This is a genomic window from Pectinatus frisingensis (genome assembly GCF_015732285.1).
GTDB classification, from domain to species: domain Bacteria; phylum Bacillota; class Negativicutes; order Selenomonadales; family Selenomonadaceae; genus Pectinatus; species Pectinatus frisingensis.
The window spans coordinates 1-57671 of the sequence record NZ_WIQU01000046.1; the positions used below are offsets into that span (position 1 = coordinate 1).

The following is a 57671-nucleotide window of genomic DNA, read 5'->3' on the forward strand; positions in this document are numbered from 1 at the left end:
GCTTTTATTATATCAGTCCAGGTCGATATCAATGGATGGATTGCCTTGTATGTCCCAGTAGACAGCTTTAGTCAATTCATTGACAGGCATGATGGGAAAAATACTGTTATAAACAGTGATATCATATGACGGCAAAGTAATATAAAGTGGTAGTTTGTTATTGGGAAATTTTGTTGTTTTATTTTTTAACTGATCAATAAAGTCATCACTGTTAAGTGGGGAGTTGGTGATACAATGCTCAATATTTTTTATTGTCCAAATGTTTTCGCTAAGTGATAGTTGTGCCAAGTAGACGTTATCATTTTCAATTGTTAATGTAATAATATCTGCATGTTGAGTGTATAGCAGGGTTTTAAATGTTTGGTTGTTCATGATAATCCCACCGTACAATGGATAAGATATGATTGGTTTCCTTGATATATACTGTTATACGCTTGGCAGTATTACCGTATTCTCCCACTGAACTAAGGGTAAAATAAGAAGCACTGTAATTGAAGAAACGCAGTGATACGGTAACTTTAGTCGGTCGGCCATTTAAATCTGCGGTTTCGGTATAAAGAGTTTTTTTATAGGATATGTTTTGATAACGGGCTTCTTCACATATTTGGTCATAGACGGATAAGTCGCTGCAAAGGTCAGCTAGTGTTTTTTCTAAGGCGTTTTCAGCGAGGTATTGTGCATAGGTACCTTCCAAAGTTAGTGACGACATTTTTTGCTCATTGGTAAAAATGAGGAAAAGTCCTGAGATCAGAAAAAGCATTGGAAGTAAGAAAGATATGCCAAGCAGTGTAAAAAAACCTTTTTCATTCATTTTTCACCTCATACATTATTCTTTGTCCAAGTATTGTGGCAGCGGATTCCAGGTAAAAGTATTTTTGGGTCATTTGGTGTCTTCCTTTAAGTTCAATTAAATAGGTGCGATTGTTATCAAAGACCGATATTGGTTTGCAAGTAAAGCGAATTGCAGTACTGCAAAAAGTATTATCACCGGTTATAGGATTATTGTTTTTGAGTATACGGGAATAATATTTGAGATTGTCTTGACGATATGTTATATAGGTTGGAGTGGAGTCGGTGCCACCGGTAGCAGCACGTGTCTTTATGATTATAGTATCATGACCATTTTCCTGGGAAATGATTACTGATTCAGCATGTTTTATATCTTGAAGCATGCATTCAGCGGCAAAATTCATTTGGGTACGTAGTTCTATTTGATAGAGATTTTTAATATATAGATGCAGTATCGATAGAAGTAATACAGTAAGACTTAGTGAAATGATGACCAATAGATTCAACGATAGCAGCGTCTCTAATAGTATACTGCCGGTATTATTTTTATATAGGAATTTATTAATTTTCATATAATATTTTACTCAGTATTAATTCAGTAGGAATTGCAGACGACTGCCAGTAAATCGTTGTAGTAATGATTTTGAATACACCGGAAGTTGTTAACGTGGTTTTTATATGGAAAGTGAAATCGTTTTTTTCCTGAAAATAATCAGTCAATATACCATCAGAAATATTTTTTTCTCCGGCAAGCAGGCGTCCTTCGGAGATGGAAATTTCCCGGCGGGCAAAATAAACAGCAGTTAAATGCGCTGCTGCAGTATTTTGAGAGCGTGCATAAAGTTGAAAAATGGTGAAGATCATGCTGCTGGTAAGAAGTATGATGCTCAGTATGATTATTTGCGATAATAAAAAAAATCCTTTTTGGTTCATATTAGTCACCCATTCGTATACGGCCATAAGAATTAATTATGACTTTGGCTGTATGATTTTTACTTGTTATAGTTATCGTTGCTGTTGTGGCAGTATAATTGTCACCGCGATTGAAGGAAAATACATGTCCCCTGTTGGACAGCATGGTGACACCGTCAGGGAGTTTAACTATAATTGGTTGGTTTGGTGAAGTCATATATATTTCATATGATTGGGAATTTATGATGATATGAGAGTTAAAGGGATTTTTTGTTTCATGAGGCTGCATAAAACTTTTCTGTTGAATGAGCCTCAGATTGCTGACAAGATATTGGGCAGCAAAATCTACTCTGGTTTTTTCCGGAGACAAAATTTTTGGTAAAAGCAGTGAAAATGACAGCATTATTATAAGTAAAGCTGCTAATAACTCAATATATACAAAACCGGCACTGGAGTTTCTCATAAAATACACCAATAGTTTGTTATGCGCATTAATTCTTCACTTAGCAAAAAAGTGATACTCCCGCCTAATGATAGAAAAGGGCCAAAAGGCATAGGTGTGGTAATAGAAGCTTTATGGCATTTGATTAAGAATATGCCGGTAAGGAGGGCACTGAGCACGGCTATTGTAATTGCTGCTGTTATGAGAGGATACGGCAGCCAAACAGCCAGACAATAACTCATCTTAACGTCACCACCACCCAATGAATTCGTTAGAAAATATATTGGAAGAAAAATGAAACTTATGAATAGTAATGAAAAACCTATATCCAGTAGTGAAATATTGGTGCGATGCATTGTTTGATGCAATGCACCGATAATTAATAACGGCAGTAATAATTTATTGGGAATGATTAATGTTTTGTAGTCAATATAAGAAATTTTGGTTAATAAGTAAAGTAATGATAATGTGCTGACAGTTTGCTCAAATATATTTGTTGGAAAATAATACAGAAAGTCAAATGAAATATTTGAAAAATTAGATATTAATGTGTTCATTTTTCACCGGTCCCAAAATCTTTTAAAGGATGTTCCTGACATAAAGCAGTTTCACCGATAGAATCTAGAGTGTATGATTTAGCAGTTATTTTTAATTTTTCACCGGTTTTCAGAAAACAAGTCCCCTGTGGTGGTGATAATTCATCAATATTATCAATGTAATTGCCCAAATCTTTTTTTAGATCGGTGGGATTTTTGCCATATTGAATAATATGCATGGCAATAGCAGTATTTAATGTCTGTAAATCTGACTGAATTTTTGCTGTATTGGCCAGAGCTATCGAATTATTGAATTTTGGAATTGCTAAAGTAGCTAATATTCCTAGTAATACAATAACTATCATCATTTCAAGCAGGGTGAAACCACGGCAGTCTTTAAAAACAGATTTTGTCATGAATATTCTCCTCACATAGGAATTTGTGATGCGGCTTCAAACATGGGTAAGGCTACGGCTGCCACAAAAATTCCGATAAATATTGAAATTATAATGATCATGCAGGGTTCGGCAAGAGCAATAATTCTTTTGTAAAGTAAATCCGTATCATTTTGATAAAATTCAGCTGTGTCATTCATTAATTGTGCCAGGTTACCGCTTTTTTCTCCGATAGTAAGCATTTGCATAAATAGAGGCGGTAACAGATCGCTGCCTGATAGAGCAGCTGATAGTGAATGACCTTTTTGGATACCGAGTTGAGCTTTGTTTAATATTTGCCTGAAGCAAATATTGGGGGTATTATCGATAGTGCCTTGTCAATTGTGATACCGGAAGCAATCATAATTGACAGTGCGCTGCATAACTGTAATAATGTAATATTAAGCAATAATCTGCCCAACAGCGGAATTTTAAAAATTAGTAAGTGAAAGATATTTTGCCGACGGGGAGATGATTCATATAATATTTTGCAGCAGAGAAATGTCAATATGGTAAATAATGTCATCAGAAGGCCATAGTTTTTTATAGTCAAGCCTAAGTATAAAACTATTTTTGTAACCAGTGGCAGGGAGATATTGAGATTATTAAATAATTCGATAAACATTGGTAAAATCACCATAAACATTATAATCGCGGTCGTTAGGAAAACACTTATGAGGATAAGTGGATATATGGCAGCTGTTTTTAATTTTTCTCTGGCTGAATAAGTCTGTTCCAGATAAACAGCTGCTTTTTGCAGCATTTCGGCCAATTGACCACTGGTTTCGCCTATTGTGACTAGTGTAAGAAAAGTAGGTGGGAAAAATTTTTCATATGGCAGCAAACTGTCTGAAAAGGTCTTGCCGGTTTGCATTTGCAGACAGACTGCAGATAAAATGTTTTTGGTTGTTTTATTTTTATTTTGTTGTTCAATGTTCTCTAGAGCGTCTTGAAGAGTAATGCCGGATTTTAGCATTATGCTCAATTGACGGCATAACGATGTGACAGCAATTAAATTTAAACTGCTGTTAAAAAGCGAAAGAGCAGTAAAATATCGTTTTATGTGGGAAGTTTCTTCTGACAGGCTGAGAACAAAAATATTCTGCACCCGTAATAATTCAGCTGCTTCCCGACATGAATTGGCCCAAAGTGAACCATTTATCAAATTGCCGGAATCGTTTTTGGCGGAATATACGTATTTTTTCATAGTTTATTTCTCCAAAATGTGATTATGTGATGAGTTTTTTGCGTTGCAGTTCAGTTATGGACATTTCCATTGTCTGCATGCCGGCTTTTTTACTTGTCTGCACAATGGATTTTATTTGTTGAAATTGGCCGGCGGCTATCAGATGTCGTACGGCATCAGTGGCAGTCAATATCTCCATAGCGCAAATTCTGCCACCATTGGACATAGGCAATAATTGCTGCGCTATTATTCCTCGCAGTATTAGCGATAATTCTAATCGTACAATAGTTTGCAGTTGTGTCGGAAATAGACCTTCAATGCGGATAAGCGATTCGACTACATTGGAGGTATGCAGGGTAGATAAGACCAAGTGACCTGTTTGTGCTGCAGAAAAAGCGGCCTGCATTGTTTGCTGATCACGTATTTCACCGATAAAAATTATATCGGGGTCTTGCCGCATGGCACTTTTTAGAGCAAGTTCAAATTCGGTGAAATCAGTACCATATTCACGTTGATGGATAAGACTTTTGGCAGATGTAAATAGATATTCTATGGGATCTTCTAATGTAATTATATGACATGGAGTTTGTTCGGCACGGTAGGCAAGCATGGCGGATAATGTGGAAGATTTACCGGAACCGGATGGTCCGGTTATTAAAATCAGTCCGTTGCTGTTACGGATAAAATTTTTTAATATAGGTGGGTATTCTTCACTTTCCAGTGAACGTACGTGATTGTTGATAAGGCGCACAGCTAAGGCAATATGCTGATTTTGTTGGTATATATTTATTCTTAGTCTTTTTTTGCTAACTGTATGTGCTATATCGACAGTATTATTTTTGTGCCAGGCAATATTTTCCCGATCATTAAGTAAATACCGGAGAAATTGATGCAGTTCCTTGGTGGTGAAAATTACAATCGGTATCAAGGGCATAAGAAGTCCGTCAACACGGAAAAAACAATTTCTATCGGCAGTAATGTGCACATCAGAGCAATCGGTCGGCAGGTTAAGGATAAGTTCATTGAATTTATCAAGGCAGTTTCTATTTGCTGTCATCGTCGATTATCCTCATGATTTCATCTACAGTCGTTTTATTTTGCATAGCTTTAGCTAAGGCATCATATATTAATGGCTTCATACCATTTTTTATGGCAATATCTTTTAAGATGGTACTATCTGGAGTATTATTTATTGCTTTTTGCATTTCAGTTGCAATGGGGAGTATTTCTTGTATGGCAATTCTACCGGAGTAACCAGTGCCGTGACATTTTTCACAGCCACTTCCATATAATAAATTAGTTTGTGAATAGTTATGTTTTTTTAGAAAAATTGTTTGTGGAGAGTTTGCTGTAAAAGTTTTGCGAGTTGAGCAATTAGGACAGATACGGCGAAGTAATCTTTGAGAAATACAGCCGATTAGTGTAGCTGACAGTAAATATGGTTCGATACCCATATCAAGCAGACGCAAGACAGCCGTAACCGCATTATTAGTGTGCAGGGTGGTTAATACCAAGTGCCCGGTAAGTGCCGCACGTATAGCTATTCGTGCAGTTATTTCATCACGTATCTCACCGATGAGAATAATGTCGGGATCCTGCCGCAGGACGGCCCGCAGACCATTTTCAAACGTAAGGCTGGTTTTTTCGTTAATCTGAATTTGTGTAATTCCGGAAAGATTACATTCTATAGGATCTTCGATAGTAACAATATTTTTTTCCGGTGTATTCAGTTTGTTTAAAATAGCGTATAGAGTCGTTGTTTTACCGGAATTAACAGGACCGGTACTGATGATAAGACCACTGGTATGATTATAAATATTTTCAAATGAATATTTATTATATTTTGATAATTCCAATTCATCTATATTGAACAGTTTTCCGGAAGTATTTAATAAGCGTAAAACCATTTTTTCTCCCAAAATAGTTGGCAGTACCGATATGCGTAAATTGATCATTTTATTGGAAAATTCATAAGATAGGCTGCCGTCTTGCGGTTTCCGCTGCTCAACGGTATCCATACCGCTGATTATTTTGACTCGGGCAATTATGAGTGGATGCAGAGGCAAATCAAGTTGTGCGTAGTTAATTAAGATGCCATCAATGCGAAATCGAATGGTCAGTGTTTTATTTTGTGGTTCAATGTGAATGTCGCTGGCTTTTTGCAAGATGGCATCGGTTATAATTTTATCAACTAAAGTGACAAGAGGCGCACCGCTTATATTAAGATCCAGTCGGCGGCTATCAGAAATATAGTTGGTTGTTGGCAGAGCTTTTTTTGCCAAATCAGCAAGTGATACATTGGAAGAGATTGCTGTATTTTTCATAATTTTTTCTGCAGTGCATCATGCAGCGCTATACGCATAAGGTCAATGTCGATATCTTTTCGTCCAAGCCATTTTTTTAGTGCGGCGGCACCCTGTCCGGCCAGCATATATTCACCATTAAGTATTGGATGTCCCATGGTTTCGGCAGTTTTTAACAGTTTAGTCTTTTCCGGGGTATATATTACATCATAGACAAGTGTGGAAGCCGGCAGCAAAGATATATCTATAGGAGGCATTTCATCTATATGCGGATACATTCCTAAAGGTGTTGTATTTATGAGCAATGGTGTGTCATGCAGTATTTTTTTGAATTCGTATTCTGTCCAATTATATGTATGAATATCTGTCAGGTGGCTGAAATCCGCAGCAGTGTGCCGTGCCCTGTCAATATTACGGGCACCGATATGTATTGTTTTTATACCGGCGGAATGTAATCCGTAGATGACAGCTCTAGCGGCACCACCGGCACCTAGAATCACTGCTGAGTTGTTTTTCAGCGGGAAATTTTTAGCATATAAGGCAGTAATGAATCCTTCATAATCAGTATTATAACCGTATAGTTTATTATTTTTGATGACAACGGTATTAACTGCACCAATCAATTGTGCAGCAGGATCAATATCATCTAAGTATTGCATGATATTTATCTTATGTGGAATAGTTATATTAAAACCGCAAAAATGCAGCGCTTTGAGTCCCGCCACGGCAATTGGCAGATCTTTTTCATTTACTTTCATGGCAATGTAAGCATAGTCGAGCTGCATGCTTTGCAAAACGGTATTTTGGATGACGGGAGAAAGAGAGTGATGTATGGGATTGCCAACGACGCCAAGATTTTTAGTGTTTCCGGTATAAAGCATAAAGATACCACCTTATTATGAGGTAAAATTATAAATCATTGATAGATAAATTATTTCTGAATTGAACGGATTCAGCGATATGTTGTTCCGTTATATGTGGTTCACCAGTCAAATCGGCAATAGTCTGACCAACTTTTATAAGTCGATCGTAAGAACGGGCACTTAATTTCATCTGATCAAATATCGTTTTTAGCATAGTCTGGGCACTGTCTGTCAGGCGGCAGTGTTTTTTTATGAGAGCGTGATTCATTTGGGCATTGCAGTGCAGGTTATATCTTATCAGACGCTGGATTTGAATTTGCCGGGCTTTTTCTACTCTATTGCGTATGGAAGCAGAATTTTCGGTTTTTTTGTCATTCATCATTTCATTATAGTCGATACGCGGTACTTGGATGTGAATATCAATTCTGTCAAGCAGTGGTCCTGATATTTTCTTGGTGTAACGTTTTATTTCATGCGGGCTGCAAGTGCAGGGTCGGTCTTTGTCCCCGAGAAATCCGCACGGACATGGATTCATGCTGGCAATAAGTGTGAAATGCGAGGGAAAAGTATAGGAAGCATTTACACGTGAGATGGATATTTTTTGATCCTCCAGCGGTTGACGTAGAACTTCAAGTGTTGATTTATTGAATTCTGGTAGTTCGTCTAAAAACAATACGCCATTATGGCTTAATGTGACTTCTCCAGGCTTGGGAATTGTTCCGCCGCCAATCATTCCGGCGTTGGAAATAGTGTGGTGGGGGCTGCGAAAGGGGCGTTGTGTTATGAGTCCGTTATCTCTTTTTAAAAGGCCGGCAATGCTATAAATTTTGGTAACTTCGAGTGCTTCCTGTGAGCACATTTTTGGCAGGATAGTGGGCATTCGTCTGGCCAGCATGGTTTTGCCGGTGCCTGGAGCTCCGCACATGAGGACATTGTGACCGCCGGCTGCAGCTATTTCCAAAGCTCTTTTAGCCATGAATTGTCCCTGTACATCAGAAAAATCATCCATAATTTCATGTTGTGCAGTATTGTGAGAAAAATTGAAATTTTGTTTAGCTGGTGATAATGAAACCTGTCCAGTCAGAAAATCTATTAGTTCAGTTAATTTTTGAATAGGATGTATTTTAAGACCGTCAACCAATAACGCTTCCTGTTCATTGCCAGCTGGTAAAAACAACGTCGGTATATCTTGCTGGCGGCAGCGTATGGCTATAGGCAGTATACCTTGGATGCATCGCAACTTTCCCTCCAGGGAAAGTTCACCGGCAAACATTGCGTTTTGACAGACATTTTGCGGTAACAAGCCATATACTGCTAAAATTGCCACAGCTATGGGTAAATCAAGACCGCAGCTGTCTTTTTTTAAATCGGCGGGAGCTAGATTAATGGTAATTTTTTTTGCCGGCAATTTTATACCGGTATTTTTAATTGCTGTTCTTACTCGCTCTTTAGCTTCACGGACAGCGGCATCGGGTAATCCGACAATATCAAAAGCCGGCAGGCCATTGGCTGAATCAGCTTCCACTTCTATAAGGACACCGTCAATGCCGGCAGTTGTCGCACCAAATGTTTTGGCAAACATAGAAATCACCTGTCTTTTAATATTCGCCTGACCAACGATTAAATAAAGTGTTTTTGATATGCAATTGGTCGCAGATTTTTCCAACCATGATATTGACCAGATCATCTATTTTATCTGGTTTGTGGTAAAAACCGGGACATGCCGGAACAATTTTTATACCTATGCGGGATAATTTGAGCATATTTTCCAAATGGATAGGACTTAAAGGAGTTTCCCGCGGTACCAATACAAGCGGTCGTCCTTCTTTTATCGTAACGTCGGCAGCACGAATCAGGAGATTATCAGATATACCAGCTGCAATTGAACCAATGGTCTTCATTGAACAGGGAATGATAACCATTGCATCGCAGAGAAATGAACCGCTGGCAATAGCCGCTCCAATATCATCAACATTATATATGAAGTCGGCAAGATTTTTAATGGTCGGCATTGTTAAATCGCATTCATATTGTAATACTTTCATACCGGAATGTGTTATTACAAGATGTGACTCAATATTGACCGAACGTAAAATTTTTAAAAATTTTAATGCATATATAGAACCACTGGCACCGGTTATACCAACGATGATACGCTTTCTTTCATTATTCATATATCAGATTTCGAATGCTCCTTTTATGTGATTTAATCTATATTGGTCAGAAAAACTATAGTAAATTTCAATAATATCAAAACGATAAGAAATAGATGGATTTTGGTGCTGCGCTATATAAAGCTGGGCAGTATGAATGATTTTTTGTTGCTTCTTATGGTTTACTGCCTGTCCTGCCGTGCCGAAAAAATCATTTTTACGGGTTTTGACTTCTACAAATATGATCATTTTTTGCTGACGCACAATGAGATCAATTTCACCGTACTTTGTTGTATAATTTTTGGCTAGAATTGTATATCCATATTTCTTAAAATAGTCGGCAGCATATATTTCACCTAAATTGCCGATTTGTTTATTATTCATAATCGCAAACTCATAAATCTGTTTTTGATTTATCACGTTTGTCGATGCGATAAACATAAGCTAATATTTCAGCTACTACAGCGTACATTTCAGGTGGGATCTCACGATCCAGTTCTAATGCCATGAGCATACTGAGAAGGGTTTTATCTTGATATATTGGTACAGCATTGCGTTGAGCCGTTTGCAAAATGCTTTCGGCAGTGTAACCGCGGCCTTTGGCAATTACTCTGGGGGCTTTTCCCTCTTTTTCCCGATAGCGCAGGGCAACAGCCTGCCTGTCAGGAACAGTTGGTTCTTTTTCTTGGTCATCCATGATGAATTTACTCCTAAAATAAGGTTTAGTCTATGGCACCGATTTTTAATTCGGTGAGGACGAGTTTTGTTTTGTGGAGATAAGTACGCAGTTCTGGCAGATAATCTTCAAATGCAATCGCTGTATTACCGTTGGAAAAGGCCAAACGAATATTCAACTGTTGTTTATTATACAGGCGCAGAACAATTTCTACCGCACCGGCGTTTTCTGTTAAACAGCATACCCGAAACCAGGTTTCATGTTGTTCTTCATCAGAATTTGAACCTTTGTGCTTGTCATCATAGATATTAATATAGGCTGGGTAGCTTTTTTGCTCGTCAAAAAATATAGGAATGATAAAATCTAATGATTTTTGGGTAAGTGCTGTTGCGGAACCGGTTGAAAAAGAGTTGTTCATTATTTTAGAAAAATCGTTGATATCTTTTCCTGATTGTTTTAATGATTCCGCACCGGTTTCATTAATAGTGCTGATGTCACTAAGCTGGATAAAAGCCCATAATTTTGCCAGATTGGGTAAACCTTGTTTATCTGTTGCCTGCGTGATGAGCCCCGGCATATTAGTGGTGATGACTTGTAGAACTTTTTGAAGCTGTGCGGCCTGATTGTCAGGTAAAGTAGTTTGTGTTCCGTTTATAAAGTTTTTTATTAAAGTGATATCAGTAGAAGTTAATTCGTTGTTCTGTAAGGCAAGCTGGCCTAATTCACGTAGAGCATTGATAGATTGAGGCGTATTATTAAATAAATCAGGTAATAAAGGCATCTGAGAATTTACCACTGCTGGTGTGTCAAGTACCTGACTAGTTGTTGCATCCGCTATAATTGAAGTGTTGATATTTGCTTTGATAGCAGCAGCCTGTTTTAAAATTTCACCGGTAGGGATAGTAGCGTTGTTTTCTTTTAATACAGAAGAATTTGTTTCAATTACAGATGGTGGAGCAGAAACATTTTCTTTGCTGATAGATGTGGTGTTTTCAATAATAGAAGTGGCAGATGTACTTTTATCAGTTGCTGTATTTGTTGCTATATTATCGGAAGAATGAGCCGAAACGATTGGGCGAGAGTCCTTGATAGCCGGTGTTATATCGGACGGAGAAGAACTGTCAATGGATTGCCGGGCAGCAGTCTCAGTATTGTCAGCCGATTGTTCTGTGGTTGCGGTTGGTTTGGTAAAGGTTATTAATGCATCATCTTTAAATAGGGCAGTTAAAGCATTTTTCAATGATTGCAAGGGTTGATTGATGGGAGTGTTAATTTCAACGGAGGAATCATTGGATTTTAAAAGTTGTTTCAGGGTGTCTGGCAGCTCGGAAAAATCTTGACCATTAAGGAGTTTGAATGCGGTTTTTACTAAGTCAACTGTTGTAGGCATGTCTCCTGTCTGCGCTGTCAATGAACGAAAAGATGTTAAAATAGTTTTTATGTCAGTTGGTAATTCTGTAAAATCACCATTTTCCATTAGATCACCTAATTGGGTAAGAAATTTCCCCAAAGTAGCAAGCTGATCAAAGGTATAGCGGCGTATTTGCAAAGTATCCCCCAGACTTTGTGCCAAAGTTTTATCAAGTGAAAAAGAGTTTTGTAATATATCTTGTACTAATTGTTGTAGTTCAGGAGATAAACTGTTGATGGAACTATCTTGCATATTGGCTATTTCTGATAAGATACCGGATAAATCAGAAACAGCATTTTTTATAGACAGATTGGTTTGAGGACGCGAATCAGAAGGGTCACTTACTATTGGGTCAGATGAAGTGCTTTTGATAGGAACTGTTGGTTGTGAATTTGTTGCATTGGTCGGATTTATTCCTGTTTGCAGCGGCATGAGTATTTCCCCCTTAATCGCTGAGCATTGATTTTATCGGTTCAAAGGAACGTCGATGTAAAGGACAAGGACCGTATTCTGTAAGAGCGATAACATGTTGTTTTGTCCCATAGCCTTTGTGCTGAGAAAAACCATATTGTGGGTATTGTCTATCATATTGTATCATCAATCGATCTCGTTCCACTTTGGCGACTATAGAGGCAGCTGCAATAGAAGCACTTTTTGCGTCTCCTTTGATTATTGACAAATGGGGAATTTCAAGATCATCAAGAGGAGTGGCATCTATGAGTACTTCTTGTGGTACTGTTGGCAGATCATAGATTGCGTTATACATGGCATTCATTGAAGCTTGATATATATTTATGCGGTCAATTGTTTTTTCATCGATAAAAGAACGGCTTATTGCTATTGCCTGGTCAAGAATCTGCTGGTAGATTTTTTCTCGGGCGGCAGCAGATAATTTTTTCGAATCATTTAATTTAGGAATATAACAACCGAGCGGCAATATAACTGCTGCAGCAATCACCGGACCGGCCAGTGGACCACGGCCGGCTTCATCGACTCCGGCAATATATTTTAATCCCTGCGCATTGAAATGATATTCATATTTATATAAATTATGCAGTCGTTTTTTTTCGGCCTGCTCATTTTTATAATGTGATAAAAGTCTTTTTACTGTTTTACGTTCATCTATTTGCAGGGCAGTGAGTAAATTTTCTGATACTTGCGGAGATGACAGTAAGACAGCAATATCTTTAGTGGATAAATTTGTAAGATTCATAATAGCACCTGTGGTAAATAATATTTTATATGATGTAAAAATAAAATACACCTTATAGTTAATTCTTTATAAGGTGTATTTTTTCCTTGTTAAGTTTGTAATTTTATAAAATTTTGTTAATTAATTGGTTTAATTGGTATGATCAGCTGAGCGATAAACGCTGTTCACAGGTAGCTTTTACATGGAGCTCCGGCAAAACGTACAGCAGATTCTGCCAAAACCTGAGTAGCATCGATAAAATGCCCGGCAATATTATAAGTTTTAATTGCCAGAGGCATTTCTGTGCAGCCAAGTATAAATGAAGCAGCACCTTCTTGACGCATTTTTTGTAATACAGATTGAAAAGGCTGGGTACTATAGTTGTCATTACCGGCCTTGACTCCTTCAAAAATTATTTTGTGGCATATTTCTTTTCCTGCATCATCAGGGACTGATACGTTAATATTAAATTTGGCAAATATTTTATTGTAAATACCGGAAGTATATGTGCCGCCGGAGGCAAGCAGACCAACATGATGAATTTGCTTACTGACACAGTATTTCGCTGTTTCTTCAATCATATTCAAAAATGGCACACGTAAATGTGGCTGCAGCTTTGGTAAAAAGAAATGCGCTGTGTTGCATGACATTATTAAGAAATCGGCACCGGCATCAGTAAGTCGATCAGCTGATTGCAAAAGCTGAGAAACCGGAGATGGACCTTTTCCCCAAATGGCTTCAGAACGATCTGGAATGGATGTGTTATTATCAACAATGACATGAATATGATCCTGATCTTTTTGTGCATTGGTCGATAAAATGATTTTTCTTAGAAGATCAACTGTAGCCATTGGTCCCATACCGCCGATAATTCCGATAGTTTTCATTTTTGACACCTCTGAAATATGCTTTATTGCTTGTTTTTAGCATAGCATTGCGCAATAATATAATCAAATACATATAATTATATAATTTCTATAAAAATAAATTATAACGAGGTGAAAGTCATGCAAAGTATGGAATATGTTTATGCGGTTTATTGTGAAAAAAGTTTTTCAGCAGCAGCCCGTAAGCTTTTTATTTCCCAACCGGCTTTAAGTAGTACTGTAAAAAAAGTAGAAAAAGAATTGGGAATGCCGCTGTTTGATCGCTCTGCCTTCCCCATTCAATTGACCACAGCTGGCAAGGCCTATATTAAGGCGGCCAAACAAATTTTGACCATACAAAAGAATTTTAAAAGTTATGTGGGAGATTTGGCAAATTTACAAAGTGGTAATCTATCATTAGGTGGAACAAATTTTTTTGCATCATGTATGTTGCCATTTATGATAAAGGCTTTTAGTAAAAACTGTCCAAAGATTCAATTGCGTATCACTGAATCAGATTCAGCTGACCTTTATGCAAGACTGCTGACTGATGAAATAGACTTGATAGTTGACAGTGGTTTATATAATATAAATTTTTATGAGAGTATATCACTTATGGAAGATCATATTTTATTGGCCGTGCCAAGTAATAATATACAGAATAAAAGTCATAGTGCCGCCCAATTGACACAAAAGGATATCATAGCGGGGACAGTTAATAATGAAAATATTCCCGCTGTGGCATTGGCCGATTTCGCCGAGGAGGAGTTTTTATTGTTGGGACGTGGCAACGATATGTATCGACGTTCACTGGAATTATGCCGCAATAGTGGATTTTCCCCTAAGGTTAGGCTTTATTTAAATCAGCTCATGACGGCTTATCATATGGCAAGGCAGGGATTGGGCATAACTTTTCTTACTGATTCATTGGTGCGAAAATCGATGCTTAGTGATGCGTTAGTATATTATAAAATAAAAGATCCTGCCGCTGTGCGAAAAATATTTATAGCATATAGGAAAAATGCCTATCAGACATCCGCAATGCGGGAGTTTATCCGTCTCAGCCGTAATCTTTATAGTAAATCGCCTGTTAAGTAAAAACACCCCTGTGTTATCAAGGGTGAGATTGGGCTGGAAATTATTTAGTTGTAGATGGTAATCAGGCTTGTGGTGATTCCAAGGAAATTTTCCCTAACCGGCCGCTGCGAAAATCTGTAAAGACAGCTGTAATAGTTTTTTCTTCATCAATGGCACCACCCTTTATCAAATAACCCCGTTTTTTCCCAATCAGTGACAATAAATCTTCGTTTGCAGTGGGGATTTCGGTAAGTTTAAAACGATTCTGCAGCGCATGTGGATAATGCTCTTTGAGAAAATCCAAAAGGGATAATACAACATTGTTTTTGTCGTATACATCATCATTTATCGCTCCGGTAAAAGCAAGATTGAGTCCTACTGAAGGATCATCAAATTTGGGCCACAAAAGACCTGGCATGTCAAGTAAGTCGATGTTTTTGCCTATTCGTATCCATTGTTTGGCACGAGTGACACCAGGGCGATTTTCGGTTTTAGCGGCAATTGTACCGGCCAGACGATTAATAAGGGATGATTTACCGACATTAGGTATGCCAACAATCATGGCACGGGCACTGCGTGCTTTAGCACCTTGGGCAGAAAAACGAGAGGTTTGTTTTTCTGTCAGCCGGGCAATTGTCTGGGTAAGTTCTTTAATATTTTTCCCTTTTACAGAGTCTATGGACAAAGCTGACTTACCCATGCGCTTGTAAAATTTTATCCATTCACGGGTAATGCCGCTGTCAGCTAAATCAGCTTTGTTTAAGACAATTATATGTGGTTTATTACCTATCAATCCCATAATTATAGGATTAGAGCTGGATAGGGGAATGCGGGCATCGAGAAGTTCAACTATTATATCGACTACTTTTAGATTTTCTTCGATCAGACGGCGGGCTTTGGCCATATGGCCGGGAAACCACTGAACTGTAGTAAGAGGTCTTTTTTGTTCATCCATTTTAGTCACCTTTTTTATTTATTGAAAAAACGTCGGTGTTTTTACCGACGTTTGATTTCTATTCATCAGAATTATTAAAACGATGAGACTATATTGCAGTAAATTCACGGTAAGGTATGTAAATTACTTAAAGGCCAAAAAACCAGCACGGCCTTACCTTTTATCAAATCAAACGGAACGAAGCCAACATCGGGGAAACGACTGTCTTCAGAATTATTGCGATTATCTCCCATCACGAATATATGTCCGTCTGGTATGGTGGTGAGTGGATAATCACCTCTAGTCTGGCTTAAGATGAAAGGTTCATTTTGCAGTTGATTATTTACAAAAACATGACCATCTTTGATTTCGATGGTATCACCAGGAATAGCGATGACTCTTTTAATGAAGTCACGGCTGGGATCGCGGGGATATTGGAATACCAATATTTCTCCTTTTTTCGGAGTACGAAAATGATAGATGAATTTATTTACTACTAAACGTTCATGGCTGAGTAGGGTTGGCTGCATAGATGGGCCGTCGACCAGATAAAGTTCAACTATAAAGTGACGTATAAATAAAGCAAGTACTATTGCAATGACAATTGATATAATCCAATCTTTAAGTTCGGCACCCAACGATTTATTCATATTCAGCCTCCAAAGGTAAATTTTAGTTAAAAATAAAGAGGACTGCCTCAAGCCGCAGTCCCCAATAATGAATTATCAGCGTCTTTCTTTGATACGAGCGGCCTTACCTGTCAAATTACGTAAGTAGTAAAGTTTTGCCCTGCGTACAACGCCTCTGCGTACGACATCAATTTTTTCCAAGCGTGGTGAATGGACAAGAAATGTACGTTCAACACCGATACCATAAGAAATACGTCTTACAGTGAACATTTCACGTACGCCGCTGCCTTGGCGGGCAATGACAACTCCCTCAAACATTTGGATACGTTCGTGAGTTCCTTCAACTACTTTTACATGGACACGCACGGTGTCACCTGACTGGAATTGAGGAATATCTTTCCTCAACTGTTCCTGCTCTAAAACCTGGATGATATTCATTGTGTTTCCTCCTTAATATCAATCGTTCATGGTATACTTCCACCAGAGGACCGATTGCAATACTTTTTTATTCTAGCATAGTTTAATTTTTGGTGCAATCATTTTTTAGTTTTTTAACAGCGTTAATTTCTTCCGGTGATAAATTAATTTTATCTAACAAGTCGGGACGTTTAAGACGGGTTTTTTCTAAGGCCTTGATTCGGCGCCATTCATCAATTTTTCGATGATTCCCTGATAGCAAGACATCAGGTACAGTCATGTTTTTATAATAGCGTGGTTTGGTATACTGCGGATATTCCAATAAGCCGTTATAAAAAGAATCAGTTAAAGCTGATTCTTTTGATCCTAAAACATCAGGCAGCATGCGGCATACGGCGTCCACTATAACCATGCAGGCTAGTTCACCGCCAGTCAAGACATAATCGCCGATAGATATTATGTCCTCAGCCAGATTTTCGGTAATGCGATTATCAAAACCTTCGTAATGACCACAGATGAATATTAAAGAATCATAGGTAGACAAATTTTTAGCTGTTTGTTGCGAAAATGCTTTTCCCTCGGGTGACAGCAAAATAACACGAGTATTTTTATTAGTTGGAAGTGTATTTTTTACAGATGCCACGGCACGAAAAAACGGCTCCGGTTTTAAGACCATTCCGGCACCGCCGCCAAAGGGAACATCATCTACCTGATGGTGGCGGTCATAAGTAAAATCGCGGGGATTGGTAAAATCAATATTAATTATATGTTTGTCCATCGCCCGTTTTATTATACTGTGACCGAAAGGACTGTTGAACATTTCGGGAAATAAAGAGATTATATTTATATCCATATTAATTTTCAGTTGGCATGATAATATCCATGCGTTTATTATTTATATCAATATTGGTAACAACTTTTTTTAAAGCAGGTATAAGTAATTGACCTGTTGTTTTTTCAATGACATAAACATCATTACTGCCGGTTTTCAGAATGTCAGTGATTACTCCAAGAAAAACACCATTTTCATCAAATACATCCAATCCGATTATGTCGAAGAAATAATACTCACCTTCGGCTAATGGAGCGGCATCAGATTTGGCAATCTTGAGAAATTTACCGGTTAGAACGGCAGCTTTTTCCCTGCTGTCAAAACCATTTATCTGCATGATAATAAAATCATTACTGGGATGGGCAGCTGCAATAGTAATAACAGTACCATCTATATAGGCTTTATGCAAATTATTGAATCTGTCAGGAAAATCAGTAAGTGGATAGACGCGTACGTCACCTTTTATGCCATGCGGTTTACCAATCCGGCCAATTGTCAGGAATTCCTGGTTAGTCGCGCATTTCAATGATTTTTCCATCTTCGACTAAAAGCTCCGTATTCATTATTCCCGGCATGGTATCACCAATTTTTACTTCAACCAGACGCTGTAAAGTTCCTTGTACTACTTCAGCCCCAACTTCTAATCCTTCGGTATCGGTTATTTGATTTTTGATATTTTCCCGATAGGATAAACGTTTTTGTTTTTCTTCTTCCATACGCTGTAGCAGCATGGAAACGCGCTGTACATCACCGGTACTTTGTTCAGCTAAGACTTTTTTCATATCTTTTTCGATATGTGATACTTCGGCATTGATTTTTTCAATTTGCCGGTTGAGATTATGCAGCATGTCGGTTTTGAATTTTTCCGTTACTTTTGCTTTGACGGTTATCGGGCATTGCAAAGTTATTGTTTCCATAATTATTTGGCCTCCTCAATGTTATACGACAACAGCGGCAAGGATGCAAAGTCCGTTGCCGCTGTGTATCAAATAATATCAACTATGACTTTTTTATATTTACGAGCTGCCGCGGCTTTAACGACAGTGCGTAATGCTTTAGCAATACGACCCTGCTTACCGATAACTTTTCCCATGTCATCATCGGCAACGGAAAGTTCATAGACGAGTGTTTCACCATCGTTTTTTTCGTTCACGATTACCATGGCGGGATTGTCTACCAAAGATTTTGCTATAAGCTCAATAAGCTGTTTCATATCATAGCCTCTTTCTTAATTCTTCGCTTTTTTTGCTGCGGCGAATTTAGCCATTGTACCTTGCTTGGATAATAATGATTTTACTGTATCAGTAGGCTGTGCACCTTTAGTCATCCAATCGATGACTTTTTCTTCATCTATATTTACGATAGCCGGGTTTTTGGTTGCATCATAATTGCCTATGATTTCAATAAAACGACCATCACGGGGAGCACGTGCATCTGCTACAACGATACGATAGAATGGGCTTTTCTTTGCCCCCATACGGTTAAGACGGATTTTTACTGCCATTTGATTTCACCTCCTTAAAATGGGAATTTCATGTTACCTAATCCCTTTGGAATTCCTTTCAACCCTTTTTTGCCTTTTAAATTAGTCATTTTTTTCATCATTTTTTTCATTTCGGTAAATTGTTTTAACAATTTATTGACGTCCTGCACATGTGTGCCGCTGCCAGCAGCAATACGTTTACGCCGGCTGCCGTTTATTATTGCAGGATTATTTCTTTCGGCAAAAGTCATTGAACGGATAATAGCCTCAATGTGGGCTAATTCCTTGTTGTTTTTTAAATCCATATCGACATTGCCAAGCTTTTTTTTCAATCCGCCCATGCCGGGCAGCATGCCAATAATTTTATCGAGTGAGCCAAGTTTTTTTATCTGCTGCATCTGGTTTAAAAAATCATCAAGCGTGAACTGATTCTTCCGGAGTGCTTTTTCCATTTTTTTGGCTTCACCGGCATCGAATGTTTCCTGGGCCTTTTCGATGAGTGATAACACATCACCCATATCAAGAATACGGGAAGCCATGCGATCCGGGTAAAATGGTTCCAAAGCTTCAATCTTTTCACTGGTACCAACAAACTTTATAGGACAACCGGTCACGGCTTTTACAGATAAAGCAGCTCCGCCACGGGCGTCGCCATCCATTTTTGTTAATATAACACCATCCAGACCAAGATCAGCATTAAAGCTTTCCGCCACATTAACAGCATCCTGACCAGTCATGGCATCTACAACGAGCAATATTTCATGGGGATGAACAGAAGACTTTATAGTCACTAGTTCCTGCATGAGAGCCTCATCAATATGAAGTCGCCCAGCAGTGTCTATGATGACAATGTCGTTAGTATGGCTGACAGCCTGTTGTATGGCTTGTCGGGCAATATCAACCGGATTACTGCCCTCAGGCAGTGAAAAAACCGGAATGGCAAGTTGATCACCAAGCACCTGTAACTGTTTTACGGCAGCCGGACGGTATACATCGGCCGCGACAAATAATGGATGCTTGCCTTGTTTCTTGAACATGACGCCAAGTTTACCCACAGAAGTGGTTTTACCGGCACCCTGCAGTCCTACCATCATTATTATTGTGGGAGGATTAGGTGCAATATTTATTCGACTTACCGAGCCGCCCATCAGATCAGTAAGTTCCTCATTTACTATTTTTATGACAGCCTGTGCTGGGGTAAGGCTGTCTAATATGTTTGAACCGATGGCTCGTTCCCGGATTTTAGCTACAAAATTTTTAACTACCTTAAAATTTACATCGGCTTCAAGAAGTGCCATTCGGATATCGCGCATTGCTGCATCAACGTCGGATTCTGATAATCGTCCATGACCGCGCAGTTTTTTGAAAGTATTTTGTAATTTTTCACTCAAAGATTCAAAAATCAATAATATTCCCCCTTTTATACAATTATGTATTCAATAAGGCTTTTATTTTATTTTCGATAGAATTAAGACGGTTTACCTGAAACCCATTTCGGAGCGAATTGACATCGGCAGCGATATCAAGTAAAGCCTTCTGGCGGTTTTTATCTTTTTGAAGAAGATCAAGATTGGCATCGTATTTTTCTAAAGTAATCTCGCAGCGATGCAGCATATCATAGGTCGCCTGACGTGAAATATGCAGACATGCGGCTATCTCAGACAGTGACCAATCCTGATACAGATGCATTTTTAAACATTTTTGCTGTTTGCCCGTCAACAACGAGCCATAACAATCAAATAAAGCGCTAAGCCTTAAAAAGTTGTCCAACACGTTATTCACCTCGGCAGCTAAATTAATTATAAATCATATTATATCCGATGACAGAAGCTGTGTCAAGGTGTTTTACTTGTCAAGACGGTACATTTAAATTAAATTAAGCTGGGAAATATAAAAGGCTGTCACGCAGATTATAAAGCTAATAACAAGCCTAGACCTTTTTCCAGCCAGTCCATCCAGATGAAAATACTTAGAATGATGAGTAGATAGCCTACAACCTTTTGGATTAATGGCAGCCATTCATAGAGCCAATGCATGCGAGGCAGATATTTTCTAAAAATAATGCCGATTACAAAAAATGGGATGGAAAATCCAAGTGAATAAACTAATAAAAATAGTATACCCATTCCAACTGTTGAGGTTGCTCCGGCATAAATGAGAATTGTGGCAAGAATAGGACCGGTGCATGGTGTCCATCCGGTAGTGAAAGCTAATCCAAGTAAAAAAGAACCCAGTGGGCCGCGAAATTTATGACGAAGAAACGGACGGAAATCTCGTCCCAATATGGAAGTATTGAAAACTCCGGCTAAAAGCAGACCCATGATAAAAATGATGACAGCCCCAATTTTGCGGACTGTATCCTGATAATTTAAAAACCACTGCCCAACCAATGAAGCTGTAGCTCCCATCAGCAAAAATATAAAAGTAAAACCGCACAAAAAGCAGATGCTGTTGATGTAGATATTCCAAGGATTTTTTTTCTGTCCATCAACAGAATCGGCCAGAATTAACGAAAATGTCGGCAGCATAGGCAGTACGCAAGGAGAAAAAAATGACAACATTCCTGCCGCGAAAATACTGACTAAAGTTATATTGTCCATTAATGAACCCCCACTTTAGTAAGAGCATTTTTAAGTTCATCAGCTGTTACACCGCCGCTCTTTCGGTAAACGATGGTACCGTTTTTGTCAATTATAACAGTGGTTGGAATAGCCCGTACTTTGAATAGCTGTCCAATTTCTCCGCTTGTATCTGATAGAATTGGATAGGTATAGGCGTTATCATGTATAAAAGTATTCACTTTATCCGTCGGTTCCTGTTCGTCGATACCGAAGAATTCGACTTTATCGCCGTAGGTTTTATAAAATTTTTCCAATTCAGGCATCTCTTCACGGCAGGGTGGGCACCAGGTAGCCCAGAAGTTAATGACAAATACTTGTTTCGTCTTAGCTGCATTAATTTGGACCGTGTTGCCGTCGGTATCTTTTAAACTGAACTGTGGAGCTGTCTTTCCAACGGTAATACCAGTTTGACTGCTGACTTGCGTGGCAGGTTCGGCTGCTGTGTAAAAGTAGATACTCAAACACACGGCAATAATTATTAACACCGTAAAAAAAATATATCGTTTCATACTATGCAGTCCTTTCTTTAATACCCAGCATTTTTCGCACCATATTGGCAGCATTGATCAAGGGAGTAATATCCTGTTTGTTTTTCATTAGCATGATACCACCTTCGAGCATAGCTACAATGGATTGAGCCAGAATATCACTTTGTATCGGGATCGGTAAAGCTGTGTTTTGTCGCAATTCATCAATTACAATGGTAAGGTATTTAGTCCATTCGGCAAACATTTGGTAAATTTTCTCACGAAAAAGCTCATTGTGTCCGCTTAATTCTATTGCCAGATTACCAAAAAAACAACCGCATTTACCGGCGTTTTTTTGGTGGATATCGATGGTGCAAAGCAGCATTTTATCAATCTTTTCTTCCGGCGGTGCAGCTGTGGCCAAATTTTCCTTGATGACACGGTTTTGCCATTTTTTAAAACAGTAATCAATGACAGTAAGACCAAGTTCTTGTTTGGATTCGAAATAATAATAAAACTGGCCTTTACCGATCTGTGCCGCTTGCATAATGTCACTTACTGAAGTCATATTGTAGCCGTTTGTATGTATTAGTTCGGCTGCCGTTTTTATAATGAAAATCTTTTTATTCAAAATATTTGCCTCCTGTAAACCTACCGGTTGGTACAAAATATTCTAGCATAATTAATTATTGAATGCAATATGAAACAGATGTATCAACATTGTTATACCATACATATGCCGCGATGGTTAAAATCAGGCAAAAGGAACGTAAATAACATATGTTCTCAGATGGGAAGCGGTGGTTGTATAAGGCACTGAAGTGTATTTATATATTTTTGCTGCGTTACCTGGAGATTTATAAATCAGAAAAACCAAAATAAGTTTCGTTGCCATTTAGCTGGAATAACATGGAATATAGTGTTAACTATTAATGGTATTTATGATTGGTAATAATAGAAACTGATAAAAATAATTGCACAATAAAATTTTTTTCAAAATATGTTTGTGTGGAAAGTCTTACATATCAAGAATATATTACAGGGATAGCAAGAAAAATATTGTGTCGGTAATTTGTCCGAAAATGCCAGATAATCTTAGCTACAGTACGCTAAAATACTATTTATCTGCCATATTCATGCTATTGATTATTGGAAAAAAAATACAGTTTTGTTACAATATCATAAATAGGATAAATGAAAATGTGAGCGAAATATAATTCCAATATATTTGACAATAGACAATATTTATATTATAAAGGAAATACTTTCAAAAAATATCAGGAATGTTTTCTTTTAAAATCAATTCCTGTTTATATAATTAATCGTAAAATTTCGAATGGAGGAAATATTATGTCGGGATTTATGAAAATGTTTGTTTTATTGCTTATTGCGGGTATTTTTCCGGTGCTAGCCATGATTGTTCCATTACTGATTGAACCACGTCGTCCTAATAGAGAAAAAAATTCTCAATATGAATGTGGCGTTGATACTGTGGGCCGTAATGTACCGCGTTACCGAATAAGTTATTTTTTGTATGCAATTATTTTTGTTGTATTTGATGTAGAGACAGTTTTTTTATTTCCTTGGGCTGTGAAATTTAATGATATAGGTTTATTTGCTCTCGCTGAAATGTTTATTTTTGCCGGTATATTGATCGTTGGTTTGGCATATGCATGGAAGAAGGGGGCTTTAACATGGAAATAGCAGATAGAGTTCCTCAGGTTTTGCGGGATAATGTGCTTATTACAAGTATCGATGGATTATTTAAATGGGCACGCAGCAATTCACTGTGGCCGCTTACGTCAGGATTGTCCTGCTGTGCCATCGAAATGATGTGCACTGCGGCGGCTCGGTTTGATTTAGCCAGATTCGGCTATGAAGTATTTAGAAATTCACCGCGTCAGGCTGATTTGTTTTTAGTGGCAGGTACATTAACATGGAAAATGGCACCACCATTGAAAAGACTGTATGAGCAGATGCCTGAACCCAAATATGTTATTGCCATGGGAAGCTGCGCTAACGCAGGAGGTCCCTTTGCCGACGCGTATTCAGTCGTTCCTGGTATCGATAAAATAATACCGGTTGATGTTTATATCCCAGGATGCCCGCCCCGCCCGGAAGCATTGATTGACGGGATGCTTAAATTGAAAGAAAAAATACGTCATCCGGAGAACGTACAGAAGGTGCAAAAATGAAAAGGAGCTATTTAAGCAAGGATAAATTGGCGGAAATAAAAAATAATCCGTTATATGATATAGATTTTGATGAACAATTATCGAAACCGCCAGTAACTTTAAAAAAAGGTGGCTTCTTATCCTTTATGAAATTACTGAAAAACGAATATGGTTTCGATATGCTTTCAAATGTAACGTCTGTCGATTATGTTGATCATTTTGAAGTCGTTTATGATTTAGTTAACCGCAGTGAATATGAAGAATTGATGATAAAAGTATTCTTGAAGCGGGAAACTCCTGAAATACCGTCATTGATGCCGCTGTGGCCGGAAGTTGATTTTCAGGAACGAGAACAATATGACTTGATGGGGATAAAATTTATCGGCCACCCTGATTTAAGGAGAATTCTTATGCCGGATAATTATGAAGGCCATCCATTACGTAAAGATTTTAAGGCAAATTTTGACGGAAGCGGTGAGCAAAGTGATTAGGACGGAAGAATATCAATTATCAATGGGACCGGTTCATCCCAGTACACACGGTGTCTTGCAGATATTGCTTACTCTTGATGGTGAGAGGGTAGTCAAAGCTGTTCCCTGTATGGGGTATTTGCATCGTGGTATTGAAAAATTAATGGAATCTCGTAATTATTTTCAATGTATGCCATACACTGATAGACTGGATTATGTATCGGCGATGAATAATGATTTTGCCTATTGCCGGGCTGTAGAAAAGCTGGCCCAGCTGGAAGTTCCTGAACGTGCTCAATATATAAGGGTGATTATGGCCGAACTTAACAGAATAGCGAGCCATATGATTTTTATAGGTTCACTGGCTGTTGATGTGGGAGCTACGACCGGTATGATTTATCCATTTCGTGATCGAGAATGTATTTTAGATATTTTTAATGAACTTTGCGGTGCACGTATGACGTATTCTTATATACGCATAGGCGGTGTAAAAAGTGATTTGTCGGTAAAAGTAATTGATATGATAAATGTATTTTTGAAAAATCTGTCAGCTATGATCGACGAATATAATGATTTGCTTACAGGAAACGAAATATTTCAGCACCGTTTGAAAAATACATCAGTAATAACTGCTGAACAGGCGCTGCAGCTGGGGCTGACCGGACCAATGCTGCGTGCCAGCGGAGTAAATTATGATCTGCGCAAGGATAATGCCTACAGTTCTTATGAAGATTTTATTTTTGATGTACCGCTTGGAAATTCCGGAGATAATTGGGATCGATATATCGTCAGAATGAAGGAAATGCGGCAAAGTGCCAAAATAGTAAAGCAAGCACTGGATGGATTACCGGAAGGATCGGTCATGGCTAAAGTTCCTAAGGTGCTCCGGCCGCCTAAGGGTGAAGTTTACGTGACAACTGAGGGACCGCGTGGTGAGGTAGGATATCATATTATCAGCGATGGAACGGTTAAGCCTTATCGTGTGCATATTCGCAGACCTTCACTTATTAATTTGCAGGCCTTGGATTTGATGTGCCGCGGCTATCTTGTGGGTGATGTTGTCGTTGCTATGTCTACAATTGATCCAATTTTGGGTGAAGTGGACTGTTAAGTGAGGAGGCAGGGAAAGAATGCATAGTGGACTATTAGTAATGACAGCGGATATGTTGTCTAATGGAATAGATTCATTGATTGGCAATACTTTGATTACTCAATTTATAATGGTAATACTGGAAATAGTGGCTATATTTGCAGTCATTTCTGTAGCTGTAATTATTCAGGTTTATATGGAACGTCGGGTATGCGGTTTTATTCAGGATCGTTTGGGACCAAACCGGGTCGGCCCATTCGGTATTTTGCAGACAGTGGCAGACATGATAAAGTTAATGTCTAAGGAAGATATAATACCTGCTAAAGCAGAACGAGTTTTATGGGGCATTACACCAATGCTTTTATTTATTCCGGCGGCATTGGTTTATGCTGTGTTTCCTTTTGATGACGGGGCAATTTTTACTGATTTGAATATTGGCATATTTTTTGTTTTAGCGGTTATGTCACAATCAGTGTTGATGTTTTTAATCGGCGGATTTGCTTCAGAAAATAAATATTCATTTATAGGTGGCATGCGTGCTGTGGCGCAAATGCTCAGCAGTGAAATTCCCATGGCTTTTTCGATAATGGCAGTGGTGATGGTGACAGGTTCCTTGAAAATGAGTACTATTGTTGCAGCGCAGTCGGGCACATGGTTCGTTTTTATACAGCCATTGGCGTTTATTATTTTTATAATATCAATGACAATGGAGACGAATCGCACACCATTTGACTTAGTTGAAGGTGAATCAGAAATTATTGCTGGTCCTTTTACTGAATACAGCGGTATGCGGTGGGCTTTGTTTTTCCTGGCTGAATATACGAATCTTTTGACAGCAGCCGTTTTAACGACCACATTGTTTTTAGGTGGCTGGCAGGGACCGGTTCTGCCGGGAATTGTCTGGTTTATTATAAAAGTTTTTCTTATGATTTTTGTATTTATGTGGATAAGATGGACCTTTCCGCGTACCAGGATAGATCAGATGATGGGATTTAGCTGGAAAATTCTTTTACCATTGGCACTTTTCAATATAATTGCAACCGGTATAGGCGTTTATATTTATAATTGGATGTATTGAGGTGATTTTTATGCAGGGGAAAGGATTGCTGACCGGATTATCGGTTACGATCAGGCACTTTTTCGGTAAAAAGGTGACAGTGCAGTATCCGGAAGAAAAACTACCGATGTCGGAAACTTTTCGTGGTGGTAAACTGGTGCTTGATCAAAAGAAATGTATTGGCTGCAGATTGTGTTCGATGGCCTGCCCAAATGAAGCGCTGGATTTAACAGTAGAAACAGATGAAAATAAAAAACGCCACATGAAAAAATATATTCATAAATCAGGTCGTTGTCTGTACTGTGGTTTTTGTGTGGAAGCCTGTCCGACAAAGGCTGTCACATGGGATAAAAATTATGCTATAGCATGTTATACCAGAACAGATCTGACTTATGATGCAGTGAAAAGTGACGGGAGGAATGAGACTCATGAATGATGGAATATTTACAGTCATGTTCTACCTGGCAGCAATAATTGCAGTGACAGCGGCCTGGGGAGTTATTTATTGTAAGAATCTGGTTCATTCGGCATTATTCCTGGCGCTTTGTTTTATTGCGGTTGCGGGACTTTATGCATTACTAAATGCAGATTTCCTTGCGGCTGTACAGATAATGGTTTATGCAGGAACTGTTGTTATTTTAATAGTGCTGGGAATAATGATGACACGGCGTGTTTCCATGGATCGATCGAATGTAATGGAAAAGAGCAGTATTCTGGGGGCAGCAGTGGTATCGTTGTTATTGCTGGTCTGTTTATTGCTGATATTTTTAAATGTTTCATTTGTCGATTCAGCGGTTAATGACATACAAGACACTGTAGGGGCTTTAGCACAATTATTGCTTACACATTATGTATTGGCTTTCGAAATTGCTGCCGTACTGTTGTTATCAGCAATGATTGGAGCTATAGTGCTGGCGAAAGGGGCTGATGAAAAATGACAGTTGGCATGACACATTTTCTTATTTTGAGTGCATTACTCTTTTGTATTGGATTATATGGTCTTTTGGTAAAAAGAAATTTATTTTCGATATTGATGTGCATCGAGTTGATGTTGAACGCCGTAAATATAAATTTTGCTGCTTTTAATTATTTTTTACCGATGCCGGATCTTTCAGGGCAAGTAATGATGATTTTTTCAATTACGGTGGCTGCTGCTGAAGTTGCAGTTGGTCTGGCACTTATTTTTAGGATTTATCATGATTTTGCAACAGTAAATATTGATAAGATAAATAACATGAAGGGCTGAAGGAAGGAAATTTTATGGAACAGTTCGCACTTACACATGCATGGTTGATTCCTCTGGTACCGGCAGCGGCGTTTGCAATAATCGGGTTGTTTTTGCAAAATTTCCACAAACTATCCGCAGCAATCGCAATTTTAGCTATTACATTTGGCTTTGTGATGTCGTTAGGTATAGCCGGGGCTGTATTTAATTTGGGGATAACTGTTGATGCACCGTTTGTTCAGCGCATAGAGTGGATAAAAATTGCCGGATTGCAGTTTGATATGGGAGTAATAATAGATCCACTGTCGGTACTGATGTTGCTGGTAGTTACTTTAGTTTCACTATTGGTGCAGATTTATTCAGTGGGATATATGAAAGGGGATAAGGGGTTTGGCAGATTCTTTTCATATATGTCTTTATTCAGTGCTTCTATGCTGGGGCTCAATATATCGATAAACTTTGTACAGATGTATGTCTTTTGGGAATTGGTCGGGTTGTGTTCATATTTATTAATTGGTTTTTATTATTATCGCATTCCAGCACGAGAAGCTGCAAAAAAAGCTTTTATAACAACGCGTATCGGTGATTTTGGTTTACTGATAGGTATATTGCTTTTGCAGATGCTATTCGGTACAGTTGATTTTATTCAGTTGCGACAAGTTATTCCCGTATACTTGATGGCAAATGGAGCCGGTGTATTGACGATTATCGGCATACTTTTATTTATGGGACCTATCGGTAAATCAGGACAGTTCCCGCTGCATGTATGGTTGCCTGATGCCATGGAAGGACCGGCACCGGTATCGGCATTGATTCATGCGGCAACCATGGTAGTAGCCGGTGTTTATTTAGTGGCAAGAGCGTATTTCCTGTTTGCCTCATTACCCATATTGATGAATATAATTGCATGGATAGGGGCTTTTACGGCATTCTTTGGTGCCAGTATTGCTTTTTCTCAGCATGCAATAAAAAGAATCCTGGCTTATTCGACAATAAGTCAATTGGGTTATATGATGCTGGCATTGGGTGTTGGCTCGTTGACAGCTTCTATGTTTCATTTGATGACACATGCTTTTTTTAAGTCATTGCTATTTCTTTGTGCCGGAGCGGTAATGCATGCTGTCAATGAAGAAGCCGATATCTTTAAAATGGGTGGATTGCGCAGGAAGATGCCGGTAGTATTTGTGACGATGACAATTGGGGTGCTGGCGATATCAGGGTTACCGCCTTTTTCCGGTTTTTTCTCTAAGGATGCTATATTGGCAGCGGCTGCACATGTAAGTATGCCGCTTTATTTGATCGGTATTGTGACAGCGTTTATGACAGCTTTTTATATGGCAAGATTACTTTTCCTGGTATTTTTTGGAGAAAGCAGACAAAAAGAAGTACATAAAGTGTCCCGCTTTATGCAGTTACCATTGATTGTTTTGGCAGCTTTGGCAGTCGTCAGCGGTTTAGGTGGATATGTGTATAATTTTGGAGACTGGGTAAGATTTGGTCCGCCTGTTGTCGAACATATGGACTGGCTGCTGGCGTCGACATCAACGTTATTGTCATTGCTGGCCTTTGTCTTAGCCTGGAATATTTATGGCAGCAAGCGCTGGTCATCCGACATCATTGCCAAGAAACTGGGAATAATTTATACAATTACATTCAATAAATATTATATTGATGAATTTTATGCATTGCTTTGTCGAATTTTTATTGATGGAATCGGCAAAATAATGTATTTTATTGATTTATATATTATTGATGGTACAGTTAATGCTGTATCGGCACTGGTCTTACTGTTTAGTAAACTCTTGTCGAAGTTCCAGACTGGGCAGGTGCAGCGTTATGCGGCTGTATTTGTCTGTGGTGTGGTTATCCTGCTGCTTTGTACGATAATGTACCTTGATAAAGTAAATGGTGTGTTAGCTGCGGGAGGTGCTTTTTGATTATGGATTTTCCATTGTTGACGATAATTCTGGTCATACCGTTGCTGGCAGTCGGACTGTTGATGTTTATACCACCTTCTTCTTTTAAATCTGTAAAGGTAGTTGCAGCAACGGCAATGTGTATCAGTCTTGGACTGACAATATATGCTTATGTGACATATGACAGCTCTATCGGCGGGATGCAGTTTACTCAAAGCATTCCATGGATAAGTGACTTGGGAGTATCTTATTCCGTTGGTGTAGATGGTATATCACTGCCGATGTTGTTTTTGACTAATGTGATCGGTCTGGCGGCGGTGTTTAGTTCATGGAATATAAACGTGCGGCCTAAAGAATTTTTTATTTTGCTGCTGATTCTTATTACCGGGGTAATGGGGACGTTTGTTGCCTGTGATTTATTCATATTTCTGCTTTGCTATGAATTAGTTGTCATTCCCATATATATTATGGTCATAATATGGGGGTCGACTAAGCGTGTGACTAAAGAATATGCCGGAATGAAACTTACTATATATTTGCTGATGGGCTCGGCTTTTATGTTAGTGGGAGTTGTGGCACTGTATCTGCAGGCATTCCCGGCGGAACTGCGGACTTTTGATATAGCGGCTTTGTCTAATGCTCACCTATATGGAACTTTAAGTCAGTCTTTTCAAATTATAGTATTCTTTTTATTGTTATTGGGTTTTGGTACATTACTGTCAATGTTTCCTTTTCACACATGGTCTCCTGATGGATATGCGGGCGCTCCGACTGCCGTATCGATGATTCATGCCGGAGTATTAAAAAAGATAGGCGGTTATGGGCTTATCAGGCTTGGTCTTCTCATATTACCGGCCGGTGCAAAATTTTGGGCACCACTTATCATAATACTGGGATTGGCCAATGTTATTTATGCTGCTTATATAGCAATAGTACAAAAGGATCTAAAGTATGTGGTCGGTTATTCTTCTGTATCGCATATGGGCTACGTATTACTTGGATTTGCTGCTTTAAACACAATAAGCCTGACAGGTGCTGTAGCTAATATGGTGGCTCATGGGATAATGAGCGCATTATTTTTTGCGGTAATAGGTTATGTATATGAAAAGACTCATATGCGCAGTGTTGATCAATTGCGTGGTATCGCTCATCAAATGCCGCGTATTTCTGTTGGATTTATGTTGGCAGGAATGTCATCTGTGGGTCTGCCGGGCCTTATTGGATTTATACCGGAATATACCATTTTTCTTGGTTTGTTCAAAGTATATCCGTTTTTGGCTATGCTCGCTGTGTCAGGCATCGTTTTTACGGCTATTTACATTCTCCGGGTATTGCAAAAAGTATTGTTCGGTCCGCGTGATTATGGTTTGGATAAGTACAAGGATGCTAAGGGAGCGGAATTAGTGCCGTTGTTTTTATTGGGCACGGTATTGGTGTTATTTGGTTTATTCCCACAGCTGTTGATGGGTGTGATAAATAGTGGTGTTGCACCGCTTGGACCATTTTTGCAGGAATTAAATAATGTACCCTCGTTATTAGTCACGTTAGGGGGAATATGGTAATGAATTTTTATGTTATATATCCGGAAATTGCAGTTTTGGTATTAGCTTTGCTGCTCATTTGTGCTGATTTGATCCTGTCAGCCGTTGAAACACGCCGTAGTTTGGGATATGCAGCAATAATGATATTGGGTGGATTGTTTATCAGCTTGTTTTATCAATATCATATTGATGGTTCGGTATATTTTTATGATAATCTGTTTTATTTTGATAACTATGCAATATTTTTCAAGCAATTGTTTTTGGCAGCTGTAGTTATGACGATATTGTTCTCATTGGATTATGCTGAGAAACTTAGATACAGCGGTGAATACTATGCCATGGTATTGTTTGCTTTGATTGGTATGATGGTTCTTGCATCAGCTAATGATTTTTTAACAATGTTTGTCGGCTTGGAACTTATGACAATTAGTTTTTATGCACTTGCCGGTTTTCGTTTGGATGATAAGAAATCTGCTGAATCAGGAATAAAATATCTTATTATTGGATCGGTATCAACAGCAGTTACATTGTACGGAATAAGTCTGCTTTATGGTATGGCACACAGCTTGGATTTTTCAGTTATTGAAAAGACCTTCAATGTTTTTTCACCATTGGGGGTGGCCGGGATGGCAATGATTGTGGCTGGGATGTTCTTTAAAATGTCGGTTATACCATTTCATATGTGGGCACCTGACGTTTATGAAGGAGCACCAACACCGGTTACCGGCCTTTTAGCAATGGGGTCTAAAGCAGCGGCTATCGCAGTTTTTATTCGTATTTTATTTACGGCATTTTTGCATATTACTGATTATTTTATGCCGGTGCTGGCGGTTTTTTCAGCAATATGTATGATCGGCGGTAATATTGCGGCAATAAGACAGAAAAATATCAAACGTATGCTGGCTTATTCATCTATAGCACAGGCTGGTTATATGATAGTTGGTATTTGTGCGGCCACGCCGCAGGGAATTAAGAGTGTTATGTTTTATGCTTTTTTGTATGTACTGGCCAACGTTGGTGCATTTGCGGTTCTATCAGTAGTTGACTGTCAAAATAATGGAACTGAATATAAAAATTTGTCTGGATTGTCGCAAAGTGCTCCTGTACTGGCAATGGTAATGGCAATATCATTGCTGTCAATGGGTGGAATACCACCAACAGCCGGTTTTACCGGTAAACTATACCTGTTTACCGCAGTGGTGGAAAGTGGCTATGTCTGGTTGGCCTTTATTGGATTTATCATGTCGATGATATCGGTATATTATTATTTAAAAGTTGTCCGGGTGATGTATCAGGGCAGTCCTGATAATAGTATTACTGTTTCGGGTTCAATACGTGCAGTGGTTTTGATAAGTGCTGTAGCTACTATTTTATTTGGGATATGGCCGCAGTATCTGTCGATACTGACGGACTTTGCCGCATTTACCTTTTTGCGCTGACAAAAATTCATCGTCATGTGTTTTTAGCAATAATATAGAAGAAAGTCATTTGCTAGGATTTTAGGCATCTGTCTGTGGGTCATCCGCGGACAGATGCCTTTTTTGCTTGAATAATGTTTAAGTTCTGTCATTTATAGTCTTTTTATATTTAACAAAAGCATTTTTATACATTTTTTATATACTTAGTGATAATCTTTAGTTGCAGCAAAATAAAGAACTTTATAAAGAAAGAGGAGATATTATATGGGAGATTTATTATTAGGCGGTATAGTGACTATTGTGCTGCTATGTTACCTTGTCTATGTTTTATTGAAACCGGAGGAATTTTAAATGTTGAAAGATATGATATTATTTTTGCTGTTTTTTTTGGTTTTATTTTTATTGGCAAGACCGTTGGGTAAATATATAAGCAAAGTTTTTACCGGCGAAAAAACCTGTTTTGATAAAATCATGCGGCCAATAGAAAAAATTATCTATAAACTCGTAGGTATAGATGAAAATCAGGAAATGACCTGGCGACAATATGCCGCAGCGGTAATTTGGTTTCATGTGTTCAGTTTTTTGGCAATCTTTTTAACGGAATTGTTCCAAGGTAATCTGCCGTTGAATCCGGCCAATGAAGGCAATGTATCATGGGACCTGGCACTCAACACTGCGGTGAGTTTTATAACTAATACTAACTGGCAGGCGTATAGTGGCGAATCGACAATGAGCTATTTTACACAGATGACTGAACTGGCAGTGCATAATTTTCTTTCGGCAGCAACTGGTATTTCAATAGCCATAGTGTTGATCCGCGGACTTACGAGAAAGACTACAAAGTTATTAGGTAACTATTGGGTAGATATGGTGAGAGGGACATTATGGGTATTATTGCCGTTGTCTATAATATTGTCACTGATATTCGTAGAACAAGGTTCAATACAGAACTTTGCATCCTATGTTTCGGCAGCGACGATCGAAGGTGGGACACAGACAATAGCGATGGGACCGGTCGCTTCTCAGGAAGCAATAAAATTATTAGGAACAAACGGCGGTGGTTTTTTTGGAGCCAATTCGGCGCATCCGTTTGAAAATCCGACGGCATTGGCCAATTTTTTGCAGGCATTGGCAATTTTTTTAATCCCGGCTAGTTTATTATTTACCTTGGGACGAATGGTAAAAGATAAAAAACAGGGACATGCAATTTTGGCTGCCATGACGATATTATTTGTGCTTTTTCTGGGAATCATTTACGTAAGCGAATATTATGGCAATCCCAATGTCGCGGCCCTTGGTATAAATGGTTCAAATGTTATGGAAGGGAAAGAACTGCGCTTTGGTTTAAGTGGTACGACACTGTTCAGTGCAGTTACCACGGCGGCATCCTGTGGTGCCGTAAATGCCATGTTTGACAGTTTTACTCCTATTGGCGGAATGATCCCAATGCTGCAAATAATGCTTGGTGAAATAATATTTGGCGGCGTGGGCAGCGGGTTGTATGGTATGCTGGTTTATGTATTGTTGTCAGTATTTATCGTCGGACTTATGGTAGGACGTACACCGGAATATTTGGGCAAGAAAATTGAATCACACGAGATGAAAATGGTCATGCTGGCTGTTTTGATTCCGGCAATTTGCATTTTATTCGGAAGTGCGGTGGCAGCATCTACCGATGCCGGTATGAGTGCAACGAATAACAACGGGCCGCATGGTTTGACAGAAATGCTCTATGCGTATGCCTCTTGCACGGGGAATAACGGTAGTGCTTTTGGTGGACTCAATGCCAATAGTACTTTTTATAATATAACGCTGGCAGCGGCGATGCTGCTTGGAAGGTTTGGTGTCATTTTGCCAATACTGGCAATTGCCGGCAGTCTTGCCAAGAAAAAAATATCACCTGTTGGTGCCGGTACATTTCAAACACATGGGCTGCTGTTTATCGTATTATTATGTGCGGTTGTTTTGATTGTCGGTGCGTTGACATTTTTACCGGCACTGGCATTGGGACCTATTGCTGAACATTTGCTGATGCTGCAAGGGCAATTGTATTAAGGAGAGATTTTTATGACAGACAGTCTTAATTTAAATAAGGAAATGTTATTTACTGCCGTTAAACAGGCCTTTGTAAAATTGGACCCGCGCGTTCAGGTAAAAAATCCGGTCATGTTTATTGTTATGGTCGGAGCTGTTATAACAACAGTGTTTTTTATTCGTGAACTGGTAAGCGGGGCGATGCAGGAAGGCTGGTTTGAACTGCAGATTGCATTATGGTTGTGGTTTACGGTTTTATTCGCCAATTTTGCTGAAGCACTTGCTGAAGGACGGGGGAAAGCGCAGGCACAGGCATTAAGAAAAACACGAACAAATACCTTTGCTAAAAAAATAATTGGCAATGATCGTGAAAAAGTATTGGCGTCCTCGTTGAGAAAAGGTGATATAGTTTTTGTCGAACCGGGAGATATAATTCCCAGTGATGGTGAAATTATAGAAGGAGCCGCCTCAGTAGATGAAAGCGCAATCACCGGAGAATCTGCTCCGGTAATACGTGAGGCCGGCGGTGATAAGACATCAGTGACTGGTGGAACCAAATTATTGTCTGACTGGTTGAAGATAAGGATTACGGCCAATCAAGGAGAAACTTTTCTCGACCACATGATAAGCTTGGTAGAAGGTGCTAAAAGGCAGAAGACTCCCAATGAAATTGCACTGACAATACTATTGGTCGGATTGACAATAATATTTTTGGTGGCAGTTGCTACAATAGAGCCGTTTGCTATTTATTCGTCAACAGAAATTTCTGTGGCAGTGTTGATTGCCTTATTGGTCTGTTTGATACCAACGACAATCGGTGGTTTGTTGAGTGCCATTGGCATTGCCGGCATGGATCGATTGCTGCGTCATAATGTACTTGCAATGTCCGGACGTGCAGTAGAAGCCGCCGGTGATATTGATGCTTTATTATTGGATAAGACGGGTACTATCACTTTGGGAAATCGCATGGCGGTAAAATTTATTCCTGCCCCTGATGTTTCTACAGAAGAACTTGCCGATGCGGCTCAGATATCATCATTGTCGGATGAAACACCTGAAGGCCGCAGTATCGTGGTCTTGGCCAAACAGTTATATAATATTCGGCAGCGTAACATGGAAGAGCTGCAGGCAAGGTTTATTCCTTTTTCGGCTCAGACGAGAATGAGCGGTGTTGATATCGGAAATACTGAAATACGCAAGGGTGCTATGGATGCCGTACGCAGTTATATAGAAAATCAAGGTGCAACATTACCGGATCAGGTACAGACAGACTGTGAACAAATAGCTCAGGATGGCGGAACACCGTTGGTAGTGGCTGAAAAGAACAGAGTATTAGGAACAATATATTTGAAGGATGTAGTAAAAGGCGGTATTAAAGAACGTTTTAATGAACTTAGAAGAATGGGAATAAAAACCGTTATGATTACCGGCGACAATCCGCTTACTGCGGCAACAATCGCTGCCGAAGCCGGCGTAGATGATTTTCTGGCTGAAGCTACTCCTGAAACAAAATTAAATTTGATTCGTGATTATCAGGATAAAGGCATGCTGGTGGCAATGACCGGTGATGGAACTAATGATGCTCCGGCCCTGGCTCAGGCTGATGTGGGAGTCGCGATGAATAGTGGCACACAGGCAGCAAAGGAAGCTGGCAATATGGTTGATCTTGACAGTAACCCGACAAAATTGATTGAAGTTGTCGAAATCGGTAAACAGCTTTTGATGACGCGCGGCTCATTGACGACTTTTAGTATAGCCAATGATGTAGCTAAATATTTCGCGATATTACCGGCGATATTTGTCACCGCCTATCCACCGTTAGCTATTTTGAATATCATGAATCTGTCTACACCTAAAAGTGCTATTTTAAGTGCAGTTATTTTTAATGCATTGATCATTATTGCATTAATCCCACTGGCGCTGCGCGGTGTCAAGTATAAACCATTGGGAGCAAATATCATATTGCGGAAAAATTTGCTGATTTACGGATTAGGAGGAATTATTATTCCTTTTATCGGCATTAAAATAATTGATATGATTCTTGTTCTTTTGAGGCTCAATTAAAAGCTGCGGAGGAGTTGTGCTTATGTATAAATCATTAAAAAATGCGCTGTTGCTGTTAATAATGCTTACAGTTATCACCGGTGTTTTTTACCCATTAGTAATAACCGGAATAGCTCAGCTTATATTTCCCAGACAGGCGAATGGTTCGCTCATAGTGAGAGATGGACAGGTGGTTGGTTCTTCTCTGCTTGCCCAGAATTTTACCAGACCAGAATATTTTCATCCCCGTCCTTCCGCGGCCGGACAGGATGGTTATGATGCTGCCGGTTCGGCTGCGACTAATTTGGGACCTACAAGCCAGAAACTTATGGATTCCCTGAAGAAAACAGCTGATGACTACCGTCAGGAAAATAATTTGTCTGATGAAGTAGTTTTGCCTTCTGATGCTGTGACATCGTCAGGCAGTGGACTGGATCCGGAAATTTCTCTGCCGAATGCTTATATGCAGATAGCAAGAGTAGCTGAAGCCAGGGGAGTTTCTACTGACAAAATAAGAAATATTGTGGATGAATATGCAGATAGTTCTATATTGGGAATACCTGGTGAAGAACGGGTAAATGTTTTGCTGCTAAATTTGTCACTGGATGATATGAATAAGTAATTTAAAGGGCTGTTACACGTAAATGTTTTAATTCATAGATGTTTTGCAATATGCCGTTTCCCTTGTACATCTTTAACAGGGTGGACAAGAGCATAACGATGTTGCGCCTTTATGAGTTCAATACCATTCGTGCGGCAGCCCTTATTAAATTGAAAATAAAATAAGTGTTTAATGATTCATTGAATAAGAGTGAAAACTATGTAATAATAACAGGTAAATTATACAGACAATTATAAAAAGGCAACTGAGGAGAGATTGCAGATGATAAAAGAAGGTGATGATGATATTGTAAAACCATTGGAAGAAAAAAGGAAAAATGGTTTATATCCTTATTTGACAGGATTTTTATTAATAATTTTAATTACGTTAATATGCTGGCATGTGGAAGCAGGTAATTTAGTCAATATAACAATGCTTTATCTTCTGCCTGTTTTATTGACAGCGTTTTGGTGGGGTCGCTGGCCGTCATATTTTACGACAATTTGCACGGTTTTGGTATATGATTTTTTATTTGTTCCGCCTGTTTTTAGTTTTAGTGTAGCCGGAATAGAATATATATGGACATTTATTATATTTTTGTTTGTGGGATTCATAGCTGGAGGACAAACAGAGAAACTGCGGAATAAAATTTGGCTTGCCGAAAAGCAATCAATGGAAATACGGTCATTGTATGAATTCAGTAAAGAAATGGCAGCATTAGTAGATTTAAAGAAAATAATAGAAAAGTTTGCCGATACAGCCTCGCAGGTATTGGGTAATGGTGTGGTCATTTTCCTACCAGATGATAAAAATAAGATAAAAATTGCGGCAAAGGCAGGACTTGGTACGACTAAGGATTTTTTTAATGAATATGGCACGGCATTATGGGTATTTGAACATGGACAGCCGGCAGGAAAATCAACAGCAGTTCTGCCTGCTTCAGAGTTTTTTTATCTACCGTTAAAAGTAAATAATAAAGCAGTTGGTGTATTGGGAATTGAAGTGGTTGAAAATATCACACTGGAACAAAAACAGCTTATTAAAGCTTGGGCGACAATGGCAGCAATTGCTGTGGAACGGGTCCGTTTAACTGAAGAATCAAATAAACTGGCACTGCTGGCGGCTTCAGAACGTCTGGGAACAGCACTTTTCAATTCTATATCACATGAATTGAAAACACCATTGGCAGCAATTATGGGGGCAATATCGGTATTGACTGAGAAAAATATTGTCGTATCGGAAAAAATTGTAAAAAATTTGTATGACAGTATAAAAAACGGTGCCCAAAGAATGGAACGTATTATCAATAATCTACTGGATACAGCACGTTTGGAAAGTGGTACGATGAAGATAAAAACGGACTGGTGTGATATAGAAGATATAGTGGGAACAGCACTACAGCGTTTGAATGAAATTTTGCAAAATCGTAAAATAGTTTTGAATATGGCTAAGGAATTACCACTTGTCCGCGGTGATTGTGTACTTTTAGAACAGGTACTGGTGAACCTGATCGATAATGCCAATAAATATTCCCCTGCAGATAAAATTATTGCTGTTAGTACTGATATGAGTGAAACCGCTGTGTTGGTTTCAGTTACTGATTACGGTGATGATATTTCTGAGCCGGACATGAAGAATATTTTTACTAAATTTTATCGTGGCAGTCATGCAAAAACTGTTTCAGGGACAGGGCTGGGATTATCTATTTGTAAAGCAATAATTGAAGCTCATCATGGTAAAATTTGGGTGACTAATTTGCCTGCGGGCGGGAAAAAATTTATGTTTACACTGCCGAGGGAGATAAAAAATGAACAGTCTGAAGGTATTGATAATCGATGATGAAATAGAGATAAGGAGGTTAATAAAACTTTCTTTGACGACACAAAACTACACAGTATTGTCTGCTGCTACGGGAAAAGAGGGAATTGAAAGTGTATTTCTTGACAGGCCGGATATTATTCTGCTTGATCTTGGGTTGCCGGATATCGATGGCAGTGAAGTGATAGTACGGTTGCGCAGTCGGGTCGATATCCCAATAATTGTTTTATCGGCACGCGATCAGGAGGAAGCAAAGATAGCTGCACTTGATTCAGGCGCAAATGATTATTTAACTAAGCCATTTGGTGTCGGTGAACTGCTGGCGCGGATAAGAGTGTGTAACAGAACATATTTGCGTTCAGATGATGAAGAGGTATTGCAGTTAGGAGATTTGAGCATAAATTTATTGCATTGCCAAGTGTTTTTGCGCGGTCAGGAGATACGTTTAACCCCGATTCAATATGATTTACTGAAAACCTTGGCGCAAAATGCCGGTAAAATACTTACACATCGCCAGATACTTAAAAAAGTCTGGGGAGTAGAAAGCAATGACCTCCAGTATATCAGGGTATACATCGGGCAGCTGCGCCAAAAAATTGAAGAGAATCCGGCCCGTCCCAAATTTATAATTACTGAACCGGGCATAGGATATAGAATGATGTTTGAAAATGCAACATAACAGAATTCTGTATATTATATTTACTCAATATCTTTATACAACATTAATAACATAGGCATTTTTCTAATGCGATTTTTATTTTATCTGTAGTATTATATGATTGTAGGAATAAATTATACTGTCAGCAGACTGCTGATTTTTAAAGGAGATAAATATGCCGGCATTTCATAAGTCTCCTGATGAGATATTACAAACGATAAAAAATGAAGAAGCAAGAGCTAAGTATGGACATTTAAAGATATTTTTCGGCTATGCGGCCGGTGTTGGCAAGACCTATGCCATGCTGAAAGCTGCACATAGCGCAAAAGCACAGGGACTGGATGTAGTGGCAGGTTATATAGAGCCGCATATCAGACCACAAACAACAGTCTTATTAAAAGGATTGGAACAGCTTACACCCGTCATTGTAACACATGGTGATATTATACTGCGGGAATTTGATATTGATGCTGCTTTGCGGCGCCATCCGCAGATTATTCTCGTGGATGAACTGGCTCATACTAATGCTGCCGGCTGTCGTCATAAAAAACGTTATAAAGATGTAGAAGAATTATTAAAAGCCGGTATAGATGTATATACTACAGTTAACGTTCAGCATATCGAAAGCCTTAATGATATTGTTGCTTCGATAACAGGCGTTATCGTGCGTGAAAGAATACCGGACTTTGTATTTGATAATGCTGATCAGGTTGAATTGGTAGATATTGAACCGGCAGAACTAATTAAGCGGCTCAATGATGGCAAAATTTACAAGCCGGAGCGTGTGAAAACAGCACTGATTAATTTTTTTACAGTTGAAAATCTGGTTGCACTGAGGGAAATAGCTTTAAGACGCACTGCTGACCGGGTAAATAAAATATCGCAAAAAGTCCGTAATGAATCAAAAGGTGATTATTATACGGATGAGCATATTCTGGTCTGTTTGTCATCTTCACCTTCAAATCCACGCATAATAAGAACTGCAGCACGTTTGGCAAATGCCTTCAGAGGTAAATTTACAGCACTTTTTGTACGCACGGCTGATTATGAAAAGTATTCATCGGAAAATAAAGCACGCCTGCAGGAAAATACTCATTTGGCAGAGCAATTGGGAGCAAGCATAGAAACCGTCATAGGGGATGATATTGCTTACCAGATAGCTGAATTTGCCAAATACGCCGGAGTTTCTAAAATAGTTATTGGCAGGAGTACTACCAGATCAAGATGGGGATTTATGCACAAGGGGTTTCTTGATCAATTGATCCAGCTGGCGGCAAATCTGGATATTTATGTCATTCCGGATAAGACCACACCTATCTATAAGAAAAAAGTTAAAAGAACATTAAAGAGGGGTATAAATAAAACAGATATCGGTAAAATAATATCGGTATGGGGTTTGACCACTGTGGCAGCATTGGCACTTGATGCAATAAATCTGGGACAGGCCGATATTGCAACTATTTATATATTAAGTGTTTTGGTAACCGGAGTCATAACTTCCGATCGGTTTTACAGTATTGTTTTATCGTTGCTCAATGTAATCACCTTTGATTATTTGTTCGTTTCACCGCGTTTTACGTTCGCTTATTCTGATTATCGTTATACAGGGACTTTTCTTATTATGTTTATAGCGGCTTTTATAACAGCCAGCTTAGCCAGCAAGATAAAAAAACAGGCAGAACAGTCGGTACAGACTGCTTATCGCACAAAAATACTGCTTGATACTAATCAGTTGCTGCAAAAGGCTCGCAATATCGATGAAATAGCTTCAATTACTATTAAGCAGTTATTAAAACTCAGCGGACGTCCGGTAATTTACTATGGTTGCAGTGAAGATAAGCTGCTGCCGCCAATAATCACTGCAGCAACGGCGGCAGAAAGTGAGGCTTATAAGTCGCCCAATGAAGCTGCTGTCGCCCAATGGGTATTCAGAAATAACAAGCATGCAGGAGCAACGACAGATACATTGGGAAGTGCCAAGTGCCTGTACATGGCGATACGTACGGAAAATCGTGTGCATGGGGTTATTGGTATAGCTTTGGAAAATAGCCGGCTGGAATCCTTTGAAAGCAGCATAATACTGTCCATACTGGGTGAATGTTCGTTGGCAATGGAAAAAGAATTGTATAATAAGAAACGCCGTGAAGCTGCCGTACAAGTGCAAAATGAAAAATTGCGCAATAGTTTTCTTCGTTCGATATCACATGATTTGCGTACGCCGCTGACATCTATTTCCGGAAATGCTGATTTTTTAGTTAATAATGGCAGACAATTGGATGAAGCTAAAAGGCAAAAGATATACAGCACAATTTATGATGATGCAAAGTGGCTGATAAATTTGGTGGAAAATATTTTGTCAATCACACGTATCGAAAATGGCAATATGAAACTGAATCGTCAGATAGAATTAGTCAATGACGTAATAACTGAAGCTGTTTCACATATTAATGCAAAAAAATTAAAGCATACTATAAAATATATCGAACCGGAAAAGCTGTATTTTTCTAAAATGGATGCTCGATTGATCATGCAGGTTGTGATTAATATTATTGACAATGCATTAAAATATACACCAAGCGATTCCACCATAGAAATAAGTGTGTTTGAACAGCAGCGGCATATTGCCGTAGCAATAGCAGATAATGGGGAAGGTATGCCAAAAGCTGTACAGGAAAAAGTGTTTGATATGTTTTATAGCGGCGATAATAAATTTGGTGATAGCAGACGTGGGATGGGAATAGGACTGGCTCTGTGCAAGAATATAATTGAAGTGCATGGTGGTAGTATTGAAGTAAAAGATAATTATCCGCATGGGACAGTATTTACTTTTACTTTACCATTGGAGGAGGTAACGATAAATGAATAGCCCATTACTATTGGTGGTGGAAGATGATACAGCTGTAAGTAATTTGATAGGTACCACATTAAAAATGGAAAATTATCGGTTTCACACAGCTTCGACGGGCAGACAATCGATAGTTGAAGCAATATCACAAAAACCGGATATAGTCCTTCTTGATCTGGGTTTACCGGATATAGATGGAATTGAGATAATAAAAAAAATAAGATCGTGGTCAAAAATGCCGATAATAGTCGTAAGTGCCCGTAGTGACGATAAAGACAAAATTGAGGCATTGGATAATGGGGCAGATGACTATATTACTAAACCCTTTTCAGTAGAAGAACTGCTGGCCAGAATACGGGCTGCGCTCAGGCGGGCCAGTTATATGGCCTCGGAGAAAGCCCAGAATCCAGTATTTATAAATGGTAATTTAAAAATAGATTATGCAGCAGGCTGTGTTTATGTAAATGATGTAGAAATGCACCTTACACCGATGGAATATAAATTACTGTGTCTGCTGGCTGGCAATGTCGGCAAAGTATTGACATATACATATATAACCAACTCAATTTGGGGAAATGCATGGGATAATAATGTTGCGTCATTGCGGGTATTCATGGCGACATTGCGGAAGAAAATCGAAAAAGATGCAGCTGCTCCTCAGTATATACAGACGCATATTGGTATTGGATACCGTATGATAAAAATCGATTAATAAAAATCAGGCAGATATGCGGCAACCCTTATTCTACTGTTTACAATATTACATTTAGATGTTATAATTATTGACTAGCACAATTATTTGCAATGAAATAAGGAGATGAAAGATAAACGCTTCCAGTGGTTTATCCGCATATGAGAGAAAATTATTCGATATACTTGCCACAGTACAGTGTAGGAACAAATTGTTATAATGAAATTGGTCCCGTGACTAAATATTTTGGTAAAAAAGTTGTTATGATAGGTGGCAAAACAGCTTTGAAAAAAGCTGAACCGGCGATACTTAAAGCTATGGGCAAGGCAGGGTTGGATCATTTAGCGACAGTGTGGTACGGTGGTGATTCAAGTGAAAGTAATGTAAAAAAAATGCTGGATAATGAAGCTGTAAAAAGTTCTGACATAATATTTGGCGTAGGTGGCGGCAGGGCAATAGATACAGCTAAAACGGCGGCAGATACACTTGACAAAGCTTATTTTTCATTTCCTACGGTAGCATCTAACTGCGCACCAACTTCGGCTATAGCAGTTTTATATGATGATGCCGGGGCGTTATCACGCTACTATTTCACAAAAAAATGTCCACTGCATACATTCATAAATACAGCGGTTATAGCGGATTCACCTGAAGAACTTTTATGGGCTGGTATCGGAGATGCTTTGTCCAAGGAATGTGAAGTGGAGCTGGCTGCGCGTGGTAAAAAATTATTCCATACTCCATTGATAGGGCTTAAAGCAGCGGCAGCTTGTACGGAACCTCTGCTTGATTTTGGGGAAGATGCTTTAAGGGCAATAAAAGAAAAACGGCCTTCCTTTGAACTTACACAAGTTGTGCTGGATATTATTATCAGTACGGGGATAGCATCAAATTTGACAAGTTCGGCTTTTGACAATAAGATTGAGTATTATTACAACTCATCACTGGCTCATTGCTTTTACAATGCTTATACAATTCTGCCGCAGGCTCACCAGTACCGGCATGGCGCAGTGGTTTCCTATGGTGTTTTAGTGTTGCTTACATATGATGGGCAAATCGAGCGGCGCAACAAGATCGCAGCTTTTAATAAAAAATTGGAATTACCGGTGACTTTGCGGGAAATCGGAATTTCAAGTGGAGCAGAAGTTGATAGTATTGTGAAAAGGGCACCTTTTATTAATGAGTGGAATTGTGTTCCTTACAAAAGTGATCAGGCTAAATATAAAGCGGCAATATTAGCTGTTGATGAATATGGCAGGACTCTGTAGTATTAAAATTTTATTTATTGATGGATTGCCGCACGTGATCGACTTCGTGCGGCAATATTTTTGATTAATTAATAAGAAAATTAGTAGCATATAAAACAGTTATGAAAAAATAAATGAATTGTATTGCACTCAACTTGGTGTAATGATATACTAAGCACGTGATGATTAATAGCTGGTAACTGGTTGTCCAATTGAGAAAATTTGGCTTTTATCAGCCGTACTCTGATACCGATGCCTTGGAAATTCAGTTAAAAATGCAACTGTGATCAATTTAATATGATGAGACAGGTGTCCGTAAGGACTCAATAGAAAATCCGGTATAAAGCCGGAGCGGTCCCGCCGCTGTGAGGAAGAGCAAATTGCAATATACCATTGGGAATATGTCCTGAGAAGGTGCAATAAGTGATGATTCCGAGCCAGAAGAACTGCCTGTTTGACAATCACCGATTATGAATGAAATCATTCATGGACCTGCGAGCGATGGGGAGGGGATTTCGAAACGGCAGTATTTTTGTGCTGCTGTGATGAGATATGTTTTTATGACCTTCATCCATTTTGCGGATGAAGGTTTTTTTCGTGAGCATAGCCCGATTTAATAAGCGGATGCTTGCAACATGTTGTTGAGACAATTGAATTAGAAAATGAAGAAATAGATGGTGAAGTGGCGGTTTTATCGAATAAAGGAAGAAATTGTTAATGAAAAAAGGTATTGACGTAAGTGAGAATAATGGAACGGTCGATTGGCGGGCAGCAGTGCTGTCCGGTATTGAATTCGCTATTATACGCTGCAGTATGGGGCAATTTGAATCAGATGCATTGTTTGCACAAAATGTGGCACTGGCACATGCTGCAGGGCTGCAGGTGGGGGCATACCATTATTCTTATGCCATGGATAAAGAGCAGTCGGCGCAGGAAGCACAAAATTGTAAAAGGGCAATAAATGATGCAGGAGTATTGCTGGAACTGCCGGTATTTTATGATATGGAAGATGCTGACGGCTGGAAGGCACAGCATAATTTTTCATTCAATAAAAACAAAATTACAAATATGTGCCAGGTCTTTATAAATGATATTGGTTTGGACAGCGGAATATATTCGTCCTATTTTTGGTTATGCAACTATATTGACTGGCAGGTGTTGCGATGTACCGTGTGGAATGCTGAATGGGGAAATGCCGATTCTGTACGGGGATATATGTGGCAATATACAGATAAATTTAAAATAGGTACAAATGTTTTTGATGGAGATATACTTTACTGATGTTTTTAAACTGCAGTGATTATAATAAGTTAGTATTTTGGGCTGACGTCATTATAAAATAAGTTTTATAATTTGATATAATGGTTTGAATTATTAAAAATAATATGCAATCGAAAGGTATTGACTGATAAATTTCCAAAGGCATAATTTATCTTACATATTGTACATAATATGGAGTTTTTTGCCAACGAAAATATTGCTGCATAGAAGTATATTGTATTTGTAAAAGGGAGATAAATATAATATACTTTGAACATGGGGATGAGTATAATTTTATGTATTATTTGTGAAACTGATAAGATAATGATGTGATATCATCTTGGGACAAATTATAAATTTATTTAGGGGAATGAGTTTATTATGAAACATATTGGGTACGTAGGTACGTATGATTCAAAATGTAGTCAGGGTGTCTATCGTTTTGAATTTGACGATGTTACAGGAAAGCTCACTAGGCCGACATCTTTTTATAAAACAAATGGTGGTAAGTGTGTGGCCCTGACAGACGAATTTGTGATTGTAACGCGTGAGATTCCTGGGAAATCCGGTATTGCGTTATTAGACAAAAACGGAACAGTACTATCAGAAGCTTTTATGGAGAGAGCTTCAGCCTGTTTTATTGGTTGTCGTGATAAATTTGTATATACTGCTAACTATCATGATGGTGTAGTCATGATTTATAAAATTGCCAATCAAAAATTGCAGTTAGTAAAAAAATTGGTGAATGGGTCTGAAACCGGATGTCATCAGGTAATGTGCTGGCGGAGCAATATTTTTGTTCCGTGTCTTAAACTCGACTGCATAAATATTTATGATATGGGGAAAAATTTTCTTTTGACAGATAAGATAGTCTTTTCACCGGGCACAGGTCCGCGACATGGCGTATTTACTACAGATGAACGCTTATATTTAGTTAGTGAGCTCAGTAATGAGTTATTCTATTATCATTTAGTGCAAAATAATTCGTGGGAGCTTATCAGTAAAATGTCATTTTTACCGGAACAATCAGCAACGGGCAGTGCTTCGGCAGCCTTACGGTTGTCCGGTGACGGAAGATTTATTTATATTTCCACACGCGGCAGTAATCTTTTAAGTGTATTTTCCATAGAAGGAGCCACTCCTAAAATGATTCAGCAGATTTCTTGCGGTGGCGACCATCCCCGCGATTTTTTACTGAGCGGTAATGGAGAATATTTGCTTGTAGTAAATCGTCTTTCAAATGAGCTGATAAGTATGAAAATAAATAAAACAACGGGGATGATAGGCGCCATTGCCGATAGGACAGAAGTTCATGAGGGAGTGGGGATCGCCTTGGAATAGGAGAAGATTATGAATAATTCAGCCTTTACGATTTTTGGTGGGACAGGTGACTTGACCTTTCGCAAACTTTTACCGGCATTTTATAATATGAGTGTTGCCGGTGATCATGCAATTGAAAGGAAAATAATAATTATTGGCCGGCGTGATTATACGACAGAAAAATATCTTGATATTGCACGCAGCTGGGTAGAAAAATTTTCCCGGTTGCCGTATGATGAAGCTGCGTTTAAAAAATTTTCTGCTAGAATAACTTACTATAAAATGGATTTTACAGATATTTCATCATATAAGACTTTAAACAATTATTATAAAAACAATCATTTGGCTGAACATATTTTTTATTTTGCCGTTGCACCGCGGTTTTTTAGTGTAATAGCCGATGGACTTACCAATGTAGAGCATGCTTGTCATGGGAAAGTGATATTGGAAAAACCGTTTGGAGAAGACTTGGATTCGGCAAAGGAACTTAATATAAAACTGGCAGGTTTTTTCACTGACAATAATATTTTTCGCATTGACCATTATCTTGGTAAGGAAATGATTAGAAACATTCAGACACTGCGTTTCAGCAATCCGATTTTTTCTAATCTGTGGAATTCACGTTATATTGAAACGGTTCAAATTTCCGCATCGGAAGATATGGGTATTGAAACACGCGGCGGTTATTATGATGCTAGTGGCGCTTTGCGCGATATGGTACAAAATCATTTGTTTCAGATATTATCAATAGTTGCTATGGAATGGCCGGAACAATTTTCCAGTGAAGCAATGCATGATGCTCAGATCAGAGTTCTGCGGGCGCTGCGCCCGGTAAAAGATATTCGCGAAACTCTTGTACTCGGTCAGTACAAAGGGTATCATCAGGAAAAATTGGTGAAGCCTAATTCGACAACGGAGACATACGCTGCACTTAGGTTGTTTATTGATAATGAACGCTGGTGGGGAACGCCATTTTACATCAGGACTGGTAAAAAATTATCCAGCCGGGAAATCAAAATAGCCATAATTTTTCGCCCGTCGTTTTTGGAAAAAGCAGCGCAGAATATATTGATCATAAAAGTGCAGCCCAGTGAAGGCGTATATTTACAGTTTAATATAAAAAAACCTGGCGATACCGATGAAATAATTCAAGCTAAAATGGATTTTTGCCAAAGTGATTACGTGAATCGATTAAATACGCCGGAAGCATATGAAAGACTTATGAAAGCTTGTATAAATGACAATAAGTCATGGTTCTCCCAATGGGATCAAATTGAATTAAGCTGGAATTTTATTGATAGGCTGCATGAATTATATAAATGGGAAAATTTACCAGTATTCAGATATGAACCGGGCAGCAACGGTCCGGCACAGGCGGATGAACTGCTCAGCAAATTTGGTCATGAATGGATAGATTGATATTGTAAGGTAAGCGCCAGTGATAATTATAAAAAAATCTTGACTCTGGTTTTTACTTTTATTATAATAGTTGAGTATGAAGTTTTCTCTTGTGATTTCCAGCCCCGGTAATCGTGATGAGGCTTTATATAATTATTTAAATTATTTTAGTTAATCGCATTATAGGGAAGGAGATATCGATGAAAACCACATTCATGGCTAACGGCCAAAATGTTGAACGCAAATGGTACATCGTGGATGCTGAAGGACAGACAGTAGGCCGTTTGGCTGCTGAAGTTGCTAAAGTGCTCCGCGGTAAACATAAACCTACCTTCACACCGCATGTTGATACGGGTGATTTTGTTATTATTATAAATGCTGAAAAGGTAGTTTTCAGTGGTAAAAAATTAATTAAAAAGACTTATTTCCGTCATTCCGGTTATCCGGGCGGTACGACTTTCACTCCGGCTGGACAAATGCTGGAAAAGCAGCCGGTAAAGGTTTTGGAATCCGCTATTCGCGGTATGCTTCCTAAAAACCGTCTTGGTGCTCAAATGTATAAAAAACTTAGTGTATACACAGGTCCGCAGCATCCTCATACTGCACAGCAGCCTGAAGCACTAAAATTTGATATTCGTTAATAACTGGAAGGGAGAACATATTTAAATGGCATTAGTTACTTACTACGGTACAGGCCGCAGAAAAACTTCGGTTGCCAGAGTTCGCTTGGTTCCAGGTGAAGGCAACATTAAAATAAATGGCCATGATATGAGTGAATATTTTGGTCTTAAGACATTAGAACTCATTGTTAAACAACCGCTTGTACTGACTGAAACAGAAGGAAAATACGATGTAATCGCTAAGGTTGAAGGCGGTGGTGCATCAGGTCAGGCTGGTGCAATACGTCACGGTATTTCCCGTGCACTTTTATTGGTTGACGGTGAACTGCGCAAATCATTGAAGAAAGCCGGTTTCTTAACACGTGATCCGCGTGAAAAGGAACGTCGTAAATATGGTTTGAAGAAAGCCCGTAAAGCTTCACAGTTCTCAAAACGTTAATATTTTGCTTTGGGCAGTTAAAAAAATCCCGCAGTCTTATGACTGCGGGATTTTTATAAACAATTCTTGAAAAGAAGGTGCTATTATGTTGAAGGAAATTAAGGAACGCAGGAGTATCCGCAAATATTTGGCTAAAGATGTCCCAGACGAATTGATAAGACAATTACTGGAAAGTGCACAATATGCCCCATCAGGTAGTAATACCCAACCATGGCGTTTTTTAATTGTACGTAATCAGACCAAAAAGGAACAAATTACCATGGCTGATCATGATCAGAAATGGATGCTTAGCGCACCTGTTTTTATTGTCTGTGCAGCTGATATAAGTGCTCGCTTATCACAGACGACAAAATTAGATGAATATTGTCCTCTGCCTGAACTTAAACTTATTATCCGCGATACGGCAATTGCTATTGAACATATTGTGCTGGAAGCGGATCATTTGGGTCTGGGTACTTGTTGGACGGGGTGGTTTGACCAGGCAGAAATGCAAAAAGCTGTCGGCGCTGCTGCTGATTTATACATTTGTGCAGTTCTTACCGTAGGTTATTCTGCAGAAAACCCATCAATGAGACCGCGCAAAAATTTGACTGAATTTGTTTCTTATGAAAATTGGTAATAATTGGTAATAAAATGAGAGTTTTTTCTAAATGCCGCAGTTATTGCCTTAGGACTTTTCGGTTAAATAATACAGAAAGGCAATAAAGCTTATCATAGCACCGATACTGGCTGTCATGAACCAGCTGCCATATGAGTAAGACCAGCTGCCGAGTAGAGACCCGACAGCACCGCCGATAAAAAAAATTGCCATAAAAATTCCGTTGACCCGGCCGCGCACTTTGTCACCGAGTGAATAAATAATTCTTTGACTTAATACCAGATTACCGGAAACTGACATATCAAGTGTTATAGCGCAAATTATCAACACGAATAAAGATAAAATGGAAAAATCCATAAACATTAATGTTAATAGAAATGACAGGGTTGCTGTTATCACAGCGGCACCGGTCAAGGGTTTTGTCATTTTTCTATCAGCAAGCCGGCCGGCAATGGGGGCGGCAACAGCCCCAGCTACGCCAACAAAAGAGAATATGGCAACGCCATGTTGTGATAGACCAAAATTATCCGCTAACCACAAAGGTACGGCTGTCCAAAATAGGCTGAATGCTCCGAACAGACATGTTTGGTAAAAAGCCCGACGGCGTAAAATAGCTGTAGTAGACACTATCTGCCATAAAGAATAGATTAATTCACCGTAAGCTGCACCAGAAACAGGCTGACGTTTTGGCAAAACTTTTAATAATAGCAGCCATAATATTGATGTTAATACAGCAGAAAAGAGGAAGACTGCTTGCCAGCCCCACGTTCCTGCAATTATACCAGAAACAGGTCTTGCCAACATTATACCAAGCAGTAATCCGCTCATAACTTTACCGACAGTAGCACCACGATGCTGCTCATCTGATAAATACGCAGAATATGGGACTAAGATTTGTGTGGCAGTGGTGCCGAGCCCGATAAATATGGAGGCTGATAAAAAGACAGCGGCATTTTTGCTGATAATCGAAGCAATAAGGGCTAAAACAGCAATTATTAAAGTAATAAGAACTAAACGGCGATTTTCGACAAGATCAAGCAGTGGAACGAGAAAAATTAGTCCGAACACATAACCTATCTGTGTAAAGGTAACTGTTAGCCCGGATAGTGCCAATGGCAGATTTACTGCAGAACCTATTGTAGCTATTAAAGGCTGGGCATAATAAAGATTTGCTACTATTACGCCGCAAGCGATAGCTAGAATGCTTGTAATATACGAAGATACTGGTTTGCTGTTGATCATATAAACTCCTTCTTTCTATTATATAAAAACTATACGTTTAGTTTTTATTATACAAATTATAAACTAAACGTATAGTTTTGTAAATAGAAAAAAATGTATTTTTTTATTATATTTAGTATAATAGATATATATTTTTATATATAGGGGGAATATTTTTGGAAATTTTAAAGAAACGGGGACGGCCAAGAAACAAGGAAACAGAGCAGGCGATTTTAGATGCCGGATATAAGCTGTTATTAGAAAAAGGTTTTGTTAATATAACTGTTGATAAAATAGCTGAAAAAGCAGGTGTGAGTAAGGCTACAATATATAAATGGTGGCCCAACAAAGCTGCTGTTGTAATGGATGGTTTTTTGTCCAGGTCGATAATAAAACTACCTATGCCGAATACGGGTTCAGTTATTACAGATATTACCACTCAGGCACTTAATTTAAGCCGTTTTTTATTGAGCGATGAGGGGAAAGTACTCAATGAACTTATTGCCGAGGGACAGTTTGATGACCAGATAGCTGAAGAGTATCGGCGGCGTTATTTTACACCACGCAGAATAAAAGCCAGGCAAATATTAGAACGTGGTGTTAAACGAGGTGAATTATCTATTGATACGGATTTGGAATTGTGCATAGATCTGATCTTTGGACCGTTGTTTTATCGACTGCTTATAACAGGTGATAAAATAACTGAGGCATATATAAAAAAAGTTGTTGATTATACATTTAATAAAATTCTTATTATAAAAAAACAAGAGACCGTTTAGTAAATGGTCCCTTGTTTTTTTATATATCATCATTTAAGTGAAATAAATTCTGGTATATTTGTAATTTTTACCGATCGGTACGGTATAGATTATAAAAGTTTTGTAAAGTAAAATGAAATTTATGTAATTACAAAAAAATCTTAAAATTTACAACTAAGTAATTAATATGGGTGCAAGGCAAAATTTTTGTAGTTGGCACGTGATTTGCTCTTTATAATATCAGATTCACAAAATAAAAGAGGGGATGATTCAAAATGGGAAAAAAAGTAAAAATTCTTTGTTGTTGTGGTGCAGGAATTTGTACATCTAATTATTTAAGGGAGGAAATAGAAGATCGCTTAAAAGAAGAAGGCCTTAGTAAGGATGTAGTGGTTAATTTATGCCGAGTTACAGATGTGGAAGAAACTATTACCGGCGGAAATATTGATTTACTGGTTACAACTGTTGAAATGAAGAATGATTATCCGGTTCCTATGATTAGGGCGCTGGGAATTATGCTGGACGAAGCTGCGGCTAAGAAAGCCTTGGATGAAATAATGGATAATGTGCGTAAGATAATGGCACAATAAATTAAAAAATAAGGCAGATAGAGGTGATTAAACATGGAATTTGTAGACAGCATTACTAAAGCATTATCAACGTTTTTTGGATTTGATTCATCGGTAACAATAGTAGGTATTATACTCATTGTTTCATTGTTGGTGCGTGTGGAATTTAAAAAAGCCATTTTAGGAGCCTTAAAGGTATCTATTGGATTGACAGGATTATTTTTGGTCGTAAATCTGATTCAGACAGCTATGGTACAGCCAATTCTAAATATTATTTCCTTATATGGAATTAATAAAAGCGTCGTAGATATCGGCTGGGGATGTTTGGGATATGCTTTTGGCAACACTTACGGATACTTTGGGGTTTTTGTTTTTTTGATATTAAATGTTTTACTTGTTTCAATTCGTTTTACCCAGACTTTATATGTGGATGTTTTTAATACATGGCGGGCAATGCTGCTTGCTGGTCTGGTAGGAGTTGTCAGCGGTAGTTTTTGGATAGCGACATTAGCGGTTATTATCTTTTTAATAATTGATGTTAAGGCGGCAGATATTGCTGCACCATATATCGAAAAAATCAATAACTTTCCTCCTGGTGGTTCTTGGCCGCACGGTACGCATTTTTCGTTTCAGGCATGTATTGCTATTCCCATTGAATACGTGTTAAAGAGAATTCCGGTAATCAAGGATGCAGCTTTCAATGCGGAAACGATACAGGAAAAGTTTGGCGTCCTTGGTGAAACAACCGTCATGGGAGCGGTACTGGGGATAATAATCGGAGCTTTTAGTCAAATAGGTGTTATGCCGTCGTTGTTATTAGGAGTAAAAATGGCGGCTGCATTCTTACTTTTACCTCGTATGGCTTCTATTCTTGTAGAAGGTTGGTTTCCAATTATAAAAGCGGCACGTAAAATTTTAGTAGGGAAAATGCATAGAGATGATGTCAGAATCGCGCTTGACTGTTCCACGGTTATAGGACATTCTGCCGTAGTGCCGACAACATTAATTATGTATCCGCTGGCTTTGCTCATTTCTGTTTTGCTGCCTGGAAATCAAATGATTGCATCAGTTAGTCTTATTATTGTCTTGTGGGAAAGTGCAGCTGTAAATGCGATTACTGAGGGCAATATTCTACACAATATTATTATTTTGTCAATAATAATATCATTATTCTGCTGGGGTGCAACCATAATGGCCGGACCGATGACACAACTGGCGGGAAGTTTGGGATATGATGTTTCAAAAGGAGCCTTGTCAGCATGGGATGCCACAGGCACACCGGCTTTGGTCATAGTGTATAAGTTATTTTCATGGGCATTTGGTTTTTAATCGTTTAAGGGGATGAGAATATGAGTAGTGCAAGTGAAATGGAAGATGTATTTTATGATGCAGCAATATTGAATTCAGTAAAAACAAAAGAAGATGTCATAACTTTTTTGTCGGATTATTTATTTGATAAAGGCTATGTTAATAAAAATTATCGCAAAGCTACATTGGAACGCGAAATTAATTATCCGACCGGGCTTGCAACTAAACCGACAGGTATTGCAGTACCACATTCCAATCCGGAAAATGTATTAAAAGAGGCTATTATAGCAGCTGTAATTCCTGAGACAGTAAAATTTGCGGAAATGGGTAATAATAAGTCTGTCATAGATGTTGGAATAGTGTTTTTATTGGCATTAAAAGGCGAAAATAATCATCTTAATTATTTGAAAAATATTGTTAATTACTTTAAACAACAGAAGAATGTTATCAGTTTTCATGCCAGCAGATCCAAATCGCAAATAAAAACAGTGCTGGTGAAAGATATATTAAAAATAGTTTAGTCTTATCGGAAAAATAAATGAAGTGACAACTGTCGTCTACTTTTTAATTTGGAAGGAGTAAATCAGATGAAAATTATTGGAATAGGAGATTTACTTATACCTTCTCAATATATAATGGAAGGTTTTAATGTTTTCAAACAGGCAGGTGCGGAATTGGCAGCTATCGACTGGTATTTAAAAAATCAGGAAGAATTACAAAATATTAACTTACAGATAGAAAAGTATGGTAGTGAGTCATATGCACTGCCCGATGATTTAATTCAGCAAATTAAAGATGCCGACATTATTATTACGCAGTTTTGTCCGATAAATAAACGTGTAATATCCGCCTGTACACATCTTAAAGCAATAGGTGTTTTGCGCGGGGGGTACGAAAATATAAATTTAGAATGGGCAAATAAAAATAATATTCTGGTTTATAATACCCCGGGAAGAAATTCTTCAGCAGTAGCTGATTTTACAGTTGGAATGCTTATTGCCGAATGCCGGAATATAGCTAAAAGTCATTTGAATCTGAAAAACGGAGACTGGATACGGGAGTATACCAATAAAAAATACGTGCCGGATCTACCGGGTAAGACAGCGGGTATTATCGGGCTTGGACAGATAGGCAGGAAAGTTGCAAAACGTTTACATGGCTTTGACATGAAAATATTAGGCTATGATCCTTTTGCTGATAATATTCCTGCCTATATCAAAATCACTGACTTGAAAAATTTAGTACAAGAATCAGATTTTTTACTTTTACACAGTCGTTTGTCGGCGCAGACACACCACTTGATAGATTCTGAAATGTTAGGATTAATGAAATCCACGGCATATTTGATAAATACCGCCCGTTCAGGACTAATTGATGAAGATGCACTGTATGTGGCATTAAAAGATAGAAAAATTGCCGGAGCGGCGCTTGATGTATTTAATGTCGAGCCACTGCCGGCAGGATGTGCATTAATTGATTTACCAAATGTAACGATAACACCGCATTTGGCCGGAAGCACGACAGATGCATTTTTCCAGTCACCGCATTTGTTGGCTGAAGAGATGCTGCCTTTTCTATCAGGCAATATTGCATCTGATTGTATCGTAAATAATAAATGAATAGTGGAGGGATATTGATGTCATTAGTAAGTTTGAAGGAAGTACTTAATGATGCACGTAAAAATAAGTACGCTGTGGGAGCGTTTGATGTAAGCAATATTGAGATGGCAATTGCTGTGGTGGAAGTAGCGGAAGAAAAAAAGTCACCAGTTATCTTAATGGGTTTATGCCTTGATTTGCAAGGAGACAGACTGGATTACTGGTTGTATAGTCTTAGAAAAATAGCACAGAAAGCATCTGTTCCGGTATGTATTCATCTTGACCATGCTATTGATTTGGAATTTATAAAAAAATGTGTGAATACCGGTTTTTCATCTGTAATGATTGACGGTTCAATGCTGCCATTACAGGAAAATATTGATAAAACAAAATATGTAGTTGATTATGCGCATAAATTTAATGTCAGTGTAGAGGCTGAATTAGGACATGTGGGTGATGGTATAGTAGGAAATAGTGAAATAGGAGCACCGGCTAAAAATACATTTGACAATCCGGAGGATTCTCTAACACGTCCTGATGAACTTAAACATTTTATTGATGCTACAGGAGTTGACTGTGTAGCAGTTGCTGTAGGTACTGCGCATGGAATATATGTGTATAAACCCAAAATACACTTTGACAGATTAAAAATGTTGAATGAAATTTCTACAGTTCCAATGGTAATGCATGGCGGTTCGGGAACACCTGATGAATTAATAAAGAAATCGGTGCAGAATGGCATATGCAAATTAAACATATTTTCCGAGATGCTCACAGCTTTTTATGGAACATTAAAAGAAGAATTAAATACAGCTAAACATTTGGCTATCTGGCCGCATAATGCCAATGAGAAACCGATTGCTGCATTGAAAAAAGTAGTTGCAGCTAAAATAGATTTAGTAGGATCAGCAGATAAAGCTTGACTTTTAAAGATGAAGATGTATGGGGAGAGATAAAAATGACTAAAACAAAAATACTTTGTGTTGCAGATGGTGGTATTACTAGAGATCTGATGCAGCAAATGCATGAGCTGGAACAATATAATGCAGATGTGACAATCATTGAGGACAAAGAAATGTATGCAATGGGTCCGATAACGGACCGGATGCTTTTGATAGAACACAATGGTGTGGATGCCGCACCAACTTGCAGGGAACTGCTTGAAAATTGTGCGGATAAAGATATTTTAGTAGTTCATGTGGCAAGTATTAATAAAGAAATAATAAATGCCTGTAAAAATCTAAAAGTCGCAGCTGTATTGCGGGGCGGTTATGAAAATGCTGATGTGGCTGCTTTAACAGAAAAAAATATTAAATTAATAAACGCACCGTGGCGAAGCGCCAATGCAGTGGCTGATTTTACGGTGGGGATGATGATAGCTGAAAATAAAAACATTGCCCGCAGCCATAAACTTATTTTTGAAGGTAAATGGTGTAAAAAGTATGTAAATCAGGAATATATACATGATATGCGTGCAATGACAGCCGGGATCATTGGTTTCGGTTATATCGGCCAGAGAGTGGCTGAACGC

General features: G+C 38.5%; 67 protein-coding genes and 1 riboswitch (1 of these 68 running past the window's edge). Of the genes, 34 read left to right on the forward strand and 33 right to left on the reverse strand.

The features are described 5' to 3' along the window. Positions 1 to 12: 12 nt before the first annotated feature. The 19 genes from I6751_RS08210 to cuyB form a co-directional block, all read right to left on the reverse strand. Positions 13 to 372, reverse strand: coding sequence for a hypothetical protein (locus I6751_RS08210; protein WP_196591012.1), 360 nt, complete (start codon positions 370 to 372; stop codon positions 13 to 15). Continuing rightward, a complete protein-coding gene (locus tag I6751_RS08215) occupies positions 353 to 811 on the reverse strand; it encodes a hypothetical protein (RefSeq protein WP_196591013.1) in 459 nt (152 codons plus the stop codon). Before I6751_RS08215 ends, I6751_RS08210 begins: the two co-directional genes overlap by 20 nt. After that, complete coding sequence (locus tag I6751_RS08220; protein WP_196591014.1) at positions 804 to 1361, reverse strand: hypothetical protein; 558 nt, start codon at positions 1359 to 1361, stop codon at positions 804 to 806. Before I6751_RS08220 ends, I6751_RS08215 begins: the two co-directional genes overlap by 8 nt. Continuing rightward, positions 1351 to 1722, reverse strand: coding sequence for a hypothetical protein (locus tag I6751_RS08225; protein ID WP_196599071.1), 372 nt, complete (start codon positions 1720 to 1722; stop codon positions 1351 to 1353). Before I6751_RS08225 ends, I6751_RS08220 begins: the two co-directional genes overlap by 11 nt. A 1-nt stretch (position 1723) precedes the next feature. Further along, the gene (locus I6751_RS08230; protein WP_196591016.1) at positions 1724 to 2164 is read right to left on the reverse strand and encodes a hypothetical protein; all 441 of its coding nucleotides are present in this window, start codon (positions 2162 to 2164) and stop codon (positions 1724 to 1726) included. Next, the gene (locus I6751_RS08235) at positions 2161 to 2700 is read right to left on the reverse strand and encodes a prepilin peptidase (protein ID WP_196591017.1); all 540 of its coding nucleotides are present in this window, start codon (positions 2698 to 2700) and stop codon (positions 2161 to 2163) included. The genes I6751_RS08230 and I6751_RS08235 overlap by 4 nt, the downstream gene beginning before the upstream one ends. Continuing rightward, positions 2697 to 3095 (reverse strand): type II secretion system protein, encoded by a 399-nt coding sequence (locus I6751_RS08240; protein ID WP_196591018.1) that lies wholly within the window; start codon positions 3093 to 3095, stop codon positions 2697 to 2699. The genes I6751_RS08235 and I6751_RS08240 overlap by 4 nt, the downstream gene beginning before the upstream one ends. 11 nt (positions 3096 to 3106) lie before the next feature. Next, positions 3107 to 3442, reverse strand: coding sequence for a type II secretion system F family protein (locus tag I6751_RS08245; RefSeq protein ID WP_196591074.1), 336 nt, complete (start codon positions 3440 to 3442; stop codon positions 3107 to 3109). Next, positions 3403 to 4320 carry a type II secretion system F family protein gene (locus I6751_RS08250; RefSeq protein ID WP_196591019.1) on the reverse strand — a complete coding sequence of 306 codons (918 nt, stop codon included), beginning with the start codon at positions 4318 to 4320 and terminating at the stop codon, positions 3403 to 3405. The genes I6751_RS08245 and I6751_RS08250 overlap by 40 nt, the downstream gene beginning before the upstream one ends. Before the next feature lie 22 nt (positions 4321 to 4342). Further along, positions 4343 to 5356 (reverse strand): type IV pilus twitching motility protein PilT, encoded by a 1014-nt coding sequence (locus I6751_RS08255; protein WP_196591020.1) that lies wholly within the window; start codon positions 5354 to 5356, stop codon positions 4343 to 4345. Continuing rightward, positions 5343 to 6623: a GspE/PulE family protein gene (locus I6751_RS08260; protein WP_196591021.1), complete on the reverse strand. Its 1281-nt coding sequence runs from the start codon at positions 6621 to 6623 to the stop codon at positions 5343 to 5345. The genes I6751_RS08255 and I6751_RS08260 overlap by 14 nt, the downstream gene beginning before the upstream one ends. Then, positions 6620 to 7483, reverse strand: coding sequence for a shikimate dehydrogenase (locus tag I6751_RS08265; protein WP_196591022.1), 864 nt, complete (start codon positions 7481 to 7483; stop codon positions 6620 to 6622). Before I6751_RS08265 ends, I6751_RS08260 begins: the two co-directional genes overlap by 4 nt. Before the next feature lie 28 nt (positions 7484 to 7511). Further along, positions 7512 to 9047 (reverse strand): YifB family Mg chelatase-like AAA ATPase, encoded by a 1536-nt coding sequence (locus tag I6751_RS08270; protein ID WP_196591023.1) that lies wholly within the window; start codon positions 9045 to 9047, stop codon positions 7512 to 7514. 16 nt (positions 9048 to 9063) lie between these two features. Next, positions 9064 to 9639, reverse strand: coding sequence for a UbiX family flavin prenyltransferase (locus I6751_RS08275; protein ID WP_182186487.1), 576 nt, complete (start codon positions 9637 to 9639; stop codon positions 9064 to 9066). 3 nt (positions 9640 to 9642) lie between these two features. Continuing rightward, positions 9643 to 10002 (reverse strand): YraN family protein, encoded by a 360-nt coding sequence (locus tag I6751_RS08280; protein WP_196591024.1) that lies wholly within the window; start codon positions 10000 to 10002, stop codon positions 9643 to 9645. A gap of 10 nt (positions 10003 to 10012) precedes the next feature. After that, complete coding sequence (locus I6751_RS08285) at positions 10013 to 10315, reverse strand: EscU/YscU/HrcU family type III secretion system export apparatus switch protein (RefSeq protein WP_182186484.1); 303 nt, start codon at positions 10313 to 10315, stop codon at positions 10013 to 10015. Positions 10316 to 10340: 25 nt separating this feature from the next. Next, complete coding sequence (locus tag I6751_RS08290; RefSeq protein ID WP_196591025.1) at positions 10341 to 12137, reverse strand: hypothetical protein; 1797 nt, start codon at positions 12135 to 12137, stop codon at positions 10341 to 10343. A 13-nt stretch (positions 12138 to 12150) separates the two neighbouring features. Next, positions 12151 to 12918, reverse strand: a complete 768-nt coding sequence (locus I6751_RS08295) for a ribonuclease HII (protein ID WP_196591026.1) — start codon at positions 12916 to 12918, stop codon at positions 12151 to 12153. 164 nt (positions 12919 to 13082) lie between these two features. Continuing rightward, positions 13083 to 13784, reverse strand: coding sequence for a cysteate racemase (gene cuyB, locus I6751_RS08300; protein WP_231037880.1), 702 nt, complete (start codon positions 13782 to 13784; stop codon positions 13083 to 13085). Between the two features lie 120 nt (positions 13785 to 13904). On the opposite strand from cuyB, the gene I6751_RS08305 reads away from it, so the two are divergent. Then, the gene (locus tag I6751_RS08305) at positions 13905 to 14861 is read left to right on the forward strand and encodes a LysR family transcriptional regulator (RefSeq protein ID WP_196591028.1); all 957 of its coding nucleotides are present in this window, start codon (positions 13905 to 13907) and stop codon (positions 14859 to 14861) included. Between the two features lie 61 nt (positions 14862 to 14922). Here I6751_RS08305 and ylqF read toward each other — a convergent pair whose 3' ends face one another. The 13 genes from ylqF to I6751_RS08370 all read right to left on the reverse strand — a co-directional run bounded on the left by ylqF (position 14923) and on the right by I6751_RS08370 (position 22854). Beyond that, on the reverse strand, positions 14923 to 15795 hold the full coding sequence (ylqF, locus tag I6751_RS08310; protein ID WP_196591029.1) for a ribosome biogenesis GTPase YlqF: 873 nt from the start codon (positions 15793 to 15795) through the stop codon (positions 14923 to 14925). 104 nt (positions 15796 to 15899) lie between these two features. After that, positions 15900 to 16424, reverse strand: coding sequence for a signal peptidase I (lepB, locus tag I6751_RS08315; RefSeq protein WP_196591030.1), 525 nt, complete (start codon positions 16422 to 16424; stop codon positions 15900 to 15902). A 75-nt stretch (positions 16425 to 16499) separates the two neighbouring features. Then, positions 16500 to 16841 carry a 50S ribosomal protein L19 gene (rplS, locus tag I6751_RS08320; RefSeq protein WP_182186471.1) on the reverse strand — a complete coding sequence of 114 codons (342 nt, stop codon included), beginning with the start codon at positions 16839 to 16841 and terminating at the stop codon, positions 16500 to 16502. Between the two features lie 82 nt (positions 16842 to 16923). Next, entirely contained in the window at positions 16924 to 17673 is a 750-nt protein-coding gene (gene trmD, locus I6751_RS08325; RefSeq protein WP_196591031.1) for a tRNA (guanosine(37)-N1)-methyltransferase TrmD, read from the reverse strand. Position 17674: 1 nt separating this feature from the next. Beyond that, the gene (rimM, locus tag I6751_RS08330) at positions 17675 to 18190 is read right to left on the reverse strand and encodes a ribosome maturation factor RimM (RefSeq protein ID WP_182186467.1); all 516 of its coding nucleotides are present in this window, start codon (positions 18188 to 18190) and stop codon (positions 17675 to 17677) included. Beyond that, positions 18162 to 18569, reverse strand: coding sequence for a YlqD family protein (locus I6751_RS08335; protein WP_196591032.1), 408 nt, complete (start codon positions 18567 to 18569; stop codon positions 18162 to 18164). The genes rimM and I6751_RS08335 overlap by 29 nt, the downstream gene beginning before the upstream one ends. A gap of 68 nt (positions 18570 to 18637) precedes the next feature. Continuing rightward, the gene (locus I6751_RS08340; RefSeq protein ID WP_196591033.1) at positions 18638 to 18865 is read right to left on the reverse strand and encodes a KH domain-containing protein; all 228 of its coding nucleotides are present in this window, start codon (positions 18863 to 18865) and stop codon (positions 18638 to 18640) included. 15 nt (positions 18866 to 18880) lie between these two features. Then, complete coding sequence (rpsP, locus tag I6751_RS08345) at positions 18881 to 19156, reverse strand: 30S ribosomal protein S16 (RefSeq protein WP_182186462.1); 276 nt, start codon at positions 19154 to 19156, stop codon at positions 18881 to 18883. Positions 19157 to 19170: 14 nt separating this feature from the next. Further along, on the reverse strand, positions 19171 to 20541 hold the full coding sequence (gene ffh, locus I6751_RS08350; RefSeq protein ID WP_196591034.1) for a signal recognition particle protein: 1371 nt from the start codon (positions 20539 to 20541) through the stop codon (positions 19171 to 19173). Positions 20542 to 20563: 22 nt separating this feature from the next. Then, positions 20564 to 20905 (reverse strand): YlxM family DNA-binding protein, encoded by a 342-nt coding sequence (gene ylxM, locus I6751_RS08355; RefSeq protein WP_196591035.1) that lies wholly within the window; start codon positions 20903 to 20905, stop codon positions 20564 to 20566. Between the two features lie 140 nt (positions 20906 to 21045). Then, a complete protein-coding gene (locus I6751_RS08360; protein WP_196591036.1) occupies positions 21046 to 21735 on the reverse strand; it encodes a cytochrome c biogenesis CcdA family protein in 690 nt (229 codons plus the stop codon). Then, on the reverse strand, positions 21735 to 22265 hold the full coding sequence (locus I6751_RS08365) for a TlpA family protein disulfide reductase (protein WP_196591037.1): 531 nt from the start codon (positions 22263 to 22265) through the stop codon (positions 21735 to 21737). The genes I6751_RS08360 and I6751_RS08365 overlap by 1 nt, the downstream gene beginning before the upstream one ends. A gap of 1 nt (position 22266) precedes the next feature. After that, the gene (locus I6751_RS08370) at positions 22267 to 22854 is read right to left on the reverse strand and encodes a TetR/AcrR family transcriptional regulator (protein ID WP_231037881.1); all 588 of its coding nucleotides are present in this window, start codon (positions 22852 to 22854) and stop codon (positions 22267 to 22269) included. 719 nt (positions 22855 to 23573) lie between these two features. Between I6751_RS08370 and I6751_RS08375 the strand changes: the two genes are divergently transcribed. The 26 genes from I6751_RS08375 (at position 23574) to I6751_RS08500 (ending at position 50707) form a co-directional block, all read left to right on the forward strand. After that, entirely contained in the window at positions 23574 to 23927 is a 354-nt protein-coding gene (locus I6751_RS08375; RefSeq protein WP_196591038.1) for an NADH-quinone oxidoreductase subunit A, read from the forward strand. Continuing rightward, positions 23918 to 24418 (forward strand): NADH-quinone oxidoreductase subunit B, encoded by a 501-nt coding sequence (locus I6751_RS08380; protein WP_196591039.1) that lies wholly within the window; start codon positions 23918 to 23920, stop codon positions 24416 to 24418. Before I6751_RS08375 ends, I6751_RS08380 begins: the two co-directional genes overlap by 10 nt. Further along, positions 24415 to 24888, forward strand: coding sequence for an NADH-quinone oxidoreductase subunit C (locus tag I6751_RS08385; RefSeq protein ID WP_196591040.1), 474 nt, complete (start codon positions 24415 to 24417; stop codon positions 24886 to 24888). Before I6751_RS08380 ends, I6751_RS08385 begins: the two co-directional genes overlap by 4 nt. After that, positions 24881 to 25978, forward strand: coding sequence for an NADH-quinone oxidoreductase subunit D (locus I6751_RS08390; protein WP_196591041.1), 1098 nt, complete (start codon positions 24881 to 24883; stop codon positions 25976 to 25978). The genes I6751_RS08385 and I6751_RS08390 overlap by 8 nt, the downstream gene beginning before the upstream one ends. A gap of 19 nt (positions 25979 to 25997) precedes the next feature. Then, positions 25998 to 27035, forward strand: a complete 1038-nt coding sequence (gene nuoH, locus I6751_RS08395) for an NADH-quinone oxidoreductase subunit NuoH (protein WP_414153173.1) — start codon at positions 25998 to 26000, stop codon at positions 27033 to 27035. A 10-nt stretch (positions 27036 to 27045) separates the two neighbouring features. Next, positions 27046 to 27450 (forward strand): NuoI/complex I 23 kDa subunit family protein, encoded by a 405-nt coding sequence (locus I6751_RS08400; RefSeq protein ID WP_196591042.1) that lies wholly within the window; start codon positions 27046 to 27048, stop codon positions 27448 to 27450. Further along, the gene (locus I6751_RS08405) at positions 27443 to 27952 is read left to right on the forward strand and encodes an NADH-quinone oxidoreductase subunit J family protein (protein WP_182186443.1); all 510 of its coding nucleotides are present in this window, start codon (positions 27443 to 27445) and stop codon (positions 27950 to 27952) included. The genes I6751_RS08400 and I6751_RS08405 overlap by 8 nt, the downstream gene beginning before the upstream one ends. Then, positions 27949 to 28260 (forward strand): NADH-quinone oxidoreductase subunit NuoK, encoded by a 312-nt coding sequence (gene nuoK, locus I6751_RS08410; protein WP_182186441.1) that lies wholly within the window; start codon positions 27949 to 27951, stop codon positions 28258 to 28260. The genes I6751_RS08405 and nuoK overlap by 4 nt, the downstream gene beginning before the upstream one ends. A gap of 14 nt (positions 28261 to 28274) precedes the next feature. Next, the gene (nuoL, locus tag I6751_RS08415; protein ID WP_182186440.1) at positions 28275 to 30176 is read left to right on the forward strand and encodes an NADH-quinone oxidoreductase subunit L; all 1902 of its coding nucleotides are present in this window, start codon (positions 28275 to 28277) and stop codon (positions 30174 to 30176) included. A gap of 2 nt (positions 30177 to 30178) precedes the next feature. Next, positions 30179 to 31717, forward strand: coding sequence for a complex I subunit 4 family protein (locus tag I6751_RS08420; RefSeq protein ID WP_196591043.1), 1539 nt, complete (start codon positions 30179 to 30181; stop codon positions 31715 to 31717). After that, complete coding sequence (locus I6751_RS08425) at positions 31717 to 33135, forward strand: NADH-quinone oxidoreductase subunit N (RefSeq protein ID WP_196591044.1); 1419 nt, start codon at positions 31717 to 31719, stop codon at positions 33133 to 33135. The genes I6751_RS08420 and I6751_RS08425 overlap by 1 nt, the downstream gene beginning before the upstream one ends. 243 nt (positions 33136 to 33378) lie before the next feature. Beyond that, positions 33379 to 33465 (forward strand): K(+)-transporting ATPase subunit F, encoded by an 87-nt coding sequence (gene kdpF / locus I6751_RS14100; RefSeq protein WP_182188723.1) that lies wholly within the window; start codon positions 33379 to 33381, stop codon positions 33463 to 33465. Continuing rightward, positions 33466 to 35169 (forward strand): potassium-transporting ATPase subunit KdpA, encoded by a 1704-nt coding sequence (gene kdpA, locus I6751_RS08435; protein WP_231037883.1) that lies wholly within the window; start codon positions 33466 to 33468, stop codon positions 35167 to 35169. A gap of 12 nt (positions 35170 to 35181) precedes the next feature. After that, positions 35182 to 37212 (forward strand): potassium-transporting ATPase subunit KdpB, encoded by a 2031-nt coding sequence (gene kdpB, locus I6751_RS08440; RefSeq protein ID WP_196591045.1) that lies wholly within the window; start codon positions 35182 to 35184, stop codon positions 37210 to 37212. A gap of 22 nt (positions 37213 to 37234) precedes the next feature. Continuing rightward, complete coding sequence (kdpC, locus tag I6751_RS08445) at positions 37235 to 37813, forward strand: potassium-transporting ATPase subunit KdpC (RefSeq protein WP_196591046.1); 579 nt, start codon at positions 37235 to 37237, stop codon at positions 37811 to 37813. Between the two features lie 261 nt (positions 37814 to 38074). Further along, on the forward strand, positions 38075 to 39631 hold the full coding sequence (locus tag I6751_RS08450; protein ID WP_196591047.1) for an ATP-binding protein: 1557 nt from the start codon (positions 38075 to 38077) through the stop codon (positions 39629 to 39631). Continuing rightward, entirely contained in the window at positions 39600 to 40289 is a 690-nt protein-coding gene (locus I6751_RS08455) for a response regulator (RefSeq protein WP_196591048.1), read from the forward strand. Before I6751_RS08450 ends, I6751_RS08455 begins: the two co-directional genes overlap by 32 nt. A 154-nt stretch (positions 40290 to 40443) precedes the next feature. Then, positions 40444 to 43134: a sensor histidine kinase gene (locus tag I6751_RS08460; protein WP_196591049.1), complete on the forward strand. Its 2691-nt coding sequence runs from the start codon at positions 40444 to 40446 to the stop codon at positions 43132 to 43134. After that, positions 43127 to 43825 carry a response regulator gene (locus I6751_RS08465; protein WP_196591050.1) on the forward strand — a complete coding sequence of 233 codons (699 nt, stop codon included), beginning with the start codon at positions 43127 to 43129 and terminating at the stop codon, positions 43823 to 43825. The genes I6751_RS08460 and I6751_RS08465 overlap by 8 nt, the downstream gene beginning before the upstream one ends. Positions 43826 to 43965: 140 nt before the next feature. Next, the gene (locus I6751_RS08470) at positions 43966 to 45072 is read left to right on the forward strand and encodes an iron-containing alcohol dehydrogenase family protein (RefSeq protein WP_196591051.1); all 1107 of its coding nucleotides are present in this window, start codon (positions 43966 to 43968) and stop codon (positions 45070 to 45072) included. Between the two features lie 269 nt (positions 45073 to 45341). Then, positions 45342 to 45519: riboswitch (cobalamin riboswitch) on the forward strand. 249 nt (positions 45520 to 45768) lie between these two features. Next, positions 45769 to 46332 (forward strand): GH25 family lysozyme, encoded by a 564-nt coding sequence (locus tag I6751_RS08475; protein WP_196591053.1) that lies wholly within the window; start codon positions 45769 to 45771, stop codon positions 46330 to 46332. A 360-nt stretch (positions 46333 to 46692) separates the two neighbouring features. After that, complete coding sequence (locus I6751_RS08480) at positions 46693 to 47652, forward strand: lactonase family protein (RefSeq protein ID WP_196591054.1); 960 nt, start codon at positions 46693 to 46695, stop codon at positions 47650 to 47652. Between the two features lie 9 nt (positions 47653 to 47661). Further along, entirely contained in the window at positions 47662 to 49050 is a 1389-nt protein-coding gene (zwf, locus tag I6751_RS08485; RefSeq protein ID WP_196591055.1) for a glucose-6-phosphate dehydrogenase, read from the forward strand. Positions 49051 to 49229: 179 nt separating this feature from the next. Next, a complete protein-coding gene (rplM, locus tag I6751_RS08490; protein WP_196591056.1) occupies positions 49230 to 49670 on the forward strand; it encodes a 50S ribosomal protein L13 in 441 nt (146 codons plus the stop codon). Between the two features lie 25 nt (positions 49671 to 49695). After that, positions 49696 to 50088, forward strand: coding sequence for a 30S ribosomal protein S9 (gene rpsI / locus I6751_RS08495; RefSeq protein ID WP_182186420.1), 393 nt, complete (start codon positions 49696 to 49698; stop codon positions 50086 to 50088). 85 nt (positions 50089 to 50173) lie between these two features. Further along, positions 50174 to 50707: a nitroreductase family protein gene (locus I6751_RS08500; protein WP_196591057.1), complete on the forward strand. Its 534-nt coding sequence runs from the start codon at positions 50174 to 50176 to the stop codon at positions 50705 to 50707. A 48-nt stretch (positions 50708 to 50755) separates the two neighbouring features. On the opposite strand, the gene I6751_RS08505 is transcribed toward I6751_RS08500, so the two are convergent. Beyond that, positions 50756 to 51928, reverse strand: coding sequence for an MFS transporter (locus I6751_RS08505; RefSeq protein ID WP_196591058.1), 1173 nt, complete (start codon positions 51926 to 51928; stop codon positions 50756 to 50758). A gap of 155 nt (positions 51929 to 52083) precedes the next feature. On the opposite strand from I6751_RS08505, the gene I6751_RS08510 reads away from it, so the two are divergent. The 7 genes from I6751_RS08510 to I6751_RS08540 form a co-directional block, all read left to right on the forward strand. Then, positions 52084 to 52686: a TetR/AcrR family transcriptional regulator gene (locus I6751_RS08510; protein ID WP_229711332.1), complete on the forward strand. Its 603-nt coding sequence runs from the start codon at positions 52084 to 52086 to the stop codon at positions 52684 to 52686. A 254-nt stretch (positions 52687 to 52940) separates the two neighbouring features. Further along, the gene (locus tag I6751_RS08515) at positions 52941 to 53255 is read left to right on the forward strand and encodes a PTS sugar transporter subunit IIB (protein ID WP_196591059.1); all 315 of its coding nucleotides are present in this window, start codon (positions 52941 to 52943) and stop codon (positions 53253 to 53255) included. 33 nt (positions 53256 to 53288) lie between these two features. Next, positions 53289 to 54563: a PTS transporter subunit IIC gene (locus I6751_RS08520; protein WP_196591060.1), complete on the forward strand. Its 1275-nt coding sequence runs from the start codon at positions 53289 to 53291 to the stop codon at positions 54561 to 54563. A gap of 20 nt (positions 54564 to 54583) precedes the next feature. Further along, entirely contained in the window at positions 54584 to 55063 is a 480-nt protein-coding gene (locus I6751_RS08525) for a PTS sugar transporter subunit IIA (RefSeq protein WP_229711331.1), read from the forward strand. Positions 55064 to 55129: 66 nt separating this feature from the next. Then, positions 55130 to 56161: a 2-hydroxyacid dehydrogenase gene (locus I6751_RS08530; RefSeq protein WP_196591061.1), complete on the forward strand. Its 1032-nt coding sequence runs from the start codon at positions 55130 to 55132 to the stop codon at positions 56159 to 56161. Between the two features lie 17 nt (positions 56162 to 56178). After that, complete coding sequence (locus I6751_RS08535; RefSeq protein WP_196599072.1) at positions 56179 to 57063, forward strand: class II fructose-bisphosphate aldolase; 885 nt, start codon at positions 56179 to 56181, stop codon at positions 57061 to 57063. A gap of 35 nt (positions 57064 to 57098) precedes the next feature. Next, positions 57099 to 57671, forward strand: partial view of a 2-hydroxyacid dehydrogenase gene (locus I6751_RS08540; RefSeq protein ID WP_182186408.1) — the 5' portion only. The gene runs 468 nt beyond the window's last position; the window shows 573 of its 1041 coding nt (coding positions 1–573); the start codon lies at positions 57099 to 57101; its stop codon lies beyond the right edge, outside the window.

Bases quoted from the DNA above. Each gene is read 5' to 3' on its own strand.
- ylqF (WP_196591029.1), bottom strand. From the start codon at position 15,795: ATGGATGAACAAAAAAGACCTCTTACTACAGTTCAGTGGTTTCCCGGC.
- I6751_RS08455 (WP_196591048.1), top strand. From the start codon at position 39,600: ATGAACAGTCTGAAGGTATTGATAATCGATGATGAAATAGAGATAAGG.
- I6751_RS08305 (WP_196591028.1), top strand. From the start codon at position 13,905: ATGCAAAGTATGGAATATGTTTATGCGGTTTATTGTGAAAAAAGTTTT.
- I6751_RS08465 (WP_196591050.1), top strand. From the start codon at position 43,127: ATGAATAGCCCATTACTATTGGTGGTGGAAGATGATACAGCTGTAAGT.
- I6751_RS08270 (WP_196591023.1), bottom strand. From the start codon at position 9,047: ATGTTTGCCAAAACATTTGGTGCGACAACTGCCGGCATTGACGGTGTC.
- I6751_RS08360 (WP_196591036.1), bottom strand. From the start codon at position 21,735: ATGGACAATATAACTTTAGTCAGTATTTTCGCGGCAGGAATGTTGTCA.
- trmD (WP_196591031.1), bottom strand. From the start codon at position 17,673: ATGGATATAAATATAATCTCTTTATTTCCCGAAATGTTCAACAGTCCT.
- I6751_RS08475 (WP_196591053.1), top strand. From the start codon at position 45,769: ATGAAAAAAGGTATTGACGTAAGTGAGAATAATGGAACGGTCGATTGG.
- I6751_RS08260 (WP_196591021.1), bottom strand. From the start codon at position 6,623: ATGAAAAATACAGCAATCTCTTCCAATGTATCACTTGCTGATTTGGCA.
- cuyB (WP_231037880.1), bottom strand. From the start codon at position 13,784: ATGAAAACTATCGGAATTATCGGCGGTATGGGACCAATGGCTACAGTT.
- I6751_RS08215 (WP_196591013.1), bottom strand. From the start codon at position 811: ATGAATGAAAAAGGTTTTTTTACACTGCTTGGCATATCTTTCTTACTT.
- nuoL (WP_182186440.1), top strand. From the start codon at position 28,275: ATGGAACAGTTCGCACTTACACATGCATGGTTGATTCCTCTGGTACCG.
- zwf (WP_196591055.1), top strand. From the start codon at position 47,662: ATGAATAATTCAGCCTTTACGATTTTTGGTGGGACAGGTGACTTGACC.
- kdpB (WP_196591045.1), top strand. From the start codon at position 35,182: ATGACAGACAGTCTTAATTTAAATAAGGAAATGTTATTTACTGCCGTT.
- I6751_RS08400 (WP_196591042.1), top strand. From the start codon at position 27,046: ATGCAGGGGAAAGGATTGCTGACCGGATTATCGGTTACGATCAGGCAC.
- kdpC (WP_196591046.1), top strand. From the start codon at position 37,235: ATGTATAAATCATTAAAAAATGCGCTGTTGCTGTTAATAATGCTTACA.
- I6751_RS08230 (WP_196591016.1), bottom strand. From the start codon at position 2,164: ATGAGAAACTCCAGTGCCGGTTTTGTATATATTGAGTTATTAGCAGCT.
- I6751_RS08375 (WP_196591038.1), top strand. From the start codon at position 23,574: ATGTCGGGATTTATGAAAATGTTTGTTTTATTGCTTATTGCGGGTATT.
- I6751_RS08340 (WP_196591033.1), bottom strand. From the start codon at position 18,865: ATGAAACAGCTTATTGAGCTTATAGCAAAATCTTTGGTAGACAATCCC.
- I6751_RS08450 (WP_196591047.1), top strand. From the start codon at position 38,075: ATGATAAAAGAAGGTGATGATGATATTGTAAAACCATTGGAAGAAAAA.
- I6751_RS08505 (WP_196591058.1), bottom strand. From the start codon at position 51,928: ATGATCAACAGCAAACCAGTATCTTCGTATATTACAAGCATTCTAGCT.
- I6751_RS08405 (WP_182186443.1), top strand. From the start codon at position 27,443: ATGAATGATGGAATATTTACAGTCATGTTCTACCTGGCAGCAATAATT.
- kdpA (WP_231037883.1), top strand. From the start codon at position 33,466: ATGTTGAAAGATATGATATTATTTTTGCTGTTTTTTTTGGTTTTATTT.
- I6751_RS08425 (WP_196591044.1), top strand. From the start codon at position 31,717: ATGAATTTTTATGTTATATATCCGGAAATTGCAGTTTTGGTATTAGCT.
- I6751_RS08265 (WP_196591022.1), bottom strand. From the start codon at position 7,483: ATGCTTTATACCGGAAACACTAAAAATCTTGGCGTCGTTGGCAATCCC.
- I6751_RS08460 (WP_196591049.1), top strand. From the start codon at position 40,444: ATGCCGGCATTTCATAAGTCTCCTGATGAGATATTACAAACGATAAAA.
- I6751_RS08250 (WP_196591019.1), bottom strand. From the start codon at position 4,320: ATGAAAAAATACGTATATTCCGCCAAAAACGATTCCGGCAATTTGATA.
- I6751_RS08255 (WP_196591020.1), bottom strand. From the start codon at position 5,356: ATGACAGCAAATAGAAACTGCCTTGATAAATTCAATGAACTTATCCTT.
- I6751_RS08515 (WP_196591059.1), top strand. From the start codon at position 52,941: ATGGGAAAAAAAGTAAAAATTCTTTGTTGTTGTGGTGCAGGAATTTGT.
- I6751_RS08380 (WP_196591039.1), top strand. From the start codon at position 23,918: ATGGAAATAGCAGATAGAGTTCCTCAGGTTTTGCGGGATAATGTGCTT.
- I6751_RS08295 (WP_196591026.1), bottom strand. From the start codon at position 12,918: ATGAATCTTACAAATTTATCCACTAAAGATATTGCTGTCTTACTGTCA.
- rimM (WP_182186467.1), bottom strand. From the start codon at position 18,190: ATGGAAAAATCATTGAAATGCGCGACTAACCAGGAATTCCTGACAATT.
- rplS (WP_182186471.1), bottom strand. From the start codon at position 16,841: ATGAATATCATCCAGGTTTTAGAGCAGGAACAGTTGAGGAAAGATATT.
- I6751_RS08235 (WP_196591017.1), bottom strand. From the start codon at position 2,700: ATGAACACATTAATATCTAATTTTTCAAATATTTCATTTGACTTTCTG.
- I6751_RS08275 (WP_182186487.1), bottom strand. From the start codon at position 9,639: ATGAATAATGAAAGAAAGCGTATCATCGTTGGTATAACCGGTGCCAGT.
- I6751_RS08470 (WP_196591051.1), top strand. From the start codon at position 43,966: ATGAGAGAAAATTATTCGATATACTTGCCACAGTACAGTGTAGGAACA.
- I6751_RS08285 (WP_182186484.1), bottom strand. From the start codon at position 10,315: ATGGATGACCAAGAAAAAGAACCAACTGTTCCTGACAGGCAGGCTGTT.
- I6751_RS08220 (WP_196591014.1), bottom strand. From the start codon at position 1,361: ATGAAAATTAATAAATTCCTATATAAAAATAATACCGGCAGTATACTA.
- I6751_RS08210 (WP_196591012.1), bottom strand. From the start codon at position 372: ATGAACAACCAAACATTTAAAACCCTGCTATACACTCAACATGCAGAT.
- nuoK (WP_182186441.1), top strand. From the start codon at position 27,949: ATGACAGTTGGCATGACACATTTTCTTATTTTGAGTGCATTACTCTTT.
- I6751_RS08420 (WP_196591043.1), top strand. From the start codon at position 30,179: ATGGATTTTCCATTGTTGACGATAATTCTGGTCATACCGTTGCTGGCA.
- I6751_RS08525 (WP_229711331.1), top strand. From the start codon at position 54,584: ATGAGTAGTGCAAGTGAAATGGAAGATGTATTTTATGATGCAGCAATA.
- rplM (WP_196591056.1), top strand. From the start codon at position 49,230: ATGAAAACCACATTCATGGCTAACGGCCAAAATGTTGAACGCAAATGG.
- I6751_RS08530 (WP_196591061.1), top strand. From the start codon at position 55,130: ATGAAAATTATTGGAATAGGAGATTTACTTATACCTTCTCAATATATA.
- kdpF (WP_182188723.1), top strand. From the start codon at position 33,379: ATGGGAGATTTATTATTAGGCGGTATAGTGACTATTGTGCTGCTATGT.
- I6751_RS08225 (WP_196599071.1), bottom strand. From the start codon at position 1,722: ATGAACCAAAAAGGATTTTTTTTATTATCGCAAATAATCATACTGAGC.
- I6751_RS08480 (WP_196591054.1), top strand. From the start codon at position 46,693: ATGAAACATATTGGGTACGTAGGTACGTATGATTCAAAATGTAGTCAG.
- I6751_RS08290 (WP_196591025.1), bottom strand. From the start codon at position 12,137: ATGCCGCTGCAAACAGGAATAAATCCGACCAATGCAACAAATTCACAA.
- I6751_RS08335 (WP_196591032.1), bottom strand. From the start codon at position 18,569: ATGGAAACAATAACTTTGCAATGCCCGATAACCGTCAAAGCAAAAGTA.
- I6751_RS08500 (WP_196591057.1), top strand. From the start codon at position 50,174: ATGTTGAAGGAAATTAAGGAACGCAGGAGTATCCGCAAATATTTGGCT.
- I6751_RS08520 (WP_196591060.1), top strand. From the start codon at position 53,289: ATGGAATTTGTAGACAGCATTACTAAAGCATTATCAACGTTTTTTGGA.
- I6751_RS08280 (WP_196591024.1), bottom strand. From the start codon at position 10,002: ATGAATAATAAACAAATCGGCAATTTAGGTGAAATATATGCTGCCGAC.
- rpsP (WP_182186462.1), bottom strand. From the start codon at position 19,156: ATGGCAGTAAAAATCCGTCTTAACCGTATGGGGGCAAAGAAAAGCCCA.
- lepB (WP_196591030.1), bottom strand. From the start codon at position 16,424: ATGAATAAATCGTTGGGTGCCGAACTTAAAGATTGGATTATATCAATT.
- I6751_RS08535 (WP_196599072.1), top strand. From the start codon at position 56,179: ATGTCATTAGTAAGTTTGAAGGAAGTACTTAATGATGCACGTAAAAAT.
- I6751_RS08385 (WP_196591040.1), top strand. From the start codon at position 24,415: ATGAAAAGGAGCTATTTAAGCAAGGATAAATTGGCGGAAATAAAAAAT.
- rpsI (WP_182186420.1), top strand. From the start codon at position 49,696: ATGGCATTAGTTACTTACTACGGTACAGGCCGCAGAAAAACTTCGGTT.
- nuoH (WP_414153173.1), top strand. From the start codon at position 25,998: ATGCATAGTGGACTATTAGTAATGACAGCGGATATGTTGTCTAATGGA.
- I6751_RS08365 (WP_196591037.1), bottom strand. From the start codon at position 22,265: ATGAAACGATATATTTTTTTTACGGTGTTAATAATTATTGCCGTGTGT.
- I6751_RS08240 (WP_196591018.1), bottom strand. From the start codon at position 3,095: ATGACAAAATCTGTTTTTAAAGACTGCCGTGGTTTCACCCTGCTTGAA.